Below are 56,051 nucleotides of genomic sequence, written 5' to 3' on the forward strand. Positions count from 1 at the left end.
TACTGCAGGGGGGACCCTGTGGGAGAGTAGGACGCCGCCGAACTATTATTGACGGGAAACCCCCGCACCCTCTGGGTGCGGGGGTTTTCTGCGTTCCAGGGCCCGTCGAGGGCTCTTTTCTGCGTTTAGGGTCGAGTTATGCGATACGACTTGGTCATCTTCGACAATGACGGCGTTCTCGTGGACAGCGAGCCGCTCTCCAACTCCATCCTCGCCGCCTATCTGACCGAGCTCGGGCATCCCACCACGTACGAGGACTCCCTGCGTGACTACATGGGGGCCGCCGTCCATCGCGTACACGATCTTGTTCTTGAGCGCAGTGGGCAGCGGCTGCCCGAGGACTTTGACGTGACCTTTCACGGTCGGGTCTTTTCCGCGTTCGAGCGGGAGTTGCAGCCCGTGCCAGGGGCCGTCGACGTACTGGAGAAGCTGGTGGCTGACGGAGTGCCGTACTGCCTTGCTTCCTCCGGTAGTCATGAGCGGATTCGCGTCGGGCATCGGCGGACCGGGCTCGACCGGTGGTTCGACGACGAGCGGATCTTCAGTTCCGAGGACGTGGGGCGGGGGAAGCCGGCGCCGGATCTCTTCCTGTACGCCGCCGAGCGCATGGGAGTGGCGCCCGAGAGGTGTGTGGTGGTGGAGGACAGTCCGTTGGGGGTGAGGGCCGCTGTGGTGGCAGGGATGGATGTGTACGGCTTCACGGCCATGACTCCGGCCGAGCGGCTCTCGGGCGCCACTGAACTCTTCGGGGACATGGGGGAGTTGGCTGACCTGCTCGTATGACGCGGGCCGGGGGAGTGGCCTGACATTTGTCATTGCCAGGTCCGGACGATCGTTTCTGTCGGCCGGTGGGCGGTCGCGGCGACGCTGAGTACATCGAGAACGAACCGACGCACCCAGTGCCGAGGCCAGTGACAGTGACAGTGCCAGTGACGACGGAGGACCGATCCCCATGAGCCAGCTCGCCACCCCGGCCGCAGACACAGCAGTCGGCGCTTCTGTCCGGCAGCCCCGTTGGGAGTCGTTGAAGCCGCTCGTCCTGGACGCGGTGGTGCCCACAGCCTCGTACTACCTGCTCAGCAAGGGCTTTGGGATGGGCACGATGGCCGCGCTCGCCTGGAGCAGCGTGGTGCCCGCCGGGCGGACGCTGTGGAGCGTGGTCAAGGAGCGGCGGGTCAACGGCCTGGCGGCGCTCATTCTGGCCGCCAACATCGTCGGGCTGCTGCTCAGCCTGCTGGCCGGCGACCCGCGCCTGATGCTCGCCAAGGACAGTGGGATCACCGCGATGGTCGGACTCGCCGTGCTGGTGTCCGTGGCCGCGGGGCGGCCGTTGATGACCGTGGGGCTCAAGCCCTGGGTCACGAAGGGGAATCCGGTGCGGGCCACTGTGTGGGAGCGGCTGATCGCCGAGCGGGGACGGTTCGCGCGGATGGAGCGGACGTTCTCGGTGATGTGGGGCGTGGCACTGTTCGGCGAGGCCGCGGTGCGGGTCGTGGGGGCCTATACGTTGCCGGTCGACACCATGGTGTGGCTCGGCGGTGCGATCGCGGCGGTCACCATCACGGCGACGGTCGTGGTGAGCGGTGCGCTCGTCGTCGACCCGATGGAGAAGAAGGTGACCGAGGAGGTCGCCGCTCTCGGGATGTGAGGCGCGGTGAGGCGTGATGTGGCGCGGTGTGGCCGGGAATTGGTTGAGTGATCTATCTACCCACTGGTAGTCAGGGGTCCTACGCTCAGCAGCCATGACAGATGAGCTGCGGCGCGGCAGGGCCTCTTTGGCGTTCAGCTTCCTGGTGCAGGGCGTCACCTTCGCGCTCCTTGTGACGCGGATCCCCGCCATTCAGGATCGGTACGGGATATCCGACGGCCTGCTGCCGGTGTTTCTGGCCGCTGTGCCGATCCTCGCCGGCGTCGGGAGCGTCGGCACGGAATGGCTGGTCAAGAGGGTGCCGCCGAGCCGTGTGCTGCGGTGGTCGCAGCCTGTGGTGCTCCTCGCGCTGCTCGGGGTCGGCGCGGGTGACGCCCTGTGGCAAGCGGCCGTGGCGCTGGGGGCGTTCGGGCTCGCGGTGGGCGCGCTCGACGCGTCCATGAACATGCTCGGGGTGAGTCTGCAGCGGGCGTACGGGCGCAGCATCATGCTGGGGTTTCACGCGGCGTACAGCCTGGGCGGGATCGCGGGGGCGTCGATCGCGTGGGCCGGGGCGCACTGGGATCTTTCGCTCTTCCTGTCGTATCTGCCGGTGGTCGTGGTGCTGTTGCCTGCGGCCTTGGTGGGGAGCCTGTGGTACGTCGATGCCGGTAGCGTCGTTGAGGACGGTGGCGCCGGTGCGGACGGGGGCGCCGGCGCGGGGAAGGGCGGGCCCGTCGTCTTCAAGCTGCTCCTGCCGCTCTGCCTGGTGATGACCTTCGCGTACATCGGGGATTCGACCGTCTCCAACTGGAGCGCGAAGTATCTGCAGGACGTCCTTGGGAGTTCGGAGGAGGTCTCTACCGTCCCCTACAACGTCTACATGGTCATGACCCTGCTCGGGCGGGCGCTTGGGGACCTGGGGGTGCGGCGGTTCGGGGCCGTGGCGGTGGTGCGGGCCGGGTCGGTGGTGGGCGCCATCGGGTTCGCCGTCGTGGCGGTGGCTCCCGGTGCGTGGACCGGGATTCTGGGCTTCACCGTGCTGGGGATCGGCCTGTGTGTGATCGTTCCGCAGACCTTCGCCGCGGCGGGGCGGCTCTTCCCGGGGGCCTCGGATGCCGCCGTCGCGCGGCTCAACATCTTCAACTACGTCGGATTCCTGATCGGTTCACCGCTGGTGGGTGCGCTCGGGGATGCTTGGAACTACCGCGGGGCGATGCTCGTTCCCATGGTGTTGGTGCTCGTGACCTTGTTGTACGCCCGCTCTTTCGCCCCAGGAGCGGACCGATACGGTGACGGGCATGAGCGGCCACGCACAGCTGATGTGGGACGAGGCAGTAACGGGCTATGACTTCGGTCCTGAGCACCCCATGGACCCGGTCCGGCTCGCGCTGACCAGAAGCCTGGTCGGTGCCTTCGGGCTCGACCGTGAGCTGGAGGTGGTCGCGGCCAAGCGTGCCGGTGACTCGACGCTGCGGCTCGTGCATCGCGGGGACTATGTGGAGGCGGTCAAGGCCGCGTCCGCCGATCCGTCGTCGGCGGACGGCAGTTACGGCCTCGGCACCCCGGACGACCCCGCCTTCGCGGGGATGCACGACGCGTCGGCGCTGATCGCCGGGCAGTCGGTGGGTGCGGCCGAGGCGGTCTGGCGTGGGGAAGCGCTGCACGCGGTGAACTTCGCGGGCGGGCTGCATCATGCGATGCCGGGGTCCGCCTCGGGTTTCTGTATCTACAACGACGCCTCGTTGGCCATCGCGCGGCTCCTCGAACTGGGCGCCGAGCGGGTCGCGTACGTGGATGTGGACGTGCACCACGGGGACGGGGTGCAGGCGTCCTTCTGGGACGATCCGCGGGTTCTGACGATCTCGATGCACGAGCATCCGCGAACGCTGTTTCCGCAGACCGGGTGGCCCGAGGAGACGGGGGCGGCCTCCATGGCGGAGGGGTCGGCCGTCAATGTCGCGCTGCCCGCGGGGACGGGGGACGCGGGGTGGGTGCGGGCCTTTCATGCGGTGGTGCCCGAGCTGCTCGCCGACTTCCGGCCCCAGGTCCTTGTCACGCAGCATGGCGCTGACACGCACTTCGAGGATCCCCTCGCGCATCTTGCCGTTTCGCTTGATGCTCAGCGGGCCGTGCAGGTCGCTTGCCATGAGTTGGCGCATTCGTACGCCGATGGGCGCTGGGTCGCGCTGGGTGGGGGCGGGTACGCCGTGGTGGATGTGGTGCCGCGGTCCTGGACGCATCTGACCGCGATCGCCGCGGGGCGGGAGATTTCACCCTCCGCGGAGATCCCCGAGGCCTGGCGGCAGGAAGTCTTCGCTCGCACCCGGCAGTTGGCGCCTGCGCGGATGACGGATGGGCGGTGGCCTGTCTCCTGGGCGGAGTGGGAGGACGGGTACGACCCTGCGGATCGGCTTGATCAGGCGGTGCTTGCTGCTCGCCGCTCGGCGTTTCCGCTGCGGGGGTTGTTGCCGTAGGGGCTGCACTGGTTCGGGCTGGCCCTGCGGGGCTTTCCCCAAGCCCGCCCCTTCCCGAAACCATGGGGCTCCGCCCCCTGGACCCCCGAAAAGATGGCCTCAAACGCCGGCTGGGCTGGGTGGGGTGGACTCAAACGCCGGCCGGGCTGGGTATCCCGGTCCCGGCCTGGATTATCGGCCTGTTAGCCCAACTGTGGGGGATATCCGCAGTTTTGGGGGCGCCAGGCGGTTCCCTGCGACACGCTCACAGCGTGTTGAGCACCGGAGCGTTACGTGCGCATCTGTTGGCTGCCCGGCTGGCCGGGCCCGTGGCCACCACGCGGGAAGAGAGCCTGCGGAGCTATCGGCTCTTCGCGGCCCGGGACCCGCGGATACTGCTCGGTCTCGATCCCGAGTGGAATTGGGGGCCCGGTGACCTGCTCGGGCTCATGGCCGACAAGTGCGGGGTGTCCGCGGACCCGCGGCACACCTCGGGGGTCGATGTCATCGACCCGGAGCGGACGTTGGCCGCGCTCGACGCCTTCGCCGAGCGGCTCGCGGAAGCGGCACGAAGGCGGCATCCCGTGCTCTTCGGGACAGGACATCCGCACCGTCTCCTCGGTTTCTACGCCGCCCTGGCGGACGCTTTGTCGGCGGCCGGGTGCACCGTTCTCACCCCTGCGGAGGGCAACAGTGTCGACATAACGACCCGGTTCGGTCTACGCACGTACAACCTTGACTACGTACAAGGAGTCGCGCTGGTGCGGGAACCCGGCGCGCGTCCCACCGGGAGTGAGACCGGCGCACATACCCACTCCCCGCTCCCGGTTCGAGCCGCTCTCGCGGCTGCCGCGGAGGCCGAGGGACCGCTTCCCGAGCTTGTCATCGGGGACCACGGATGGGTCTGCGGGGCAGGTCAGCTGGGGTTTGAGGCGATCGGTCTGGCGGATACGGATGATCCCGCGCTGTTCGTCGGAGAGGCCGAGGGGCAGGTGTCCGTCGTCGTTCCGCTTGATGACGCTGTGCGGTCTGATTACTACCGACCGCTTACTCGCTATGTACTCAATCGAGCGTGTCTGTCACAGTAGGCGGCCGATCGCTACTCCTCTTCCCCACTCGCATCATCCGCCCCTAGTCTGGGGAGTGAGCGCGCAGCGACGAAGCGTCACCGGAAGGGGAAGCCGGTGCCCGTCATGTGCGGAAGGTTCAGGTGGGGTGTCATGGCTGCAGACCAGAGGCCGCTGAACGAGGTTCAGTTCTTGACCGTGGCGGAAGTCGCCTCGGTGATGCGAGTGTCCAAGATGACCGTGTACCGCTTGGTGCACAGCGGTCATCTGCCCGCCATCCGGGTCGGAAGGTCCTTCCGGGTCCCGGAGCAGGCGGTTCACGAGTACCTCCGCGAATCCTATGTAGGAGTCGAGGCGGGCTGACCGGAGCCGGTCGATCCCCCTCGATTACGTCCCTCACCCGGGGACGGGTAGGCTAGGGCCGACGTAGGTCGTGTGGGCCCAGTCAGCTGCCCCGCACCGAGTGATGAGAAGTGAGCGAGGGTAGTCGTGGGCTCTGTTATCAAGAAGCGGCGTAAGCGGATGGCCAAGAAGAAGCACCGCAAGCTGCTGAAGCGCACTCGCGTTCAGCGTCGCAACAAGAAGTAAGCGACAGCTGTTCAGCGCGTACCGAAGCCCTCCCGTCATCCGGCGGGAGGGCTTCGGCGTTTTCGGGGTACCCGCCGGGATGTTCGCGAAGTGCTCGCAGGGTTGTCCTGATTGTCCTGGGCGTCTTCCGTAGGGTCTGGTCCGTGCGCTTGGATGTGGACGTCGTCACTTCCTGCAGCAGGCGGTCATCACAGCGCAACATCCACCCACTAGCGTGTGGCAGGAGAGAGATGATGGGGCGCGGCAGGACTTCGAGGGCTGGGGAAGGCAGGCGCTGATCTTGGGCAAGGTCGTGCTCGTGACCGGGGTGGCCCGACCACTCGGCGGACGGTTCGTCCGACGTGTGCTCCGGGACCCTGAGGTGGACCGGGTGGTCGCCGTGGACGCGGTCCCTCCCGAGCACCATCTGGGCGGCGCCGACTTCGTCCAGGCCGACATACGGCAGCCCGCGATCGCCAAGGTGCTCGCCGAGTTCTCCGTCGACACGGTCGTGCACATGGACGTCACGGGCACCGCGTTGGCCGGCGGGAACCGCGGTTCGCTCAAGGAGACCAACGTCATCGGCACCATGCAGCTGCTCGGTGCCTGCCAGAAGTCGCCGACGGTCAAGCGGCTCGTGGTGAAGTCGAGCACCAACGTGTACGGCTCCGCGCCGCGCGACCCCGCGGTCTTCACCGAGACGACGCCGCCGAAGTCGCTGCCGAGCGGCGGCTTCGCCAAGGACACGGTCGAAGTCGAGGGGTACGTACGCGGCTTCGCGCGCCGCCGCCCGGACGTCGCGGTCTGCGTGCTGCGGTTCGCGAACATCCTGGGGCCCGCGGCGGACTTCCCGCTCGCCGAGTACTTCTCGCTGCCGGTCCTGCCGACCGTCTTCGGCTATGACCCGCGGCTGCAGTTCGTGCACGAGGACGACGCGATCGAGGTCCTGCACATCGGGGCGCGCGAACCGGAGCGCGGGACGCTCAACAGCGGCACGTTCAACATCGCCGGTGACGGCCTGCTGCTCCTGTCGCAGTGCGCACGGCGCCTCGGGCGTCCGACGCTGCCGGTGTTCATGCCCGCGGTCACCTGGGTCGGCACGGCGCTGCGCACGCTGGGCGTGACGGACTTCTCACCCGAGCAGATCAGGCTGCTCACCCACGGCCGGGTCGTGGCCACCCGGCAGATGCGCGAGACACTGGGCTTCAGCCCCAAGTACACGACCGCGGAGACCTTCGCGGATTTCGTACGCAGTCGGGGTCCGGGGCTGCTGCCGCCGCAGGCCGTCGCGGGGGCCATCGACCGGATTGCCACGCTGCCCTTCGCGGGCAACCAGAGCGCCAACTGAGGAGAGCGTCAACGATGGCGGACGCCAAGGTCATTCCGTTCGACGACGACCGGTCGCGCGCGGGTGCGCAGCGCCCGACGCGGCGCAGGGGCGCGGGCACGGCCCGGCGCAAGAACGATCCGGCAGCCGTGCGTGAGGTCACGGCCATGCCCGGCCAGCAGGACGGGGAGCCGCAGGTGGAGCGGGCCGAGCCGAAGCCTGCGCGCCAGGAGGCCATCGGGGCGGAGCCCGGCGCCGGCGGCGGGCCCGAGCAGCGGGGCGGTGGCGGTGGCCTGGAGCGGCGCATCGCGGGCGGCCTCGCGTTCCTGCGCCGGCGGCTCACGGGCGAGTACGAGGTCGACGACTTCGGTTACGACGAGGAGCTGACCGACCAGGTCCTGATGTCCCTGGTGCGGCCGCTGTACGAGAAGTACTTCCGCGTCGAGGTGAAGGGCATCGAGAACATCCCGTCGGACGGCGGGGCGCTGATCGTCGCGAACCACTCGGGGACGCTCCCGCTCGACGGCCTGATGATGCAGGTCGCCGTGCACGACAACCACCCCGACGGGCGGCATCTGCGGCTGCTCGCGGCGGACCTCGTCTTCATGCTGCCGGTGGTCAACGAACTGGCGCGCAAGGCGGGGCACACGCTGGCGTGCGCCGAGGACGCCGAGCGGCTGCTCGAGCGGGGCGAGCTGGTCGGGGTGATGCCGGAGGGCTTCAAGGGCATCGGGAAGCCGTTCAGCGAGCGCTACAAGCTGCAGCGGTTCGGGCGGGGCGGTTTCGTCTCCACCGCGCTGCGGGCCGGAACCCCGATCGTTCCCTGCTCGATCGTGGGGGCGGAGGAGATCTACCCGATGATCGGCAACGCGAAGACGCTGGCGCGGGTGCTCGGCTTCCCCTACTTCCCGATCACGCCCACGTTCCCCTGGCTCGGGCCGCTGGGCGCCGTGCCGTTGCCGACGAAGTGGACGATCCAGTTCGGGGAGCCGATTCCCACGGACGGGTATCCGCCGGAGGCGGCGGAGGACCCGATGCTGATGTTCAACCTGACCGACCAGGTCAGGGAGCAGATCCAGCACACGCTGTACAAGCTGCTCGTGCAGCGGCGGTCGGTCTTCTTCTGAGACCCGAGTGTCTTCTTCCGAGACATGGGTGCCTTCTGAGACATGGGTGAGGGGCCGGACCTCGTAGGTCCGGCCCCTCACCCATGTCGCGTCGCCGCTGCTACTTCACGTCCTCTTCGTCGATCCCCAGACCCGGCAGCAGGCCGGGCAGGATCGGCGGGACCGTGACGTCAGGCTTGGCCGACGGGGACTCCTTGGCGGACGACTTGCCGTCCGCCGGGCTGCTCGGAGTCGTGTCGGACTTCGGCGGGTCGAGGAGACCGCCCGTGTTGCCGCCGAGGAGTCCGTCGTCCTTGCTGCCGCCGTCCGATGTGGACGGGCGGGGCCTGCTGTTGTCGGAGCTCGAACCCTCCCGCGGGGACGAGTCCGGGGCGGAGGGGCTGTCCGGGGTCGTGGAGCCGGACGAGTCGCCCTGGCTCGGCTGCCCGGGAGCGTCGCTCTTGTCCGGTGTGCGCGGGAGGAGCGAGCGGAGGGGCTCCACCTCCTGGTCCATCGCGTCGAAGACCGAACTCACCTGCTCGCCCACGTCACCGAGCTGGACGGGCAGCCTGCTCTGCAGGTCGCTCCAGCTCCTGCGGTGCGACTCGGTGAAGGCGGACAGGGTCTGGATGTGGCCGATCGAGCCGTCCCTCTCGTACGCCTGGTGGAGCAGGCGGTGGCCCTCCGTGGCGTCGTGCCGCATGCCGGAGAGGGCTCGCCTGATCTCACCGAGCGATTCGTGGTCGAGGTCGCCGCTGCGGCCTCGCTCCATCAGCCGGCGGGCTTCGTTCAGGCGCGTCGAGGCGTGGTCGAGATAGACCCCGCCTTTGTCGCTGTCGCCGTCGGCCATGCCGAGCTTGAGATCTTCCATGCCGCGCTTCAGGCCGTACAGCGAATCGCCCGGCAGTGCGTCGGAGCTGGCCGCGGCCACCCCGCTGAACGCGCCGGCGGCCACGCCGACGGTGAGACCGCCCGCGGCGATGCCTTGCGAAAGCCGGGAGCGCGGCTTCAGTTTGCGCAGCCCCGTGGCCCGGTGGGCACCCTTGCGGGACCGCTGTTCGGGCACCGAGGTGCCGATCGTCCCACCGCCCGCGGCCGTGCCCTCAAGGAGCATGGCCTCCATGGCAGCTACGAGCTGGGCCCGCTGGACCACTTTCACCTCGGGATCCAGCTCCGGCTTCGGCAGCTCGCCGAGGCCGTTCGCCAGGGTCAACATCCTGTCCGGTGCCGTCTGTTCGGACGGCACGGGATCGGGCGTGACGGAACCTTCGGACTGCTCGGCCGCCGGGCCCTGGTCGGATTGCTCCTCCAGGGCCTGGGCGAAGGCGTTCGCCCGCCGGTGTGCCGATACGTTCGCGATCACTGGCGGCACCTCCTCTCGTCATGACGGTCGACTCCCCAGGGGGTCCTGAGGGTTGCCCGACCTGAGCACTTCCACACGAAAGAGTGAGCGGAGGTAGTCAGAGGGCGACCACAGGGAGCCTGCATCCCGCACAACGAGCGTCGCGGCACTTGGGTTACGGACGGAGGATGATCGGACCGCCCTAATTCCGTCACGGCCATCTGGCCGCCACGGAGCGTGAGTTGGACGCTCCGCACGGTCACAGAGGGCCGCGGACGGCGTGCGGCGCTAGCGCACGTCGTCGGGCAGCAGCCGGGCCAGCGTGCGGACGGCGCGGTACTGGAGGGTCTTGATCGCGCCCTCGTTCTTGCCCATGACCCGGGCGGTCTCGGCGACCGAGAGGCCTTGCAGGAAGCGCAGGGTCACGCACTCCTGCTGCTGGGGGTTGAGGCGGCGCACGGCGTCCAGCAGTGCGGCGTTGGAGAGGGACTCCAGGACGGAGTCCTCGGGGCTGCGCTCGACCTCATTGGCGTCGAGCATTTCGCCCGTGGTCACTTCGAGGCGGAAACGGCTCGATTTGAAGTGGTCGGCGACCAGGTTGCGAGCGATGGTGACGAGCCAGGCGCCGAAGTCGCGGCCCTGCCAGGTGAAGGTACTGATGCGGCGCAGGGCGCGCAGAAAGGTCTCGCTGGTGAGGTCCTCGGCGGTCGCCTTGCCGCCGACGCGGTAGTAGATGTAGCGGTAGACCGTGTCGCTGTACTGGTCGTAGAGACGGCCGAAGGCGTCGGACTCGCCCGCCTGGGCGCGTTCGACGAGGTCCATCATGCGGGCGCTGTCGCTGTCCGCGGCGGGACGGCGGTGGGTGGGGGTTGAGGTGGCGGCAGAGGCGGAACGGGCCCGTCTGCTGACCGCCGCGCCGCTGTCCGCCAGGGCATAGACGGGCCCGGCGGGTGTGGGGACGGCAAATGCGGGGACGGCGGGGCCGGCGTACGCGGTGGGGACGAAGCCGCGCAAGCGGTCGGCGACCGTTGCGCGCAGCGTAGCCAGGCCCGAGGCGTCAACCCCGACGTGTGGGTACACGGGACTCCCAGAGGCAGAGCTTCCATCACGTGCAGTGCGGAACCGTTCACCCGTCGTAGCGACGTGTGGGGTCCGTAATGCGTCTGAGGAGAATAACGCTTCGTACAGGCGGCACTACACCCAGTTGCTCAAATCACCGATTACGTCGCTTCTGTAACCGGTCTATGTCCGTTCAAGTAGCGCAGAGTGACCGCTTGTTGATCGATATGGGTCACATTCCGTCTCAGCACGGGGCGTGTTGTGGCCGAGTGCTACCAACGTGACTGGCGAGGGGCCGGGCGGGGTAGGACCGAGAGAATGTTCAGTGGCGGCGGCGGTGCAGGGCGATGGCCGCGGCCGTGCCGCCCGCGATGGCGCCGACGCCCGCGGCGGCCGGGATGCCGACCTTCGCGGCCTTGCGGCCGGTGCGGTAGTCACGCAGCCGCCAGTCCCGCTCGCGCGCGTGCTTGCGCAGTTTGGCGTCGGGATTGATCGCATACGGATGCCCGACGAGAGAGAGCATCGGGATGTCGTTGTGCGAATCGCTGTACGCGGCGCAGCGGGCCAGGTCCAGGCCCTCCGCCGACGCGAGCGCGCGCACCGCCTCGGCCTTCGCCGGGCCGTGCAGGGGCTCACCGACGAGCTTTCCCGTATAGACGCCGTCCACGGACTCGGCGACCGTGCCGAGCGCGCCGGTCAGGCCGAGGCGGCGGGCGATGATCGTCGCCGTCTCCACCGGGGCGGCCGTGACCAGCCAGACCTTCTGGCCCGCGTCCAGGTGGGCCTGGGCCAGGGCGCGGGTGCCTGGCCAGATGCGCTCGGCCATGTACTCGTCGTAGATCTCCTCGCCGATGGACATCAGCTCGGCGACCCGGTGGCCCTTGACGATGGACAGGGCGCTGTCGCGGGCATCCTGCATGTGCTCGGGGTCCTCGACGCCCGCGAGCCTGAACCACGCCTGCTGCCAGGCGAATCGGGCCAGCTCCTGGCGCTCGAAGAACTTCCGCTTGTAGAGGCCGCGGCCGAAGTGGAAGATCGCGGCGCCCTGCATCACGGTGTTGTCGAGGTCGAAGAAGGCGGCGGCCTTGTCGTCGCCGAAGACCGGGAACTCCGGCTCCTCGGGCTCCTGGGGCCCCGCGTCGAGGACCGCGGCCTCGTCGAGGGCCTCCAGCTCCTGGGACGTCTTGCGCGCTGCCTCAGCCGAGGCCTCGCCTGCCAGCACGCTTCGCGCAGTGGCGGAGCGCCTACGGGGGGTGAGCCATCCGAGAGCGGCCATGTCGTGAGCATAGCTAGTTCGTTCGGTCGTTCCGGAGTCGGCAGGATTCGGCGCTGTGAACTCTGCGCGACCGCACCGTAAAAGAGGCGCCCGCGCGGCGCGTCGGCGGGGCGAGAATGGTGTCATGAGCCCGATTTTTCGCCGTACGGAGAAGAAGAAGCCCCAGGACCGGACGGTCACCTTGATCGGAAAGCCCGGCTGCCATCTGTGCGATGAAGCACAGCTGGTGATCGAGAAGGTCTGCGGCGAGCTGGGAGTCGTATGGGAGAAGAAGGACATCACGCAGGACGAAGAGCTCAACCGGGCCTACTGGGAGCAGATCCCGGTGGTTCTGGTCGACGGGGAACAGCACACCTTCTGGCGCGTGAACGAGGACCGACTGCGCCGCGAGCTCGCTCCGTAGTCCGAATCGTCACTGACCGACGAGTCCAAACGGCCGGAATGGTCCCTTAGGATCGTGGGCGGTTTTGGTCTCGGGGGCGATGATCGTGAGGAGAGTGTGCGGTTTTGCCCCCATCAATTGAGCACCGCGGCCTCATGTGCGCCGGTTCCAGGAACACGCGCCCGGGGCGCGTGACCCCGGTCACGTTGGCCGGGCAAATCGGACACCATCTTTGTGCACGCGTTCACAAAGACATAGCCTGCATTCGACGGGGCGGTCTGGGGACGTGTGACCGCCTGCAGCCCCGCTCTACCCGCAGGAGCACCGTGGCAACTGGCCGAACTCACCGACCGGCGACCCGCAGCCGAGGGATTCCCGAGGCCACCGTCGCCAGGCTTCCGCTGTACCTCCGAGCCCTCACCGCTCTGTCGGAGCGCTCGGTGCCCACGGTCTCCTCCGAGGAGCTCGCGGCCGCCGCGGGGGTCAACTCCGCGAAGCTGCGCAAGGACTTCTCCTACCTCGGTTCCTACGGGACACGCGGTGTGGGTTACGACGTCGAGTACCTCGTCTACCAGATCTCACGCGAGCTCGGTCTGACCCAGGACTGGCCCGTCGTGATCGTCGGTATCGGTAACCTCGGTGCGGCCCTTGCCAATTACGGCGGGTTCGCCTCGCGCGGCTTCCGTGTCGCCGCGTTGATCGACGCCGACCCGGCCATGGCGGGCACGCCCGTCGCGGGGATGCCGGTGCAGCACACGGACGAGCTCGAGAAGATCATCAGCGACAACGGCGTCTCCATCGGCGTCATCTCCACCCCGGCGGGCGCCGCCCAGCAGGTCTGCGAGCGGCTCGTCGCCGCCGGTGTGACCTCGATCCTGAACTTCGCGCCCACCGTTCTCTCCGTGCCCGATGGCGTCGACGTACGCAAGGTGGACCTCTCCATCGAGCTGCAGATCCTCGCCTTCCACGAGCAGCGCAAGGCCGGCGAGGAAGCCGCGGCCGACGGCGTCGTGCCGCCCGCCGCCGCCAAGCAGCAGCGCAAAGGACCCGACGGGGACGTCCCCGCCGTGATGCCGGCATGAGTCTCCTCGTCGTCGGCCTGAGCCACCGCAGCGCTCCGGTGAGCGTCCTGGAGCGGGCCGCGCTCACCGCGGACGCGCAGGCCAAGCTCCTGCAGGACGCGCTGGCCGCCGAGCCCGCCGCCGAAGCGGCCGTGCTCGCCACCTGCAACCGCATCGAGCTCTACGCCGACGTGGACAAGTTCCACGCGGGTGTCGCCGAGCTGTCCACGCTGCTCGCCCAGCACAGCGGCGTGGGCCTCGAAGAGCTCACCCCTTATCTCTACGTCCACTACGAGGACCGAGCCGTCCACCACCTGTTCTCGGTGGCCTGCGGCCTGGACTCGATGGTCGTCGGCGAGGGGCAGATCCTCGGCCAGATCAAGGACGCCCTCGCGCGCTCCCAGGAGTTGCACACCGCGGGGCGCCTTCTCAACGACCTCTTCCAGCAGGCCCTGCGGGTCGGCAAGCGCGCGCACTCGGAGACCGGCATCGACCGGGCCGGGCAGTCGCTCGTGACCTTCGGCCTCGAACAGCTCGCCGGGCGCGAGCCCGTCGAGACCTGGGCCAAGGGCAAGCGCGCCCTCGTCATCGGCGCGGGATCCATGTCCTCGCTCGCCGCGGCGACGCTCGCGCGCGCCGGGGTCCACGAGGTCGTCGTCGCCAACCGCACCCTGGACCGGGCGCACCGCCTGGCGGAGATCCTCGCCGAGGGCGGCACGGGCACCATCGCGCGCGCCGTGCCGATGGACGAGGTGGCGGCCGAACTGACACGTGCAGATGTCGCCGTCTCCTGCACCGGCGCCACGGGTCTCGTACTGACCGCGGAGGCCGTCGCCGCCGGAGTCTCCGACCGCACCGGCACGCCCGCCGTCGTCGGTGCGCCGCGCGCGGCCGGCGGCGCGAGCACGGCCACCCCCGCCCCGCGCGCCTCCGCCGAGGTCCCCGCCGACCCCGACGAGGCCTGCCCGCTCGGGCTCTCCGGTGACGGAACCGTCGGCCGCGGCGTCGGGTTCTCCGTCATGGGCGAGGAAGCCGTCGCCGGGATGGACGCCGCGACCCTGGAGCAGCACGCGGCCTGGGTGGACAACGCACCCGCCGAGCGCCGCGACGACCCGCAGCGCGAGGCCGACACCATCACCGCGCTCGCCGCGGCCGTGACTGCCACCGGGCGCGTGCCCGAGAACCGGCGCCGCCCCTCGATCGTCGAGACCGGCAACGTCCTGCTCGCCCTGCTCGACCTGGCCATGCCCCGCGACATCGACGGCGCCGCGCACCGCATCGACGGCGTACGCCTCGTCGACATCGAGTCGCTCGCCGAGGCATCCGCCGACGCCCCCATGGCCGACGACGTGGAGCGCGTGCGCGCGATCGTCTCCGACGAGGTCGCCGCCTTCGGCGCCGCGCAGCGGGCCGCGCACATCACGCCGACCGTGGTCGCCCTGCGCACCATGGCCGCCGAGGTCGTCGCGAACGAGATCGCGCGGCTCGACGGGCGGCTCCCCGGACTTCCGGAGAAGGAGCGCGCGGAGATCACCCAGACCGTCCGCCGCGTCGTCGACAAGCTGCTCCACGCACCCACCGTGCGCGTCAAGCAGCTGGCGAGCGAGCCCGGCGGCGCCGGGTACGCCGACGCGCTGCGCACCCTCTTCGACCTCGACCCGCAGACGGTCGCCGCCGTCAGCAGGGCCGACAAGGTCAACGAACCCACCGAACAGAACGCAACGCAAACAGATCCGAATCGAGGCCGGGCATGACCGAGAGGGCACTGAGGCTCGGGACACGGCGCAGCAAGCTGGCCATGGCCCAGTCCGGGCAAGTGGCCGAAACAGTGAGCCAGTTGACCGGCCGCCCCGTAGAGCTCGTGGAGATCACGACGTACGGCGATACGTCCCGTGAGCAGCTCGCACAGATCGGCGGCACCGGCGTCTTCGTGACCGCCCTGCGCGACGCGCTGCTCGCCGGCGAGGTCGACTTCGCCGTCCACTCGCTGAAGGACCTGCCGACCGCGCAGCCCGACGACCTGGCCCTGGCCGCGGTCCCGCTGCGCGAGGACCCCCGCGACGTGCTCATCGCACGCGACGGGCTGACCTTCCCCGAGCTGCCGAGCGGCGCGCGCGTCGGTACCGGCTCGCCCCGCCGCATGGCGCAGCTCAACGCCTACGCCCGCAGCCACGGACTCGCCATAGAGACCGTGCCGATCCGCGGCAACATCGACACCCGCATCGGGTTCGTGCACAAGGGTGAGCTCGACGCCGTCGTCCTCGCCGCCGCCGGGCTCCACCGCGTCGGCAGGATCGACGAGGTGACCGACTTCCTGTCGGTCGACACAGTTCTGCCCGCCCCCGGCCAGGGGGCACTGGCGATCGAATGTGCCGCGTCCAACGCGTCACTGACCGCCGCGCTCGCCGAGCTCGACGACCCGTACACCCGGGCCGCCGTGACCGCCGAGCGATCCCTGCTCGCCGCCCTGGAAGCCGGTTGCAGCGCACCTGTGGGTGCGTTGGCCGACTTGCTGGCCGACGGGCAGATTGTCAAGGAAATGCGCCTGCGCGGCGTCGTCGGGGCAACCGACGGCTCGACGCTGGTGCAGCTGTCCACCACCGGTCCCGTGCCTGAGACGCATGACCAAGCCATGGCGCTCGGCCGCGAACTCGCTGCCGAGATGCTTGCCAAGGGCGCGGCCGGTCTGATGGGGGAGCGAGCACTTTGAGCCCCACCTCGAACCTTCCCGGCCTTCCCGCACACGGGCACGTCACCTTCCTGGGTGCCGGACCCGGAGATCCGGGACTACTTACGCTGCGCGCCGTCGAGGCGCTGGCCCGAGCGGACGTACTGATCGCCGAGCCTGATGTGCTCGACGTCGTATCCGCGCATGCCAGGGGAGGTGTGGACACACCTCAGCCAGGGGCAGTTGACGACGCGTCAGCGATCGCCGAAGCCTCGTCATTGCGAGCCGCCACCAATCTTGTCATGGAGGCAGCGAGGGGCGGCAAGCGGGTCGTGCGTGCCGTCAGCGGCGACGTCGGCCTCGACACCTACGCCGCCGAGGAGATGCTGGCCTGCGCCGCCGAGGGCATCTCCTTCGAAGTCGTGCCCGGCATCGCGGCGGCGGTCGGTGTACCCGCCTACGCGGGTGTTCCGCTGCGCGACGCCCAGGGCACGGACGTGCGTTTCGTCGACGCGCGCACCGCGTCCGACCGCTGCTGGAGCGAGGTGGGGGCATCCGACGGGACCTTGGTCGTGTCGACGTCCCTGGACTCCGTGGCAGCGGCCGCCGGTGAACTCGTCTCGGCCGGCCGCAAGCCGGACACCCCGATGACCGTCACCGTCGCCGGCACGACGACGCGGCAGCGCACCTGGCAGGCGACCCTGGGCACCATCGCCCAGGTGCTCAAGCAGGCGAAGGTGCTGCCCTCGCCCGACGGAGGCCAGCCCGTCATAGCCGTGGTCGGTGAGCGGTCCGCCGCCGCCCAGCGCGACCAGCTGTCGTGGTTCGAGTCGAAGCCGCTCTTCGGCTGGCGTGTGCTCGTACCGCGTACGAAGGAGCAGGCGGCCTCGCTCTCCGACCAGCTGCGGTCCTACGGCGCGGTGCCGCACGAGGTGCCGACCATCGCCGTCGAGCCGCCGCGTACGCCCCAGCAGATGGAGCGCGCGGTCAAGGGCCTGGTCACGGGCCGCTACGAGTGGATCGCCTTCACCTCGGTCAACGCCGTCAAGGCGGTGCGCGAGAAGTTCGAGGAGTACGGGCTCGACGCGCGCGCCTTCGCCGGGATCAAGGTCGCGGCGGTCGGCGAGCAGACCGCGGCGGCGCTGATCGCCTTCGGCGTGAAGCCCGACCTGGTGCCCAGCGGTGAGCAGTCGGCCGCCGGTCTCCTGGAGGACTGGCCGCCGTACGACCCGGTCTTCGACCCGATCGACCGTGTCTTCCTGCCGCGGGCCGACATCGCCACGGAGACGCTGGTCGCCGGGCTCATCGACCTCGGGTGGGAGGTCGACGACGTCACCGCCTACCGGACGGTGCGCGCGTCGCCGCCCCCGGCGGATACGCGTGAGGCGATCAAGGGCGGCGGCTTCGACGCCGTGCTCTTCACGTCCTCGTCGACCGTGCGGAACCTCGTCGGCATCGCGGGCAAGCCGCACAACGTGACCGTCATCGCGTGTATCGGCCCCGCCACCGCCAAGACCGCGGAGGAGCACGGGCTCCGGGTGGACGTGATGGCTCCGGAGCCTTCGGTCCACAAGCTGGCGGAGGCACTCGCGGAGTTCGGGACGCGGCGCCGGATGGCCGCGCTGGACGCGGGGGACCCCGTCACCCGGCCCAGCGAGCGGCGGCCCGGGTCCCGTAGGCGGCGTGCGGCACCGTAGCCTTCGGCGCGGGGCGGGATGCGGCGTACCGTAACCACCGGCTTCGCCGAGTTCGTCCTCAATCGCCGGACGGGCTAGTTGCTTCCCTGGCCCCGGCTGAGATCCTCAGCCGGGGCCGCAGTCTTTCGTGAGGTGAAGAGAACAGTGACCAAGTACGGATCGTTCCCCGGGGCCCGCCCCCGCCGCCTGCGCACCACGCCCGCCATGCGGCGCATGGTCGCGCAGACGCGGCTGCACCCGGCCGACCTGATCCTGCCCGCGTTCGTACGCGAGGGCATCAGCACCCCCGTGGAGATCGGCGCCATGCCCGGCGTCGTCCAGCACACCCGCGACAGCCTCAAGAAGGCCGCCGTCGAGGCGATGGAGGCCGGGGTCTCCGGGATCATGCTCTTCGGGGTGCCGGAGGAGGAGAAGAAGGACGCCGCCGGAACGGTCGGCACCGACCCGGACGGGATTCTCCAGGTCGCCCTGCGTGACGTGCGCGCCGAGGTCGGCGACGACCTCATCGTCATGTCCGACCTGTGCCTCGACGAGTTCACCGACCACGGTCACTGTGGTGTTCTCGACGCCGAGGGACGCGTGGACAACGACGCCACCCTTGAGCGGTACGCGGAGATGGCGCAGGTCCAGGCGGACGCGGGAGCCCACGTCGTAGGTCCCAGCGGCATGATGGACGGTCAGGTCGGCGTCGTCCGCGATGCGTTGGACCAGGTCGGGCACGAGGACGTCTCCATCCTCGCCTACACCGTCAAGTACTCGTCCGCCTTCTTCGGCCCCTTCCGTGAGGCCGTCGGCTCGTCCCTGAAGGGCGACCGCAAGACCTACCAGCAGGACCCGGCCAACGCCCGCGAGTCCCTGCGTGAGCTTGCGCTCGACCTCGAAGAGGGCGCCGACATGGTGATGGTGAAGCCCGCGGGCCCCTACCTGGACATCCTCTCCAAGGTCGCCGACGCGGTCGACGTACCGGTCGCCGCGTACCAGATCTCCGGTGAGTACTCGATGATCGAGGCGGCGGCCGAGCGCGGCTGGATCGACCGGGACCAGGCGATCATGGAGTCGCTCACCGGCATCAAGCGCGCGGGCGCGAACATGATCCTCACGTACTGGGCGACCGAGGTGGCGCGGCAGCTCTGAGGGCTGCGCGCATGGCCGGGCTTGACCTCAAGTTTGATTGAGGTTGCAGGGTGGTGTGTATCGGCGTTCCGAACGACGGGCCGTCGACGTTCTGAGGAGGACGTATGCGCGCCGTGGTCCTGCATGAGTTCGGTCCCGCCGAGAACCTGACGTACGAGACCTTGCCCGACCCCGTCGCGGGGCCGGGCCAGGTGCGGATCGCCGTACGCGCGGCGGGAGTTCACTTCGTCGAGACCGTCATGCGGCGCGGCGACGCCAGTGACATGGCACCGCCGCTGCCCGAACTCCCCGCCGTCTTCGGCGGGGAGGCCGCCGGAGTCGTCGACGCGGTGGGCCCCGGCGTGGACCCTGCATGGCTCGGCCGGCCCGTCGTGACCCCGCGCAGTGAACCCGGCGGGTACGCCGAACTGGCGGTGGCCGACCTCGCGCGGCTGCACGAGGTGCCGGACGGGCTCGGGTTCGAGGCCGCCGTCACGATGGTGATGACGGGGTCGACGGCCATGGGATTGCTGGACGTCGCGCAACTCACCGCGGACGACGTGGTGTTGGTGACGTCCGCAGCCGGTGGCGTAGGTCGGCTCGTGGTGCAGTACGCGCTGTCCGTGGGCGCGGTCGTGATCGGCGCCGCGGGTGGGGCCGACAAGGTGGAGGCCGTCTGGGCACTCGGTGCCGATCTCGCCGTCGACTACAACCGGCCCGGCTGGGCGGACCTCGTGCGTGAGCGCCTCGACGGACGTGAGGTCAGCGTCGTACTCGACGGGGTGGGCGGGGAGAAGTCCGCTGCCGCGTTCGGGCTCATCGGTGCGGGCGGGCGGTACGTGGTCATCGGGTGGTCCTCGCAGGAAGGGTTCGAACCGGACCCGGGTGTCGTGGAGGAGCGAGGCATCACCGTCACCAACGCGCTGATGCGGCTGCTGGCCAGGCCCGAGGACGGCCCCGATCAGGAGCGGCGCGCCCTGGAGGCCGCGGCCAAGGGGCAGTTGGTGCCTGCGGTGCAGACGTTCCCGCTCGCTGAGGCGGCTCGGGCCCACGCGGCCATGGAGCGGCGGGAGACGACCGGGAAGGTCGTGCTGGTTCCGTAGTTCCGTAGGCGGAGTCGGCGCCGTGGCCCTGCTGGACCGCGCGGTCCAGGAGGCCCTGGAAGGGCTCGAAGAGGTCGGTCCGCAGGCCCTGCTCGGCGTACGCCTGAAGGAAGTTGGGGAACACCTCGCGGTTCATGGCGAGGTCGGACACGTCGGTGAGGTGCTGGTCGGTGTCGACCGCCTCGGCCGTCTCCGTCACGGTCCCGTGCGTCATCGCCAGGACGAAGTCCCCGAGCAGCGGCGAGAACTCCCGGGCCTGGACGCCCTCGCTGCCGATCAGCGCGAAGGCCTGCGCGACGCCCGCCACCATGCCGTACATGCCGGTGAGCAGGGAGAGGTCGTAGAGGGCGGCGAGTCCCGGGTCCTTGCCGACCCACTTGGTCTCGGCCAGCACGGTCAGCGTTTCGCGGTGCGTCTCGAAGGCCGCCTCGTCGGTGCCGCTGTAGAGGATGTACGCGGCGGGCGTCGCGATCATCTGGGGGACGGCCATGATGCCGCCGTCGATGTACGTGATGCCGTGCCCCGCGGCCCACTCCGCCAACTCCCTTGCCTGGGCGGGCGTTCCGTTCGTGAGGTTCACGACCGTACGCCCGGCGAGGGACTCCGCCTCCGGGGTGAGGAGGGCGCGGACGTCCGCGTTGGTGGTGAGGCAGACGATGGTCAGGGGGCTCGCGACGACCGCCTCCGTGGCCGTGGCCGCGGGGTTGGCGCCCTGGGCGACCAGGGGCCCGGTCTTGGAGGCGGTGCGATTCCAGACCGTGGTCGGGTGACCGGCTTTGACCAGGGCGGAGGCGAGGGCGGTGCCCATGAGGCCCAGGCCCAGGACGGTTACGGGGGTTGGAGGTGGGGGCGGCGTTGGGCATGCGGTACTTACCCGTTGGTGAGGGTGGGTGGCTGATGGAGGGGCCATCAGCCACCCACCCGCAGGTACGGCAGTCGTCACCACAACAGGGCGTCCGAAGCCGTGGTCTGCCAGTACGTGACGTAGGCCGAGCTGTCCACGTACACGCCGCCTTCCGGGAGCTTCGGCGTCGTCGGGTTGCCCACGCTGCCGTTCATCGCGCGGTTGGAGAAGTGGACGTCCAGCTTGTGGGCCTGGGAGCCCTCCGAGCCCTCGGGGGACGACGTGCCGATGGCCGCGTACGCCGACTGGCCCGGCTCGAGGGTGACGACAGCCTGGGGCTTGCTCGCGTCGAGCCACGGAGTGGCGGCCTGGCCCTCGTCGAAGCGGAGGAACGGGGCGCCGTACGCGTAACACGTCTTCGTGCCCGTGTTCTTGGCCTTCAGGAGCAGGTGGTTGATGGGGCGGTCGACCTCGGCCACGGTGACCTTGGTGGTATCGGCGGTGCAGGTGACCGGCGCCGACTTGGCGGCGGGGGTCGCGGCCGACGCGGCGCTGCCGAGTGCGGTGAGCGAGAGGGCGGCGGTGAGAGCTGCGGCGGTGGCGGCGGCCTTGGTGGTGAATCGCATGGCTGGTCTCTTTCGGTGTGACGGGAGCGACGTGAGCCGCGCCGAGGTGTCCCCGGATGCGGCGTGCTTGTATGGCCACAGCTTGTGCGGGGTTTTGTCCCAGGAGCCAGCGTGGGACGGCAGTTGGGGACGTTGGGACAGTCCTACGGCTGTGAACTGCGGAAACTCCGTTCCTTGGAACGGCCGGATGGGATGGAGAGAGCGTGGGGGCGGGCGATCTCGCGGAGTTGCTGCGGGAGCTGAAGGAGCGGTCGGGTCTCAGTTACGGGGCGCTGGCCAAGCGGTTGCATGTGTCGACGTCGACGCTGCACCGGTATGTGAACGGGTCCGCCGTGCCCACGGAGTTCGCTCCGCTGGAGCGGCTTGCCCGGGTGTGCGGGGCCTCCCGGGAGGAGATGGTCGAGGTCCATCGGCGGTGGATCCTGGCCGATGCGTCGCGCGGTGATCGTAAGGAGGAGGCATCTCCTGCTCCTGCTCCCGTCGCTGCCCCCGCCCCCGCCCCTGCTCCTGACACTCCTGACACCGTGGCCGACGAGGAGAGGGGCGAGGGCGCGGACGCGGATGAGGGCCCCGGCAGTGGCGCGCCCGGCATCGTGATCGGGCGTGCCCCCGTGGCGGCCGGGCGGCGTCTGCCCAGGGCGCGTGTCCTCGTCGCCGCCGGTGTCGTCATCGCACTCGGCGCCACCGCCTTCGCCGTACAGGCCGCTACCGGCGGCGGTGACCGTGACCATGTGTCCACCGACTCCCCGAGCGAGGAGAGCGGGAAGACGGACAAGAACCCCGACGCCAAGTCCGCGTCCCCCTCCGCGAAGGAGTCCGGGAAGAGCAAGGGCGGCAAGGAGACGGCGGGTACCGAGAAGCCCGCGCGCGGAGGCGAGCAGGGCGATGGCTCGACCCGGGCACCCAAAGGCGGTGGCAGCGGTGGCAATGAGGGTGGCACCGGGCCGGCTCCGGTGACCGTCTCCACTCAGCCCCAGTACTGGGACGCCCCCTGCGGCCACCCCTATCTCGTCGACAAGGCCCCCGGCACCCTCTCCCCGCCCCCCAACGAACAGGACGCCGCCGGCTGGGTGTCCGCGAACGGGGCGGTCTCCGCCCGGGAGCAGACCGTGAAGCTGACCGTCCAGGGCACGGGCAAGGACACCGTCGTCCTGGAGTCACTGAACGTCCGCGTCGCCGGAACCAGCGCGCCCCTCGCGTGGAACAACTACAAGATGGGATACCTCGGCGTCGGCTGCGGCGGCAGCGTGCCCCAGCACTCCTTCGACGTCAACCTGGACGCGTCGGTGCCACGCCCGGCCCCGCAGGCGGGGGAGAGCGGCTTCCCGTACAAGGTGAGCGCGAGCGACCCGGAGGCGTTCTACATCAACGCGACCGCCAACACCCGCTACGTACGGTGGTACTTGGAGCTGGAGTGGTCGAGCGGGGGCCGGCACGGGACGGTCCGCATCGACGACACGGGCAAGCCGTTCGCCACGAGCGGCGACCGGAGCCGTCCCGTCTACGGGTACTCGCTCGACGGCAAGAAGTGGATGAAGACGAACCGTGACGACGACCAAGGGGTGGACACCGGCGAGTAGTCGCCGGAGGTGGGGCGGCGGCGGTCCGTACGGCGCGGTCCGCATTCCGGAATGGCGTGTGTAGGCGGCACTTACGTGCCTAGGGTGCGAATCGAGCCGTCCGTCGTGCCGAAGGAGCCGTCGCCGTGACCGTCACCGAGCCCGCCCCCACCGCCGCACCCACCCCGCCGCTCGCCGCGCGTGCCGCCTCGGTCGGGGGCTCTCCGGTACGGGACATCCTGGCCGTGACCGCGCGGCCCGAGGTCATCAACTTCGCGGGCGGGCTCCCCGCCCCCGGCCTCTTCGACAAGCGCGGCATCGCGGCCGCGTTCCAGGCCGCGCTCACCGAACAGCCCGAGCGCGCGCTCCAGTACGCCACCACCGAGGGCGAACCCGCCCTGCGTACCGCCATCGCCGAGCGGTTCTCCGCGCGAGGGCTCGCGACCTCGGCCGACGACCTCATCGTCACCACCGGGTCCCAGCAGGCGCTGTCCCTGCTCGCCACCGCCCTCATCGAGCCCGGCGAGACCATCCTCGTCGAGAACCCCTGCTACCTCGCCGCCCTCCAGGCCTTCGGCTTCGCGGGCGCGCACGTCGTGCCCGTGCCGTGCGACGAGGCCGGGATCGACCCGGACGCCCTCGACGAACTCGTCGCCCTCCACCGGCCCAAGCTGCTCTACACCGTCCCCACCTTCCAGAACCCCACCGGCCGCACCCTGCCCGCCGGGCGCCGTGCCGCCATCGCCGACGTCGCCGCGCGGCGCGGGCTGTGGATCGTGGAGGACGACCCGTACGGGGAGCTGCGGTTCGAGGGGGAGCGCGTGCCGTGGATCGCCTCGTACCCCGGCGCCGAGGACCGCACCATCCTGCTCGGCAGCTTCTCCAAGGTCATGGCGCCCGGTATGCGCCTGGGCTGGCTGCGGGGGCCCGCGGCGCTCCTGAGGGCCTGTGTCGTCGCCAAGCAGGCCGCCGACCTGCACACCCCGACCGTCAACCAGCTCGCCGCGGCACGGTACTTGGCGGACAACGACCTGGACGCACACGTCGCGCACGTCGCAGGGAAGTACCGCGAGAACCGTGACGCGATGCTCGCCGGAATCGGGGACGCGCTGCCCGAGGGGTCCACCTGGCTCCGGCCGGAGGGCGGCATGTTCGTCTGGGCCAAGCTGCCCGACGGCTATGACACCGCGGCCCTGCTGCCCGAGGTCGTCAAGCATGACGTGGCGTACGTGCCCGGGACGCCGTTCTACGCGGGGGAGCCGGACGTCGCCACCCTGCGGATGTGCTTCGTCACGCAGTCCCCCGACGAGATCGCCGAGGGACTGCGGAGGCTCGGAAGCGCGCTTCGGGGCTAGAAAGCGCGCTTCGGGGCTAGAGGCGCTCAGGCGTCCTGATGCCGAGGAGCGCCATGCCCTGGTGCAGGGTGCGGGCGGTGATGTCGCACAGGAACAGACGGTTCTCGACCTGCGCCGGGGTCTCCGCCTTCAGGACCGGGCACTTGTCGTAGAACGTCGTGTACAGCGAGGCCAGTTGGTAGAGGTACGCGGCCAGCTTGTGCGGGGCGTACTCCCCGGCGACCTCGGCGACCGTCTCCGCGAACTGGTCGACGTGCAGACCCAACGCCCGCTCCGCGGCGGCCAGTTCGAGCTCCGGGTGCGCCTTCGGTCGGACGTCGCCCGCCTTGCGCAGGATCGACTGGATACGGGCGTACGCGTACTGGAGGTACACCGAGGTGTCGCCGTTGAGCGACACCATCTGGTCCAGGTCGAACTTGTAATCGCGCACCGCCGACGTCGACAGGTCCGCGTACTTCACCGCGCCGATGCCCACCTGGGCGCCGCGCTCGGCGATTTCCTCCTCGGAGAGGTCCTGCGCCTTCTCGCGGACGATGGCCGACGCCCGGTCGATCGCCTCGTCGAGGAGGTCGATGAGGCGTACGGTCTCGCCCTCACGCGTCTTGAACGGCTTGCCGTCCTTGCCGAGGACCGTGCCGAAGCCGAGCTGCACCGCCTTGACGTCCTCGGTCAGCCAGCCCGCCCTGCGGGCCGTCTCGAAGACCATCTTGAAGTGCAGCGACTGCCGCGCGTCCACCACGTACAGGAGCGTGTCCGCCTTGAGGTTGAAGACGCGGTCGCGGATCGCGGAGAGGTCGGTGGCCGCGTAACCGAAGCCGCCGTCGGACTTCTGCACGATCAGCGGGGACGGGTTGCCGTCCGGGCCCTTCACGTCGTCGAAGAAGACACACAGCGCGCCGTTCGACCGGACGGCGACGCCGGACTCCTCCAGCATGCGGCAGGTCTCGGCCAGCATGTCGTTGTAGCCGGACTCGCCGACGATGTCCGCGTCCTCGATCTCCACGTCCAGCTTGTTGAAGACCGAGTAGAAGTAGACCTTCGACTCGTCCACGAACCGCTGCCAGATCGCGAGGGTCTCGGGGTCGCCCGCCTGGAGGTCCACCACCCGGCGCCGGGCGCGCGTCTTGAACTCCTCGTCGGAGTCGAAGAGCACCTTCGACTCCTTGTAGACGCGGTTCAGGCCGGACATGGCCTCCTCGCCCGCCTGCTCGGTGCCGTCGGCGGCCTGGTGGCCCAGCGCGTCCGGGTGCTCGATCAGATACTGCACGAGCATGCCGAACTGGGTGCCCCAGTCGCCGATGTGGTGGCGGCTGACCACCTTCTCGCCGGTGAACTCCAGAATCCTGACGACGGAGTTGCCGATGACCGAGTTACGGAGGTGCCCGACGTGCATCTCCTTGGCCACGTTCGGCTGCGCCCAGTCGACGACCGTCGTGCCCGCCTGCTCCGCGTACGGCACGCCGAGGCGGTCGCCGTCCGCGGCGCGCGCGGCGAGATTCTCGGTGATCGCCTTGTCGGTGACCGTCACGTTCAGGAAGCCGGGGCCGGAGACCTCGACGTCCTTGAGCAGGTCAGGGGCGTCGATGGCGTCCACGACCTTCGTCGCGAGCTCGCGCGGGTTCGCCTTCGCCTTCTTGGCGAGGGCCAGGATCCCGTTGGCCTGGTAGTCGGCCCGGTCGCTTCGTCGCAGCAGCGGGTCGGCGGCGCCGGCCTCCGGCAGGGCAGCCGAGAGGGCGTCCGCGATGCGCTGGTGGACGAAGGCGGTGAGGGACGTGACCGAGGCCATGAATGGGTGCCGTTCTGCTCGGGTGCCTGGTTGCTGGAGGTCTAGAAATTCGAGTATCCCACGGGGTGAAAAGCGGTTTTCGCTGTTGCGGGTCGACCTGGGAGAATGACTCCGACAAGCGGTACTCACGTAGCAGAAGAGTTGAAGCAGAAAGGCGTGCCGATCGTGGCTCAGAGCACCGATACCACCGACTGGGTCTCCCGCTACGCGGACGAGGTCATCGCCGAGTCGGAGCGTCGTGCCCCGGGCAAACCGGTCGTCGTCGCCTCCGGGCTCTCGCCCTCGGGCCCCATCCACCTGGGCAATCTCCGCGAGGTCATGACCCCGCACCTGGTCGCGGACGAGATCCGGCGGCGCGGGCACGAGGTCCGTCACCTCATCTCCTGGGACGACTACGACCGGTATCGCAAGGTCCCGGCCGGCGTCCCCGGCATCGACGAGACCTGGGCCCAGCACATCGGTAAGCCCCTCACCTCCGTGCCCGCCCCGGCCGGTTCCGCGTACGCGAACTGGGCCGAGCACTTCAAGGCGGCCATGACCGAGGCGCTCGACGAGCTGGGCGTGGAGTACGACGGGATCAGCCAGACCGAGCAGTACACCTCGGGCGTCTACCGCGAGCAGATCCTGCACGCGATGAAGCACCGCGGTGACATCGACGCGATCCTCGACCAGTACCGGACCAAGAAGGCCCCCGGGAAGGGCGGCCAGAAGCAGTCGCAGAAGCCGGTCGACGAGGCCGAGCTGGAGGCCGCCGAGGGGTCGGGCGCCGCGAGCGAGGACGACGGCAGCGGCGGCCAGAGCGGGTACTTCCCGTACAAGCCGTACTGCGGCGCGTGCGAGAAGGACCTGACCACGGTCACGTCGTACGACGACGAGAGCACCGAGCTTTCGTACGTGTGCGCGGACTGCGGGCACACCGAGACGGTGCTGCTCAGCGAGTTCAACCGCGGCAAGCTGGTCTGGAAGGTCGACTGGCCCATGCGCTGGGCGTACGAGGGGGTCATCTTCGAGCCGAGCGGCGTGGACCACTCGTCTCCCGGGTCGTCGTTCGTGGTCGGCGGGCAGATCGTGCGCGAGATCTTCGCGGGCGTGCAGCCGATCGGCCCGATGTACGCGTTCGTCGGCATCTCCGGCATGGCGAAGATGTCGTCGTCGAAGGGCGGCGTGCCGACTCCGGCCGACGCGCTGAAGATCATGGAGGCGCCGCTGCTTCGCTGGCTCTACGCCCGGCGCAGGCCGAACCAGTCCTTCAAGATCGCCTTCGACCAGGAGATCCAGCGGCTCTACGACGAGTGGGACAAGCTGGACGCGAAGGTCGCGGACGGCTCCGTGCTGCCCGCGGACGCCGCGGCGCACTCGCGTGCGGTGCGGACTGCTGCGGGGCCGCTGCCCGCGACCCCGCGTCCGCTGCCGTACCGGACGCTCGCGTCCGTCGCGGACGTCACGGCTGGCGCGGAGGACCAGACGCTGCGCATCCTGCGGGACCTGGACCCGACGGACCCGATCTCGTCCCTGGACGAGGCGCGGCCGCGCCTGGACCGCGCCGAGAACTGGATCACCACCCAGGTCCCGGCCGACGCGCGCACGATCGTGCGTTCGGAGCCGGACGCGGAGCTGCTGTCGTCGCTGGACGACGAGGGCCGTGAGTCGCTGCGGCTGCTCCTGGAGGGCCTGGACTCGCACTGGTCCCTCGACGGGCTCACGCACCTGGTGTACGGCGTGCCGAAGGTGCAGGCCGGGTTCTCCGCGGACGCGACGGCGAAGGAACTCCCCCCGGAGATCAAGGTCGCGCAGCGGTCCTTCTTCGCCCTCCTGTACCGCCTCCTCGTCACCCGCGAGACGGGCCCGCGCCTGCCCACGCTGCTGCTCGCGGTGGGGGCGGAGCGGGTGCGGAAGCTGCTCGGCGCGTAACGCTCGGCACTCGGCCTGACGGTACGAACACGGGGGCGCCGCCCAGCTTTGCCGGGGCGGCGCCCCCTTCGCGTGCCGCATGTCGGGCTTCGGGGGCGTCGGCTTGGCGGGGGCTGTCCTGCTTCGCGTGCCGCGGCGAGCGAGGCGGTGGGCCCGGCGGGTCGCCGCCTGCTGTCCTGCTTCGCGTGCCGCATGTCGGGCTTCGGGTTGACCGGGCTTGGTGGGGCTCGGTCTCTCTTCGCGTGCCGCGGACTGGACCGCCGCTTCGCGGCGGAGTTTTCCCGCCCACCCACCCGATTACCCCGTGGCGGATTTGCCCCACCCGTCGTGGTCGCCGGGGGTTTGCCCGTTGGCGCCCGCCCGATTGACCGGTGGCGGATTTGCCCCACCCGTCGCCGCCGCGCGGCGTCACCCCCGCCCACCCACCCGATTGCCCCGGGGTAATCGGGTGGGTGGGCGGGAGAGTTTGTTCGGTCAGGGTGTATGCGGGGTGCCGGGTGGGTGGGTGGGGGACCTCCGCCGCGGAGCGGCGGGGTGGTTGCGGCCAGGCGTTGTATCAGGCGCGGTCTGGCCCTCCCGGGCGCGCGAGCCGGGCAGCGCGATTGCGGCCGGAGGGCGGGGAGGCGGAGTCCGCCCCGCTGCGGGGCGAGCCCTGCACCCTTTGGACTACCGGGAGATCACTCCGGGGCAGGACGCTCGAGGCCCCGGGGCCAGCCATCGTGGACGTATGAAGGAAATCATCGCCATCGTCGGATGGGTCCTCGGGATCCAGGGAGCCCTCGGCGCCGCCGGACGCATCTTCGGGGACAAGCCCTGGGGGCTCCTCCAGAAGTGGTGGGACGTGCCCACCCCCGCGTACCTCGCCCTGTTCGCACTCGGCGCCGCCCTCGCCATCTGGGGCGAGGCCGGCAAGAAGCGAGCCCGCAGCAGCGCCTAGGCGCTGTACTCCGAGTCCAGTTCCTCCTGGTAGCGGCCCCGGAAGTCACGCAGGTACGGCCGCAGGGTGCTCTCCGCGGGAGGGCCGCCCGCCTGGCCCGTGACGCCGTACAGGTCCATCAAGTACAGGCCGAACTGCCGGGCGTTGGGGTAGTCCCCGCGCTCGTTCACGTACTTGCGGAACGCCGCGAAGTACGCGTCGTCACGCGAGACGTCCTCCGGGAGGCCGGACGCCTCGGATACCTCGGGCAGCGGCTCAAGCCCCTCCGAGGCCTCTGCGGGTTCCGCCACCTCCGCCACACCCACGGACTCCTCGCGCGGGCCCGGAATCAGATGCTGACCGCCGAGCGGCCGCGTACGGCCGGGGCCCGCGGGGACCGGGAACGCCGGCTCGGGAGCAGCCGCGCCGCCGCCCTGCTCGTCGAAGTACGCCTGCTGCTGCTCCAGGTACTCCTGCTGCTCGACGTAGGCCTGCTGCTCCGCGTACGCCTGCTGGTCCGCGTACCACTGGTCGTGCGGCTCTTCAGGAACGTACGAAGCCTGCTGAGCGGCGAACCACGGGCTCACGTGCGCGCCTTGAGGGGCACCCTGGGCCTCCGGCCCCTGCTGCTCCTGCCCCTCCTGCCCCTGCTGCCCCTGCTGGGGCTGAGGACGCGGCTCGGGCTGCGGCTGCGGCTGCGGCTCCGCCTCGGGCCGAGGCTCGGCCTCCAACTGCGCCGCGGGCACCGACGGCTTGGTCAACTCCGCACGCTGCACCTCCGGCGCCGGCGGCAGCAGCGCGGGCTCGATGCCCGCCGCCGCGAGCCCCGCCGGAGCCGTCTCCGCCAGCGGCACACCGAACCGCGCGAGCCGCAGCGGCATCAACGACTCCACCGGAGCCTTGCGCCGCCATGAGCGGCCGAAGCGGGCCTGAAGGCGCGCCTGGTAGATGAGACGGTCCTGCTCCAGCTTGATGACCTGCTCGTAGGAGCGCAGCTCCCACAGCTTCATCCGCCGCCACAGCTTGAACGTGGGCACGGGTGACAGGAGCCAGCGCGTGAGACGTACGCCCTCCATGTGCTTGTCGGCCGTGATGTCCGCGATCCGGCCCACCGCGTGCCGAGCCGCCTCCACGGCCACCACGAAAAGCACCGGGATGACGGCATGCATGCCCACACCCAGTGGGTCCGGCCAGGCCGCGGCGCCGTTGAAGGCGATCGTCGCGGCCGTCAGGAGCCACGCCGTCTGGCGCAGGAGCGGGAAGGGAATGCGGATCCAGGTCAGGAGCAGATCCAGCGCCAGCAGGACGCAGATACCCGCGTCGATGCCGATCGGGAAGACCACCGAGAAGCTGCCGAAGCCCTTCTTCTCGGCGAGCTCGCGCACGGCCGCGTACGACCCCGCGAAACCGATGCCGGCGATGACGACCGCACCGGCGACGACCACGCCGATGAGTATCCGGTGCGTGCGTGTCAGCTGCATCGCGGCCACCCGCGAACCCCTCCCTGTTCGGTTTGTTGCGAGCGACAGCCTGGCACACGCATGCGGAAGCCGGTGTGCCGGTACGGCAGGAGCCCGGCCACCAGAGGGCCGGGCTCCACAACTTCCGTGCAATCGCCGCTAGTTGTGCGCGGTACGCGCACGGGGGCTCTACGGCCCCGCGTCAGCTCTTGGGCTTGGAGCTGGACTTGGACTTCGACTTGGAGCCCGAGTCGGAGTCCGAGCCCGAGTCCGATGAGCCGGAGTCCTTGGAGCTCTCGGAGGCCTTCGGGTCCTTGGAGTCGCTGTCCGCGCCACCCGCCTTGTTGGCGGAGGCGACCGCCTCGGCGGCCTCCTTCGCGGCCTTCTCGGCGTCCTTGGACAGATCCTTCGAGCTCGGAGCCTTGTCGCCCGCCAGGCCCGCGCCGTTGTAGTCGATCGTCACGACCGCGTTCTCCACGCGCGTCACGACCGTCTGCTGCTTGAAGTTTTCCTTGTCCTTCTTCAGGTCGTAGTGCACGACCGTCGTCTGGTCACCGAGCCCCGGCACCGGCTCCGTCTTGACGCTCTTCGCGCCGTCCGTCGCCTGCGCGTCCGCGACCTGCTTAGCGAAGCTGTTCTGCGCGCGCTTGGCACCACTGCCGAGCGACGCGTCCGAATCGAAGCGCAACAGCGACACGCGCAGCCAGCGGAACTGCGAGCCGTCGACGCCGTTGTTCTCAAGGCTGTCCCACGAGCAGGTGCCACGCGCCGACGTGTCATCGGACGTGCCCGCCTTGCCCGACTTGTCCTTCGCCTTCGGGACGAGGTCGTCGAGCGTCTTCTTCGACAGGACCTCGCAGGGCTCGGGCAGCTTGCTGAACGCCGCCTTCTCCACGCTCGCGGCCTTGTCCTTGCCCGATGCGGAAGCCGAGGCCTTCGAGCCCGAGTCCTTCTTCGCCCCGTCCGAACCCGAGCCGGAGTCGGAGGAGCAGCCGGAGGCAATGAGGATCACCGGTACGGCGGCTGCGCAGGTGAGTATGCGGGTGAGTCGCTGTGCTGGTCGGTGCATGGTTCCTTCACTCAAGTCACTCAGGACGGCTGTCGTCGGTTCGATGGGCCACGGTACGCCGTGCCCGACGCGGACGACTCCGCTTCCGAAGACCCGGGCACCCCTCAGGACCGCCGCTATTCGTCGAACCTGTCGGCCAGGATTCCGGCCAGTTCCTGCGCCTTGTCCTGCATTTCCTTGCTGTCGGGGATCTCCGTACGACGCCCCGGCTGCTCGTCGTACTCGACGGTCACGATCACATTCGACGTGCGGAACACCACAGTCACCGTGCGGTGCCGGGTCGCCGAGGCGGCCGTCGTGAGCGCGTCGTCGAGGAAGGACGCGTCGCCCAGGTCTTCGAGGAGCCGGGGCTCGAGGCCGGGCGGCGTGACGGGCGCTTCCGCGTCGCTGCTGGAGTCACCGTCGCCCGAGTCACCCCCACCTTCACCTCCGCCTTCACCCTTGTCCTTGCCCTCGTCGGACGCGTCCCCGCCCGACCCGGCGCTGTCGGACGGCTCGGGGTCGGCCCCGTCGCTCCCGTCCCCGCTCCCGTCCGCGTCCCCGTCACCCGCATCGGCGGAGGACGGGGTGCTGGAGGGCTCGGGCAGATCGGCCTTCTGCACCTTCGACGAGTAGACCTCTGTGGCGCGGGTGTCATCGCTCACGGCAGCGTCGTACGAGACGACCCGCTCGAAGTCGACCAGCAGATGGTGAGTGGCATCCGAGGACTCCACCTTCCAGCGGCAGCCCACGCGCCGGTCGGTGTCGTACGTGACGGTCGGCACACCCTCGTACGCCTTCTCCCGCTGCTCCTCGTCCGGGTTCTCCTTGATGCCGGGCAGCATCGAGTCGAGCGTGCCGGTGTCGACCTCGCCGCAGGCCTCGGGGAGCGTGCGGTACTTGCCGGGCTCGGCGGCCGCGGTCGTCCCGCCGGTGTCGCCGGGCTTCGAGTCGTCCGGCTCCCCGCCGAGCGCGCCTCCGCCCGTGCAGCCGGCGAGCAGCGCCGCGATGAGAGCTGCGACGCCTGGTACGTAGGCCTTCCGCTGCACCGTATGGGCTCCTTCTCGCGGGGATATTGGGTTGCCGCTGATGGGCGACCGGTGGACACAATGTGTATCGCACGCAATGCCGTGGACGCCGGTCCGTGATCCCTTTCGTTGACCTTGGCTCCGGTATTTGCGCTTGGAGACTTTCAGCACTTTCATGCAACTACGGGGGAATGAGGAAGTTATGTCGTACGTGGAGGTTCCGGGGGCAAAGGTACCGATCCGGATGTGGACGGACCCGGCCTCGGTGGAGGACGTGGCACTCCAGCAGCTCCGGAACGTGGCGACGCTGCCCTGGATCAAGGGCCTGGCCGTCATGCCGGACGTCCACTACGGCAAGGGCGCGACGGTCGGCTCGGTGATCGCCATGCAGGGCGCGGTATGCCCCGCTGCGGTGGGCGTAGACATCGGCTGCGGAATGTCCGCGGTCAAGACCTCCCTGACGGCCAATGACCTGCCGGGAGACCTGTCACGGCTGCGGTCGAAGATCGAGGCCGCCATTCCGGTGGGGCGGGGGATGCATGCGGAGGCGGTGGATCCTGGGCGGCTGCATGGGTTCGGTACGTCCGGGTGGGAGGACTTCTGGGGGCGGTTCGAGGGGGTTGCTGACGCGGTCAAGTTCCGCCGGGAGCGGGCTGCCAAGCAGATGGGGACGCTTGGAGCGGGGAATCATCATGTTGAGGCTTCAACTGACTCTTCCGGTTCTGTGTGGCTCACGCTGCACTCGGGCTCCCGCAACATCGGCAAGGAGCTCGCCGAGCACCACATAGGCATTGCCCAGAAGCTCTCGCACAACCAGGGCTTGGTGGACCGTGACCTGGCGGTCTTCGTTTCGGACACCCCGCAGATGGCGGCGTACCGAAACGACCTCTACTGGGCTCAGGAGTACGCCAAGTACAACCGCGCGATCATGATGGGCCTCCTGAAGGACGTCATTCGCCGGGAGTTCAAGAAGGCCAGGCCGACCTTTGAAGCGGAGGTCAGCTGTCACCACAACTACGTTGCCGAGGAGCGGTACGAGGGGATGGACCTGCTGGTCACGCGTAAGGGCGCGATCCGGGCAGGCTCCGGTGACCTCGGCATCATCCCGGGGTCGATGGGCACGGCAACGTACATCGTGAAGGGCCTCGGCAACGAGAAGGCCTTCAACTCGGCCTCGCACGGCGCGGGCCGGCGGATGAGCCGGAACGCGGCGAAGAAGCGCTTCTCCACGCGTGACCTGGAGGAGCAGACGCAGGGCGTCGAGTGCCGCAAGGACTCGGGTGTCGTGGACGAGATCCCGGGCGCCTACAAGCCGATCGAGCAGGTCATGGAGCATCAGCGTGACCTGGTCGAGGTCGTGGCGAAGCTGAAGCAGTTCATCTGCGTGAAGGGGTGAACCGAGAGTGCCCCGACCGTGGACGGTCGGGGCACTCGATCAGTGCCTCACTGGTCGTTCGCGGGCGTGGGTACCTTGCCGTTGCGTAGACGCCAGAGGCGGAGGTTGCAGCTTCGCGCGGTCCGCCCCAGCGCTTCGGCGGCGGCAGCGGGGGTGCCGTGCTCCAGCAGGACGCGGTCTTCCCACTCCTTCCAGCGACGCCGTTCGGGTCCGACCTTCATGTCGATCGGCCGCACCCATGTGGCGAGCGCTGCGAGACGAACGGGAGGCCTTGGCTCGTGTAGCCGACCGAGCCGTCCGCGTCGATGACGCCCCGCAGGTAGTCGCGCCGTGAGAACTCGACGCGTGGTGGGGTGATCCTCTTGGACTTGCGCCCATAGGGCAGGCCGAGTTGGTGCAGTGTGGTCCGTGCTTCGAGGGAGCACAGGCTCCACGTCGCCGAGTGGTGTTCCTCGGAGAAGTTCGTGGAGCGGGTGCGCTCGCTGATGCTGCTGTTGTACGGGGTCAGTCGCTGGAACTCGCGCAGGATCTCGATGTCCCGCACGTTGATCTCGGCGGTCAGTTTCCCCTTCTGGCCCGCCCCTTGCTGCAGATGCCCGTCGGCCTGCAAAAAAGCCGAACATGTAGGCGTACTCGGGGACTTCGAGGTCCATGAACCGCGATATGGGCGCGCTAGGCTCGCGTTTAGCCATGAGGAAGCTCTAGGCCTTCCTGTGTGGTCAGGCCCCCGGCCGGGATCGCGTCTCGTGGAGAGGGGCGGAGCGCCCTACAGCTCCCGGTGGATCTTCGTGTTGGAGGCCTGGGCTCGGGGGCGGACCACCAAGAGGTCGATGTTCACGTGGGGTGGGCGGGTTACCGCCCAGGTGATCGTGTCCGCCACGTCGTCGGCCGTGAGGGGGGCCGTCACGCCTGCGTAGACCTTCGCGGCCTTCTCCGTGTCGCCGCCGAAGCGGGTCGTGGCGAACTCCTCCGTCTTGACCATGCCGGGGGCCACCTCGATGACGCGGACCGGGGTGCCGACGATCTCCAGGCGGAGGGTCTCGGCGAGGACGTGCTCGGCGTGCTTCGCGGCCACGTAGCCGCCGCCGCCCTCGTACGTGCCGTGGCCGGCGGTGGAGGAGAGGACGACGACCGTGCCGTCGCCGCTCGCGGTGAGCGCGGGGAGCAGGGCCTGGGTGATGTTCAGGGTGCCGATGACGTTCGTCTCGTACATCTGGCGCCAGTCGTCCGGGTCGCCGGTGGCGATGGTGTCGGCGCCGAGCGCGCCGCCCGCGTTGTTGACGAGGACCGCGACCTTGCGGAAGGCGGTGGCGAACTCGTCCACGGCCGCGCGGTCGGTGATGTCCAGTGCGTACGCCATCGCGTCGTGCCCCGCGGCCGTGATCTCGGCGGCGAGGGCCTCGATGCGGTCCTTGCGGCGGGCGGTGAGGACGACGCGGTAGCCGGCGGCCGCGAGTCCGCGCGCGGTGGCGGCGCCGATGCCGCTGCTCGCGCCGGTGACGATCGCGATGCGGGTGGCTGCGGGCGCTGCGGGCGCTGCGTTCGCGGCGGCGGTCATGGCTGCTCCTTGGGCGTACGTGTGTTCCTGTCCTGTTCCGCCAGGATAGGGCGCCGGGGCTAGCGACCCCGTGGGGCGTACATGATCACCGCCATGCCCGCGAGGCAGATCAGCGCCCCGGTCACGTCCCAGCGGTCGGGCCGGTAGCCGTCGGCGACCATGCCCCAGGCGATGGACCCCGCGACGAAGACCCCGCCGTACGCGGCGAGGATGCGGCCGAACTCGGCGTCGGGCTGGAGCGTGGCGACGAAGCCGTAGACGCCGAGCGCGATGACGCCCGCGCCGATCCACGCCCACCCCTTGTGTTCGCGCACCCCTTGCCAGACGAGCCAGGCGCCGCCGATCTCGAAGAGCGCGGCGAGGGCGAAGAGGGCGGCGGAGCGGGCGATGAGCATGGGGAGATCGTGGCACGAGGGGTGCCCGGAGGCTTTGCACGCGCTTCCCCGGAGCCTGTTGTCCGACCCTCCCCCTACCGTGGCCGGTATGGAGAGATCGCCGTTGTCAGAGCCGTGCCTGGTTCCCTGGTCCGAGGGTGACTTCGCGTTGCTGGTCGCCTGTAACTCCGCTGCGATGACCGCGCATTTGGGCGGCCCTGAGACGCGTGAGCAGTTGGTGTCCCGGCATCGGCGTTACCTCGCGCTGGAGCGGGGACAGATGTTCCGGATCGCGCTCGATGGTGACGCCGTCGGTTCGATCGGGTACTGGGAGACGTCCTGGCAGGGGGAGTCCGTCTGGGAGACCGGGTGGGGTGTGCTGACCGGGTACCAGGGGCGGGGTATCGCGGCGACGGCCGCGCGGCTGGTCGTCGAGGAGGCACGGGCCACCGGTCGGTACGCGCGGCTGCACGCGTTTCCCGCCGCGGACCACGCGGCTTCCAACGGGGTGTGCCGGAAGGCCGGGTTCACGATGCGGGGCGAGCACGACTTCGAGTACCCGAAGGGGCACTGGATGCGCTGCAACGACTGGAGCGTCGACCTGACCGGCTGCTGAGGCGGTGGCGCGGTGGCGCGGCGAGGCGGTGAGGCGGTGCCCTGCTGACGCGCCGGAGCGCCGAAGCGTCGTAGGCCGGACGCCCGCGCACCGCAACGCCGAAGGGCCGGAACGCCGAAGAGCTGGCACGCCCGCGGAGCGGGCGCCCGAGTGCCGAAGCGACCGAGCGCCGAAGCGACCGAGCGCCGAAAGGCTGATCACCGCGACGGTGCGTACGCCGTCGGCGGTACGCCCACCGTCGCCGTGAAGTCCCTGATCAGGTGGGCCTGGTCGGCGTAGCCGAGTGCGGCGGCCACGTCCGCCCAGTCCACCTCCTCGTCCGTCTCCGCGTGCTCCAGCGCCTCGTGGATCCGGTGGCGCAGGATCAGCCACTTCGGGCCGACTCCCACGTACGCCGAGAAGAGCCGCTGGAGCGCTCGTACCGACATGCCCTCCGCCCGTGCGAACGTGCTGACCCGGCGGATGCCGCGGTCCGTGCGGATGCGTTCGGCCAGGGCCATCGCGAGGTCGGCCTGGGGGTCGGGCGTGGGGCCGAGGCTCAGCAGGAAGGCGTCGAGGCCCGCCACGCGCGCCTGCTCGTCCTCCGGAGTCAGGACCGCGTCCAGCGCGCCCGCGGGCACCTGCTCGAACACCTCCTCCAGCGGCAGCAGCCGTCGCCCCGTCCACGCGGACACCGGCGCCGACGGTGCGAACGGCCGGAAGCCGCCGGGGCGGAACTTCACCCCGCACACCCGCCCCCGCCCCTCCAGCTTCTGCGTGAAGAGGTCGAGCCCGATCCCCGCCACCTCCGCGAAGGGCTCCTGCCCGGCGAACCTCTGGAAGACGACGTTCACGGAAGGGTGCGGCACGATGTGCGAGGCGTACGGCTCGGCCAGGTCCCAGTCGATCAGCCAGTACTGCTCCACGTAGGGACGCAGTGCGGCCGCGCCCGGTGCGACGCGGCGGAAATGTACGCGGGCGAAGAGTCCGGCGGCATCGACGATCCCACGGGTGTCGGTCCGCGGCCCTGGTGGTGACCCCGGAGGCGGCCCGGAAGCGGAAGCGTCGGCCATGGCTGGATCGTATGCCGGGGCCTCGCGCCCGTGTCGCGTTTCTTCAAGCCACGGGCGTGGTCGCCGCCTTAGCGTCACGTCATGAATGAGAACAGCATCGCGAGTGAGAACAGCATCGCCGACCTCCTGAAGGCGGCCACCGCCCACGCCGTCCCCGTGGTCCGCGCGATCCCCGACGACCGCCTCGCCGACCCCACCCCCTGTACCGAGTACGACGTAAAGGCCCTGGTCAACCACCTACTCCAGGTGATCGTCCAGTTCCAGGCGCTGGCGGCGAAGCAGGACTCCGACTTCAGCGAGTCCCCGGACTACGTCGCCGAGAGCCCCGGCTGGCGCGAGCGTTTCGCCGACGAGGCGGGGAAGCTGGTCGCCGCCTGGGCCGCGCCCGGGGCCGACGAGGGCACCACGGGGGCCATGGACATGCCCGCGAAGACCGTCGGCTGCATGGCGCTGCTCGACCTGACGGTGCACGCCTGGGACCTGGCGCGGGCCACGGGGCAGGAGTACGAGCCCGCTTCGGAGAGCAGTGGCGTCGTCGCCGCGCTGCGGGAAGCGGTCGCGGGACTGGCCCCGACGGCTCGGAAGATGGGCGTCTTCGGGGAGCCGCTGCCGGTACCCGAAGGGGCCTCCGAGCTGGAGCGGCTCCTGGCCGAGACGGGCCGGGACCCTCGCTGGACTCCGTAGGCCTGTAGGCCGTGACTCGCGCGGCCGGTGTGGATCCCGAGGACGAGAGCAGTGCTCAGGGCCACACCAAGCAGTAGGCCTGATGCCCCGCGTCATGCAGGCGGTGGCTGAAGTCCTGCCATTCGTGCAGGAGTTGGTAGACGTTGAAGGCGTCGCGCGGGCCGCCGCGGTCGGGGACCGTGGACCAGATGAACGCCGCGGCGCCGACCGACTCCTCGCCGATGCCGCGCAGCGGGTCGACGACCGTCATGGGGAGCTTCACCACGGCGTAGTCCGGGTGCAGGACGACCAGTTCGAGTGGGGGCACCTTGTGCAGGGGTATGCCCTCGATGCCGGTGAGGACCATCGCGGCCACCGTCTCCGGCTTGATCTTCGTGAACATGCCGTTCATGCCCAGCTCGTCACCGCCGAGCTCTTCGGGACGCATCGAGATGGGCACGCGGGCGGCGGTCGCGCCGTCCGGAGCTCCGAAGTACTTGTAGGTCACCCCACCCACCCGGCCACTCCTGCTTCCCGCCCGGTCCTGCTCCGTCTCGCCGTCCCGTGCCAGGGCCTTGGCCTCGGCCGCTTCCGCCTCGCGCCGGTGCTTGCCGATCCGCCGGGCACGCCGCGGGCCCAGGCCGTCGGTCCCCTCGCCCAGTCCGCCACCGCGATGCATATCTCCACCCGACTGCTTTTCCAGGGCGCCCGCCCCTGCTTTTCTAGGCCTCGCGGCCCCCGCCGCGCAACCCGATCATCGTGTCAGTGACCTCCCCCACGGTCACCGGCTAAAACGTGGAGTGAAACACCTGTCCGCAGGATGTCCGAAGCCTCTGACACCATGGTTCATGTGAGCTTCCCGTATAGCGCCCCAGTTTCGCAGACTCTCTTCGACCGTGCGGCGGCCGTGACGCCCGGCGGTGTGAACTCTCCCGTGCGCGCTTTCCGCGCTGTGGGCGGTACGCCCCGTTTCATGGTGTCCGGTACCGGTCCGTACCTGACGGACGCCGACGGCCGTGAGTACGTCGACCTCGTCTGTTCGTGGGGGCCGATGATCCTCGGCCACTCCCACCCCGATGTGATCGCCGCCGTTCAGGAGGCCGTCGCGCGCGGTACGTCCTTCGGCACGCCCGGCGAGGGCGAGGTCGCGCTCGCCGAGGAGATCGTCGCGCGCATCGCGCCCGTCGAGCAGGTGCGGCTCGTCTCCAGCGGCACCGAGGCGACGATGTCCGCGATCCGTCTCGCGCGCGGGTTCACCGGCCGCGCCAAGATCATCAAGTTCGCCGGCTGCTATCACGGCCATGTGGACGCGCTGCTCGCCGCGGCGGGCTCCGGGCTTGCCACCTTCGGTCTGCCGGACACCCCGGGCGTCACCGGCGCCCAGGCGGGCGACACGATCGTCGTCCCGTACAACGACCTGGACGCCGTGCGTGCCGCGTTCGCCGCGAACGACGGTGAGATCGCCTGCGTCATCACCGAGGCGTCGCCGGGCAACATGGGCGTCGTACCGCCGGGTGAGGGCTTCAACCAGGGCCTCGCCGACCTGTGCAGGGAGAACGGCGCGCTGTTCATCTCGGACGAGGTGATGACCGGCTTCCGTACGTCGAAGGCGGGCTGGTTCGGCGTCGACGGGGTGCGCCCCGACCTGATGACCTTCGGCAAGGTCATGGGCGGCGGCTTCCCGGCCGCCGCGTTCGGTGGCCGCGCCGACGTCATGGAGCACCTCGCCCCGGTCGGTCCCGTCTACCAGGCGGGCACCCTGTCGGGGAACCCGATCGCGACGGCCGCGGGCCTCGCACAGCTGCGGCTCCTGGACGACGAGGCGTACGACAAGGTCGATGTCGTCTCCGGGCAGCTGCGCGGCCTGGTCACCGACGCGCTCTCCAAGGAGGGTGTCGCGCACCGGCTGCAGAACGCGTCGAACATGTTCTCCGTCTTCTTCACCGAGCGCGAGGTGCGGAACTACGACGACGCGAAGACCCAGGAGTCGTTCCGCTTCACCGCGTTCTTCCACTCGATGCTGTCGCAGGGCGTGTATCTCCCGCCGTCGGCCTTCGAGTCCTGGTTCGTCTCCACCGCCCATGACGAGCGGGCGATCGAGAAGATCGCCGCGGCCCTGCCCTCGGCGGCGCGCGCGGCTGCCGAAGCCACTGACCCCACCACGGAGGCCACCGCATGAGCGCGGGCAGCGAGATCACCGTCGTCCACGTGATGCGCCACGGGGAGGTGGAGAACCCGGACGGGATCCTTTACGGGCGCCTTCCCGACTACCACCTCTCGGAACTCGGGCGGCAGATGGCCGACCGGGTCGCCGAGCATCTCGCCCCGCGTGACATCACGCACGTGGTGGCATCGCCGCTCGACCGCGCGCAGGAGACGGCGACGCCGATCGCCAAGGAGCACGGTCTGGAGCTGGCGACGGACGGGCGGCTCATCGAGGCGGGCAACGTCTTCGAGGGCAAGACGTTCGGTGTCGGCGACGGCGCGCTGAAGAACCCGGAGAACTGGAAGCATCTGGTCAACCCCTTCAAGCCGTCCTGGGGTGAGCCGTATGTGGAGCAGGTCGTGCGGATGATGGGCGCCCTGGACGCGGCGCGGGACGCGGCCCGCGGGCATGAAGCGGTGTGCGTCAGCCATCAGTTGCCGATCTGGATCGTGCGGAGCTTCGTGGAGAAGCGGCGCCTGTGGCACGACCCGCGCAAGCGGCAGTGCACGCTCGCCTCGCTGACGACGTTCACGTACCGCGGCGACAAGATCGTCTCCGTGGGTTACACGGAGCCCGCGCGCGATCTCGTCCCCGTACATCTCCTCGCGGGCGCCAAGCCGGTGAAGGGGAAGGCTAAGGCGTTCGGTGCGTAAGCGCTCCGCTGGTATTGCCGTCGATCGTCTGCGGCGTCGTCGTGGCCGGGCGCGCAGTTCCCCGCGCCCCTTCGGGGCGCCCACGCCAGGTAATTGACTGGCGACTGTATGTCCATTCTCGGTAAAAGCCACTCAATTTGTGCTTGTTGTCGGAACCCCAATGTTCGTCGCGCCCTCTAACGGGGCGTCCCTCACGCATGGATGCGTGCAGGGCTGCAGGGCGCGACGAATGGGGATGGAATGCGCGACATCAGTCGCAGGGGAATACTCGGCCTCGGAGTCGGGACCGCGGCCGCTTTGGGACTCGCCGGCTGCGGCACGGGCGGCGACAGTCATTCGGCCGGTTCCGCGGGACGGGCGAAGGACGGCCAGGGCGGCGACAAGCACCCGGCGAAGCCGATCGGTGACGGCTCGACCTCGTACACGGGCAAGCAGCCGCACCAGCCGGGCAAGCCCGTTCCGTTGCAGCCGGGTGAGACGCCCCCGCAGTTCGTGATCTTCTCCTGGGACGGTGCGGGCGAGGTCGGCAACGGTCTCTTCCCGCGCTTCCTGAAGCTGGCCGAGGAACACGAAGCGCACATGACGTTCTTCCTCTCCGGTCTTTATCTCCTGCCCGAGTCGAAGAAGCGGCTCTACAAGCCGCCGAACAACGCCGTCGGCGCATCCGACATCGGCTATCTCACCGACGGTCACATCAAGGAGACGCTGAAGTACGTCCGGCAGGCCTGGCTCGACGGCCATGAGATCGGCACGCACTTCAACGGGCACTTCTGCGCGGGCACCGGAAGTGTCGCCAACTGGACGTCCGCGCAATGGCAGAGCGAAATCGACCAGGCCACCGCCTTCGTCAAGGAATGGCGCACGAATACCGGCTGGAGCGACCTGCCGTCGCTGCCTTTCGACTACGACAAGGAACTCGTCGGCGGCCGTACGCCGTGCCTCCTCGGCCAGGAGAACCTGCTGCCGACGGCGAAGAAGCTCGGCTGGCGCTACGACGCCTCGTCGCCCGGCGGCCGGCAGCGCTGGCCCCGGAAGAAGATGGGCGTCTGGGATCTGCCGCTGCAGGCGATGCCGTTCCCCGGGCACTCCTTCGAGGTGCTGTCCATGGACTACAACATCCTGGCCAACCAGTCGAACAACTCCACGAAGGCGCCGCCGGCCAACTACCCGGGCTGGCGCAAGCAGGCCACCGAGTCCTACATCGCCGGATTCAAGCGGGCCTACGAGACCAACCGCGCGCCGTTCTTCATCGGCAACCACTTCGAGGAGTGGAACGGCGGCATCTACATGGACGCCGTCGAGGAAGCCCTGAAGCACATCGCGGGGAAGAAGGACGTACGCCTGGTCTCCTTCCGGCAGTTCGTCGACTGGCTCGACGTCCAGGACCCCAAGGTCCTCGCGGAGCTGCAGGGCCTCGATGTCGGCCAGGAGCCCGCAGGCGGCTGGAAGGGACTCGGGAAGGCCGTCTGAAATGGGACTTTCCGCAACCTCGGGGGGTGCGGAAGATCCCCGAAACAGACATGCGAAACTTTTCACATGAGTGCCGCCTGCCGCGCCCCCCACAGCACGAACCGCAGCCGTAGCCGCAGCCGCGCCGCCCTTCTGGGCGCTGGGGCCGCGGTCGCCGCGCTGACCCTTTCGGCGTGCGGTTCCGGCGGGGCTTCGGGCGGCTCGGGGAACACCAACTTCATCACCGGGACCGACGGCATCGCCACCGTCGACAAGGGCGACCGCAAGGACGGGCCCGACATCGACGGCGAGACCCTCGAAGGCAAGGACCTCAGCCTCGACGACTACAAGGGCAAGGTCGTCGTCCTCAACGTCTGGGGCTCCTGGTGCCCGCCCTGCCGGGCCGAGGCGCCGAACTTCGTGAAGGTCGCGAACGACACCAAGGGCAAGGGTGTGCAGTTCGTCGGGATCAACACCCGCGACACGGACAAGGGTCCCGCGCTCGCCTTCGAGAAGGCCAAGAAGGTTCCCTACCCGAGCCTGCACGACCCGATGGGCAAGCTGATGCTGCGCTTCCCCAAGGGCACGCTGAACCCGAACTACATCCCGTCGACGATCGTCCTCGACCGGGACGGGAAGGTCGCGGCCCGCTCGCAGCAGCCACTGAACGAGACGAAGCTGCGCAAGATGATCGACCCGCTGATCGCGGAGAAGTGATTTCCCCGTGATGTCCACCCTCGCCGCTGTCGGCGAACCGAACCAGACCGTCATGAACGGAGCGCTTCTCATCGCGCTCCCCGTCGCCCTGCTCGGCGGACTCGTCTCCTTCTTCTCGCCGTGCGTGCTGCCGCTCGTGCCGGGCTATCTGTCGTACGTCACCGGGGTCGGTGGCACGGATCTGGCGGAGGCCAAGCGGGGGCGGATGGCCGCGGGGGCCGGGCTGTTCGTGCTCGGCTTCACCGCCGTCTTCGTCTCCACCGGTGCCCTCTTCGGGTATGCCGGACAGAATCTGCAGGACTACCAGAGCGTCATCACCAGGGTGCTCGGCGCGCTGATGATCGTCCTCGGCATCTTCTTCATGGGGCTCATGCCCTGGCTCTCCCAGCGGGAGTTCCGCTTCCACAAGAAGCCCGCCGCCGGGCTCGCGGGCGCTCCGGTCCTCGGCGCGCTGTTCGCCGTCGGGTGGGCGCCCTGCGTCGGGCCGACGCTCACGTCCGTCAACACTCTGGCCCTGGACCAGGCGAGCGCGGGGCGCGGGGCCATACTGAGCGTCGCGTACTGCCTGGGGCTCGGTGTTCCGTTCATCCTCGCGGCGATCGCCTTCCGCAAGGCGCTCGGCGCGTTCAGCTGGGTCAAGAAGCACTACGTCTGGGTGATGCGCATCGGCGGCATCATGATGATCGCGACCGGACTGCTGCTCGTCACCGGCGTCTGGGACAGCATCGTGCAGCAGATGCAGGTCTGGTCCAACGGCTACACGGTGGGGATCTGATCCATGAGCAAGACCCAAGCCCCTGACACGAGCAAGACCGAAGCTCCCGATACGGGCAAGGCCGAGAGTCCCGAAGAGCAGAATGACCTGGGCGCCGCGGGCTCCCAGCTGTCCACCGCCCCCGTCGAGCGGGCGATGCCCGGCTCCTTCGGCGGCAAGCGCGCTCCGGGCGCCGTGGGCTGGCTCGTCTGGTCCGGCCGTGAGGTCACCGGCTGGGTGCGGTGGATGTGGCGGCAGCTGACCTCGATGCGGGTCGCGCTGCTCCTGCTGCTCCTGCTCTCGCTCGGCGCGATCCCCGGTTCGCTGATCCCGCAGACCAGCATCGACGAGCTGAAGGTCCAGGACTTCAAGAAGGCCCACACCACGCTCGGGCCGCTCTACGAGAAGCTCCAGCTGTTCGACGTCTACAGCTCCGTGTGGTTCTCGGCGATCTACATCCTTCTCTTCGTCTCCCTCATCGGCTGCATCGTGCCCCGCACCTGGCAGTTCGTCGGCCAGCTGCGTGGCCGGCCGCCGGGCGCGCCCAAACGGCTCGACCGGCTGCCCGCGTACACCACGTGGCGCACCGAGGCCGAGCCCGACGAGGTCCACGAGGCCGCGCTCGGCCTGCTCAAGGGGCGGCGCTTCCGCGCGGACCTCACGGCGGGCAAGACTGGCGTGGGAGCGTCCGTCGCCGCGGAGAAGGGCTACCTGCGTGAGGCGGGCAACCTCTTCTTCCACATCTCCCTGATCGTGCTCCTGGTGGCGTTCGCCGCCGGGGCCCTGTTCAAGTCCGAGGGCGGCAAGCTCGTCGTACAGGGAGACGGGTTCTCCAACACCCTCACTCAGTACGACAACTTCAAGTCCGGCAGCCTCTTCGACACCGCCGATCTGGCGCCGTTCAGCTTCAAGCTGGACAGCTTCGAGTCCTCCTTCGAGCGGAAGGGGCCCGAGAAGGGGACCGCCCGCACCTACCGGGCGAACGTCTCCTACAGCGAGGGCACCGACGGCACGGAGAAGAAGCAGGCGATCGAGGTCAACAAGCCGCTCGAGGTCGACGGCTCGAAGGTCTACCTCATCGGCCAGGGCTACGCGCCGACCGTCACCGTCCGCGACGGCAAGGGCAAGGTCGTCTACAAGGCGTCCGTGCCGCTGCTCCCGATCGACTCCAACGGCACGGCCACCGGCGCCGTCAAGGTCCTGGACGGCTACCGCGACAAGAACGGCAAGGAGGAGCAGCTCGGCTTCAACGCCTTCTTCGTGCCGACGTTCGCGGGCGAGGGCCAGGGCCAGATGTTCTCCCAGTTCCCCGCACTGGACTACCCCGTGCTCGCGCTGTCCGCGTACCACGGAAGCCTCGGTGTGGATTCCGGTCTGCCGCAGAACGTCTATCAGCTGGACACCAGCAAGATGGACAAGTTCAAGGACTCCAAGGGCGAGCTCCTCAAGCAGCGGATGCGGCCGGGGGAGACGATGAAGCTGCCGAACGGTGCCGGATCGATCACCTTCGAGAAGGACATCAAGCGCTGGGCGACCTTCCAGATCTCCCAGCAGCCCGGCAGCATGTGGGCGCTCGTCGGGGCGATCTCCGCCATCGTCGGCCTCGCCGGGTCGCTGTTCATCCAGCGCCGCCGCGTGTGGGTGCGGGCCGTGCGGGGCGCCGACGGCGTCACCGTCGTCGAGATGGCCGGGCTCGGCCGCAGCGAGTCCGCCAAGCTGCCCGAGGAGCTGGGCGACCTCGCCGCGCACCTGCACGAGAAGGCGCCGAGCGCGCCCGAAACAGACCATGCCGATCATGCCGATCACTCCGATCATTCGGATGCCGAGCATGGTGACTCCACCCCCCAAGTTGTTCCTGCCGAAGGGGCTGAGAAGTGAATCTCGCCACCACCCTCGCCGCCGAACCGAACGAGAACCTCGCGAGCATCAGCAATGTGCTGATCTACTCCGCGATGGCCGTCTATCTCCTTGCCTTCTTCGCGCATATGGCGGAGTGGATCCTCGGCAGCCGCAGCAAGGTCGGCCGCACGGCCGCCGCGCTGACTCCCCAGGCCGAGGCCGCCGCCAAGGCGCCCGGCGTCACCGTCAAGGCGGCCAAGGGCGGCACCGCCGTCCTCGACCGGCCGACGTCGGCGCCCAAGGTCGTGACCCGTTCCGTCACCGGAACCCGCGATGTGCCGGACGGTCCCGGCGCGGCGGCAGGTGACGAGAAGGGGGACCTCTACGGCCGTATCGCCGTGTCCCTCACCGTGCTCGCGTTCCTCGTCGAGTTCGGTGGTGTGCTGACCCGCGCGCTCTCGGTGCAGCGGGCGCCGTGGGGCAATATGTACGAGTTCAACATCACCTTCTCCACCATGGCCGTGGGTGTGTACCTCGTGCTCCTGGCGCTGAAGAAGAAGGTCAGGTGGCTGGGCCTTCCGCTGATCACCACGGTCCTCCTCGATCTCGGTCTCGCCGTCACTGTCTTGTACACCGCCAGCGACCAGTTGGTTCCCGCCCTTCACTCGTACTGGTTGTGGATCCACGTCTCCACCGCGATCTTCTGCGGCGCGACGTTCTATCTGGCCGGCGTCGCGACGATCCTCTACCTCTTCCGCGACTCCTACGAGAACAAGCTGGCCGCGGGCGGACAGCCGGGCCGCTTCGCGACCTCCGTCCTGGAGCGCCTGCCTGCCGCGTCCACGCTCGACAAGTTCTCGTACCGCGTGAACGCCGCGGTCTTCCCGCTGTGGACGTTCACGATCATCGCGGGCGCGATCTGGGCGGGCGACGCGTGGGGCCGCTACTGGGGCTGGGACCCCAAGGAGGTCTGGTCCTTCATCACCTGGGTCGCCTACGCCTGCTACCTCCACGCCCGCGCGACAGCGGGCTGGAAGGGCCGCAAGGCCGCCTACCTGGCCCTGATCGCCTTCGGCTGCTGGCTGTTCAACTACTACGGCGTGAACATCTTCGTCACCGGCAAGCACTCGTACGCCGGGGTCTGAACCCCCTGGCGCCGGGGGTGCGGAGCGGCCCGTGTCGGGTCAGGGTTGGTTCTATGACCGTGACGATCGGGCAGGGCGAGAGCAGGACCCAGACCTCTGGCGGTGCCGGTGGGCCGGTTCAGCATCTTCATTACGAGTTCCACCTTCCCCACCCTGTGGAAAAGGTCTGGGGGGCGGTGGCCACCCCGGAGGGTCTGCCGGGGTGGCTGGCCGCCGCTGACGTGTTCGAGCCGCGGCTCGGTGGTGCGGTGTCGCTGCGCTGGCTCAACGGGGGAGAGGCGGCCACCCACTCCGGGCACGTCACCGCGTGGCAGCCGGAGCGGGTCGCCGAGTACACGATCGACCTGCACGGGCGGTGCCGTTTCCATCTGGAGGCGGCCGGCGGGGACACGGGCACCGGTACGGCCCTGCGCTTCACCAACGAGTTCGACGGCGACGACGAGCTGCGCCTGGACTGCCTCGCCGGGTGGCACAACCACTTCGAGTTCCTCGCCGACGCGCTCGACGGGCGACCGAAGGACTGGTCGACGTGGAGCCTGGACCGCTGGCGCGAGCTGCGCGAGGCGTACCAGGAGGCGTGATCGCCCCGCGTGGACGCACCGCTGGTCAGTCCGCCACCCGCAGCAGCAGCTTGCCCGTGCTGGTGCGCGATCCCATCAGGCGGTGCGCGTCCGCCGCGTCCGCCAGCGGGAACTCCGCCGTGACCGGCAGCTCCACCGTCCCGTCCGCCACCTTCGCGAAGGCCCGTGCGGCGACCTCGCGCAGGGCCTCGGGCGCCGACTTGGCGAGGGAGAGGATCGAGAAGCCGAAGACGCCGAGCCCCGCCCCGTACAGCTCCGGCTGGCCCACGCGCCACGGCTCCGCCGAGCTCGCGTTGCCGAAGGACACGAGCCGCCCGAAGACGGCGAGGGCGTCGAGCGCGCCGCGCAAGGCGTCGCCGCCCACCGGGTCGAGCGCGAGGTCCACCCCGCGCCCCCCGGTGGCCGCGCGCACCTCGGCGGCGAAGCCACCCCCGGAGCCCCCGGAGCCGTCAGAGCCCCCGGCGCTCACGACGAACACCTCGTCGTACCCATGCTTCCGCGCGTACTCCGCCTTGGCCTCGCTCGACACGACGCCGTACACCGCGCCCGCGCCGCCCGCCTTCGCCAACTGGCCGACCACCGTGCCGATTCCGCCGGCCGCGCCCTGCACGAGGACCGTCTCGCCCGCGCTCAGCCTGCCCACCTCGTGGAGCAGCGCGTGCGCGGTGGGCAGGACCGTGGGCAGGGTGGCTGCCGTGCGCAGGTCCACGCCGCCCGGCAGCGCGAACACCGTTGCCGCGTCGGCGAGCGCGACCTGTGCGTAAGCCCCGCCCTCGGTGAGCGCGGCGACCTCCTGGCCGACCGTGAACCCCTCGACGCCCGAGCCGATCTCCCGGACCCGACCGGAGACTTCGAGGCCCGGTACGTAGGGGAGCGCGGGCACGCGGTAGCCCTCGGACCGGGCCTTCAGGTCGGCGAAGTTCACGCCGGTGTAGGCGACGTCGATGCTGATCTGACCGGCCGCGGGCGCGGGGACGTCGGCTTCCGCCACCGTGAGGACCTCGGGGCCGCCGTACTCCTGGAGCTGGACCGCGAGCATCGTGGGCTTGGGCTTGGGCTTGGGCTTGGGCTCGGGCGTGGGCTTGGGCATGGCTGGGCACCCCTTCGAGTGTTCAATGGGAAGCGAACACCCGGAGTGTATGGTTTCCATCGAACACTCGGCAAGGGTCGAGGGGGATCGAGGGAGAGGGGGCCCGGCCGTGGCGAACACGAGTCACCGCGCGGCGCCGGTGCACGTCCACCCGGACGAGGTGCCCGTACTGACCGCACTCACCGCGCTCGCCGACCCCGTACGCCTGGCGCTGGTAAGGGAGTTGGCGTCCTCCCCCGACTGGACCCGCAGTTGCGGCAGCTTCGACGTGCCCGTCGGCAAGGCCGCGCTGAGTCACCACTTCGGGGTGCTCCGGGGCGCCGGTCTTGTCGAGCAGCGGGACGAGGGGCCCCGGCGGGTCAACCGGCTCCGCCAAGAGGAGTTCGAGGCGTGCTTCCCGGGGCTGCTCGCGCTGGTCCTGCGCACGGACTGACGAGGCCCGCCGGCCCATCGCCCCCGCCGATGGCCCGCCGGCCCATCGCCCCCGCCGATGGGCCCATCGGCAGGACGCCCCACTGGCTCGTGGACCAGCGCATACGGCCGCTCGTAGCTTCATGACATGACCTCAGAGAACAAGGGCACGGCCCAACTCACCGCCGCGATGGTGCTTTCCGGCACTCTCGGGATCTTCGTCGTCGAGTCGGGTGCGTCCGCCTTCAACGTCGTGTTCTTCCGCGTGCTCTTCGGCGCCATCGCCCTCGGGGCCTACGCCTTCGCCCGCGGCTACTTCCGCGGCCACGGCCTCACCCCGAAGAAGCTCGGAATCGCCGCACTCGGCGGCGCGTTCATCGTCTTCAACTGGGTGTTCCTCTTCAAGGCGTACGAGGCGACCTCCATCTCCCTGGCCACCGTCGTCTACCACACACAGCCTTTCCTGCTCGTGCTGCTCAGCGCGGTCATCTTCCGTGAGCGGCTGACCAGGCATCAACTCCTGTGGCTCGCGACCGCCTTCGCGGGGCTCGTGCTCGTGTCCGGCGTGCGGCCTGGCGACCTCGGCTCGCTCACCGGCATCGGATTCGCGCTGCTGGCCGCGCTGCTCTACGGCCTCTCCACCCTCGTCACCAAGCGCATCACCGGGGTACGTCCGCACCTGATCGCCCTCGTCCAAGTCCTCGTCGGGATACCGCTGTTGCTGCCCTTCGCGAACTTCGGCGCGATGAGCGGAACGGGCGCGGGCTGGGGCTGGCTGGTCGGGCTCGGCGTCATCCACACCGGCCTGATGTACGTCTTGATGTACGCGGCGTACGCAAAGCTGCCCACCGCCAAGATCGCCGTGCTCGCCTTCACCTACCCGGCGGTCGCGATGGTCGCCGACTGGGCCGTCTACGGGCACCACATCGGCCTCGTCCAGGCGCTCGGCGTGCCGCTGATCGTCCTCGCGAGCCTGAAGGTCAACCGCGCCAAGTCGACGCGGGTGAGCGCTGGTTCGCGTACTCCGCTGCCTGCTCCCGCACCAGCCGTACCGACTGGTCGATGAACAGCCGCACATGGGCGGGAAGCCGCTTGCCCGACCGCCACGCCAGCTGCGTGTGCAGCACGAACGGCGGCTCCCACGGCAGCGCGACGAGCACCCCCGAGGCCAGCTCGTCCCGCACCGCCATCCGCGGAAGCAGCGCCACCCCGAGGCCACCGGCGACCCCCCGCTTGGTGGCCTCGATCGTGCCGAACTCCATGAAGGGCGGCGGAGCGCCGTTCCGCACCCGGAGCTCGGCCTCGAACAGATCCCGGTAGGGGCAGCCCGGCTCCGTGCCCACCAGCTGCACCGCCGCCAGATCACCCGTGGCGAGCGACTCGCCCCCGTGCGCGGCCAGCGGATGCGTCGGCGCGCAGACCAGGACCAGCGGCTCCTCGGCGAGGACCTCGCTCTCCAGGCCCGCGTGCTCGGTCTCCCGCTCCATCAGGAACCCGACGTCGTACGTGCCCTGCCGCAGCGCGTGGCGCGTCTCGTCGCCCAGCGTGGGGCGCAGGGAGAGCTGCACCTTCGGGTAGCGGTGGTGGAAGAGTTCGAGCAGCGGGGGCAGGCGGTAGGACGTCAGGGACTCCATCGTGCCGACCGCGATGGCGCCGCTCGGCTCCCCTGCGTCGACGACCGCGGACCGCGCCTCGTCCGCGAGCTCGATGATCTGCCGGGCGTAGGGGAGCAGGCGCTCGCCGGCCTCCGTGAGGCGGATACGGCTGCCGAGCCGGTCGAAGAGCTCGGTGCCGAGCGAGGACTCCAGGGAGCGGATCTGGCTCGTGACGCTGGACTGTGCGTACTTCAGCTCGGCCGCGGCCTGCGTGAAGCTGAGTACGGACGCGACCTTTTCGAAGGTGACGAGCAGCCGCAGTTCCATCATCGGACTCCCGTTCGTCAGGCCCTAGCTCTCCGTGCCGCGGTCCCGCTTCTTGTCGTCCGGGTCCTCGTCCCTGAGCGACTTCAGGAACTCGGGGTTGTCGTCCGGCGCCACCCACTGTCCGCGCCCGCCGCGTCCGGCGCGCGGGCCACCCCCGGCGGCGGGCGTCTTGCGCACCTTGCCGGTGGCGAACCAGGCGATCGGTCCGAGGAGAACCTCGCCGAAGAGCAGCACGATGATGACCCAGACCACCTTCGGCAGATGCCTGATCTCCTTCTCCGGAGTGTTCAGTACATCGATGAAGGCATAGATCCACACGGCCAGGACCAGCAGGAACGGCAGATACCTGAGCATGGTTGCGCGATTCCCCAAGCGACGAAGGAGGGGCGGCGTGCGGGCCCCGCTGTCCGGGCCAGGGTAGCCGGTGACCGATACTGGAACGCATGGCTTATGACGATCTTCGCTCCCTGCTCCGTGCACTGGAGCGCGAGGGCGATCTCAAGCGCATCAAGGCCGAGGTCGATCCGTATCTGGAGGTCGGCGAGATCACCGACCGGGTGCAGAAGTCCGGCGGCCCCGCGCTCCTCTTCGAGAACGTCAAGGGCTCCTCGATGCCCCTCGCGATGAACGTGTACGGGACGGACCGCCGCCTCCTGAAGGCGCTCGGCCTGAAGTCGTACGCGGAGATCAGCGACAAGATCGGCGGACTCCTCAAGCCGGAGCTTCCGCAGGGCTTCGTCGGCGTGCGCGAGGCGTTCGGGAAGCTCGGCGCGATGACGCACGTACCGCCGAAGAAGGTGAAGTCCGACAACGCGCCCGTGCAGGAGACCGTGCTCACCGGCGACGACGTCGACCTGGAGAAGCTGCCCGCGCTCTTCACCTGGCCCGAGGACGGCGGCTCCTTCTTCAACCTCGGTCTGACCCACACCAAGGACCCGGACACCGGGGTGCGCAACCTCGGCCTGTACCGCCTCCAGCGCCACGACAAGCGCACCATCGGCATGCACTGGCAGATCCACAAGGACAGCCGCAACCACTACCAGGTGGCCGCCCGCAGGGGCGAGAAGCTCCCCGTCGCGATCGCCTTCGGCTGTCCGCCCGCCGTCACGTACGCCTCGACGGCGCCGCTGCCGGGCGACATGGACGAGTACATGCTGGCCGGGTTCATCCAGGGTAAGCGCGTGGAGATGGTCGACTGCAAGACGGTCCCGCTCCAGGTCCCCGCGCACGCCGAGGTCGTCATCGAGGGCTGGCTGGAGCCGGGCGAGATGCTCCCCGAGGGTCCCTTCGGCGACCACACCGGCTTCTACACGCCGCAGGAGGACTTCCCCGCACTGAAGATCGACTGCGTGACGATGCGGAAGCGTCCGCTGCTCCAGTCGATCGTGGTGGGCCGCCCGCCGACGGAGGACGGTCCGCTGGGCCGCGCCACCGAGCGCTTCTTCCTGCCGCTCCTCAAGGTGATCGTCCCGGACATCGTGGACTATCACCTGCCGGAGTCCGGCGGCTTCCACAACTGCGCGATCGTCTCGATCGACAAGAAGTACCCGAAGCACGCGCAGAAGGTCATGCACGCCATCTGGGGCGCCCACATGATGTCGCTGACCAAACTGATCGTGGTCGTGGACAAGGATTGCGACGTCCATGACCTGCACGAAGTGTCCTGGCGCGCGCTCGGCAACACCGACTACGCGCGCGACCTGACGGTGGCCGAAGGTCCCGTCGACCACCTCGACCACGCCTCCTACCAGCAGTTCTGGGGCGGCAAGGCGGGCATCGACGCGACGAAGAAGCTGCCCGAGGAGGGCTACACCCGGGACGGGGGCTGGCCGAACATGGTCGAGTCCGACCCGGAGACGGCGTCGAAGGTCGACCGCCGCTGGAAGGAGTACGGGCTCTAAAGATGAGTGCTGATTCAGCGACTCCGGAACTCTTCGGGCCCGAGCCCGCCCCGCCCGGCAAGGTCAAGGCGTTCCTGCGCCTGGTCATGATCGAGCACTCGGTCTTCGCCCTGCCCTTCGCCTACATCGCCGCCCTGACCGCGATGTTCCAGCTGGACGGGAACATCCACTGGGGCCGGCTGCTCCTCGTCACCATCTGCATGGTCGGCCTGCGGACGTTCGCCATGGCCGCCAACCGCATCATCGACCGGGAGATCGACGCCCGGAACCCGAGGACCGCGCACCGCGAGCTCGTCACGGGCGCGGTCTCGGTGAAGTCCGCATGGACCGGCGCGCTGATCGCGCTCGTCGTGTTCCTGGGCGCCGCAGCCCTGCTCAATCCGCTCTGCCTGGCGCTCGCGCCCCTCGCGGTGATCCCGATGGTGGTCTATCCCTACGGCAAGCGGTTCACGAACTTCCCGCAGGCGATCCTGGGCCTCGCCCAGGCCATGGGTCCGGTCGGCGCCTGGATCGCGATCACCGGCGAGTGGTCCTGGCAGGCCGTCATCCTCGGCCTCGCGGTCGGGATCTGGATCGGCGGCTTCGACCTGATCTACGCCTGCCAGGACGTGGAGACGGACCGCGAGGTCGGCGTGAAGTCGGTGCCCGCCCGCTTCGGCATCCCGGGCGCCATCTGGGGCGCGCGCGGCTGCCACCTGGTGACCACCGCGCTGTTCGTCTGGTACGCGGCGGACACCGGCGCGGGTGTCTTCTTCTGGCTGGGGCTCGCGGTGGTCGCCGGGGCGTTCGTCTACGAGCACAGCATCGTCAAGCCGCACGACCTCTCACGGCTCAACCGCGCCTTCTTCCAGGTCAACGGCTTCATCGGCATCGCGCTCTTCGTCTGCGCGCTGCTCGATCTGCTGGTGCGCGGCCTGACCGTCTAGGCTCACAGCGTGAAGCAAGGAGATACGCAGCGTAAGCCTTGGATCGTGGGGGTGTCCGGCGCCTCGGGGACCCCCTATGCCGCAGCCGTCCTGCGGGCGCTGCTCGCGGCCGGGGAGAGCGTGGACCTGGTGGTCTCGCGGGCCTCGCGGCTGACGATCCTCGACGAGACGGGCATCGCCTTCCGGGACGCGCACTGGCAGGAGGACCTGCGGGAGTGGCTCGGGCGCGGTGCCGACGGCAAGCCGGGGACCTTCGACGTGCCGGTGGACGGCGTGCGGTACTGGGCGGCGGGCGATCTGGCCGCCGGTCCCTCGTCGGGGTCGTACGCGACGAAGGGGATGCTGATCGTGCCCGCTTCGACGGCGTGCGTGGCCGGGGTGGCGCTGGGGCTCTCGAAGGATCTGCTGCAGCGGTCGGCGAGCGTGACGCTCAAGGAAGGCCGCCGGCTCGTGGTCTGCGTACGCGAGACGCCGCTGAACGGACAGACGCTGAAGCACTTGGTGACGCTGGACGAGGCGGGCGCGATCGTGCTGCCCGCCTCTCCGGCGTTCTACGCGGGGGCGACGCACATCCAGGATCTGGTGGACTTCGTCGCCGGGCGGACGCTGGACGCGGCAGGGGTGCCGCATCAGCTGTACCGCCGCTGGAAGGGGGAGCTCGGGGGCGCTTCCCGTGCGGAATGAGCGCCCTGAAGGGGCGCGGGGAACTGCGCGCTCAGCCACGACGAGCCCGCAGGTGGAACCGATCCGCGCACCCCGCGGCCGGACTATCGCTTCTTCGCGCCCCGCGGCTTCTTCGTGGTCTTGGGCGCCGCCGCAACATTCGCACGCGAGCGGTTGGCCAGGTCCTGCAGCTCGCGCATCCGGGCGTAGGCCATCTCGATCGAGTACACGGTGTGACTCACTCCTGAAGGATCGTCGTTGATCGGCTGTAATTCCGAAAGATTCGCAGGGCGTTGACCCTGTTACACCTTAGATTCTACACATAGACTCGCGGTATCGCTGAATAATGAAAGGCATCGCACCTATGGACGCCGTGGACAGGCAGCTCATCCAGGCCCTGCGCGAGAACGGCAGGGCCTCGTACGCCGAACTCGGCCGGCTCGTCGGCCTCTCGGGACCGAGCGTCACGGACCGGATCAACCGCCTCGAGGCTGCGGGTGTCATCACCGGCTACCGCGCGACCGTGGACTCCGCGTCGCTCGGCCTCGGCGTCATCGCCCTCATCGGCATCTCCCTCTCGGACGCCGCCGACCACGAGGACGTCGCCCGGCGCCTGAAGGACCTGCACGAGATCGAGGACTGCTGGTTCATCGCGGGCGACGACTCGTACATGCTCAAGATCCGGGCCACGGACGTGGACGGCCTGGAGAAGACGATCCGCAGGCTGAGCGGCACGAAGGGCGTCTCCAGGACGCGTACGACGATCGTGCTCTCCACGAAGTGGGAGAACCGCGTCGGGGAGCTGCCGGAAGAGGAGTCCTAGGCGCGGAGCGCCAACATGGGGGCACCTCCCGCCCGAAGGGTGGGGGAGTACCGTTGGCGGGAGTTTGTGGCGGGTCGTAGGGAGAGGTAAGGGCGAGGGCATGGACGCAGGTCTCAAGCGCGAACTTGAGCAGAAGGTCCGGGACGGTGAGCGGCTGTCCCGCGAGGACGGCATCGCCCTCTACGAGTCGGACGATCTCGCCTGGCTCGGCGGTCTCGCCCACGAGGTGCGCACCCGCAAGAACGGCGACGTCGTGCACTTCAACGTCAACCGCCACCTCAACATGACGAACGTGTGCACCGCCTCGTGCGCGTACTGCTCGTTCCAGCGCAAGCCGGGCGAGAAGGACGCGTACACGATGCGCATCGAGGAGGCCGTCCGCCTCGCCAAGGCGATGGAGGGCGAGAACCTCACCGAGCTGCACATCGTCAACGGCCTGCACCCGAACCTGCCGTGGCGGTACTACCCGCGTTCGCTCAGCGAGCTCAAGAAGGCGCTCCCGGACGTCTCGCTGAAGGCGTTCACGGCCACGGAGATCCACCACTTCGAGACGATCTCGGGGATGTCGGCGTCCGACATCCTGGACGAGCTGATCGAGGCCGGCCTCGAATCGCTCACCGGCGGCGGCGCGGAGATCTTCGACTGGGAGGTCCGCCAGCACATCGTGGACCACCGCACGCACTGGGAGGACTGGTCGCGCATCCACCGCCTCGCGCACGAGAAGGGTCTCAAGACCCCGTGCACGATGCTGTACGGCCACATCGAGGAGCCCCGGCACCGGGTCGACCACGTGCTGCGGCTGCGTGAACTCCAGGACGAGACCGGCGGGTTCCAGGTCTTCATCCCGCTGCGCTACCAGCACGACTTCGTGGACATGAAGGACGGCAAGGTCAGGAACCGCCTCCAGGCGCGGACGACCATGGCGTCG

At 69.6% G+C, this 56,051-nt stretch carries 54 protein-coding genes and 2 pseudogenes (1 of these 56 running past the window's edge); 38 read left to right on the forward strand and 18 right to left on the reverse strand.

What is annotated here, in order from left to right; all coding sequences use genetic code 11:
* The first annotated feature begins 138 nt into the window (after window positions 1–138).
* From ACIBCK_RS38030 to ACIBCK_RS38070, 9 genes are all read left to right on the forward strand, one after another.
* Window positions 139–783 carry an HAD family hydrolase gene (locus ACIBCK_RS38030; RefSeq protein ID WP_399397814.1) on the forward strand — a complete coding sequence of 215 codons (645 nt, stop codon included), beginning with the start codon at window positions 139–141 and terminating at the stop codon, window positions 781–783.
* Window positions 784–952: 169 nt separating this feature from the next.
* A complete protein-coding gene (locus ACIBCK_RS38035) occupies window positions 953–1,648 on the forward strand; it encodes a VC0807 family protein (RefSeq protein ID WP_399397815.1) in 696 nt (231 codons plus the stop codon).
* A 94-nt stretch (window positions 1,649–1,742) separates the two neighbouring features.
* Window positions 1,743–2,978: an MFS transporter gene (locus ACIBCK_RS38040; RefSeq protein ID WP_399397816.1), complete on the forward strand. Its 1,236-nt coding sequence runs from the start codon at window positions 1,743–1,745 to the stop codon at window positions 2,976–2,978.
* Window positions 2,929–4,104, forward strand: a complete 1,176-nt coding sequence (locus ACIBCK_RS38045; RefSeq protein ID WP_399397817.1) for an acetoin utilization protein AcuC — start codon at window positions 2,929–2,931, stop codon at window positions 4,102–4,104. The genes ACIBCK_RS38040 and ACIBCK_RS38045 overlap by 50 nt, the downstream gene beginning before the upstream one ends.
* 251 nt (window positions 4,105–4,355) lie before the next feature.
* Window positions 4,356–5,171, forward strand: coding sequence for a phosphatase (locus tag ACIBCK_RS38050; protein WP_399397818.1), 816 nt, complete (start codon window positions 4,356–4,358; stop codon window positions 5,169–5,171).
* Window positions 5,172–5,303: 132 nt separating this feature from the next.
* Window positions 5,304–5,513, forward strand: coding sequence for a helix-turn-helix domain-containing protein (locus ACIBCK_RS38055; protein WP_157869005.1), 210 nt, complete (start codon window positions 5,304–5,306; stop codon window positions 5,511–5,513).
* A gap of 126 nt (window positions 5,514–5,639) precedes the next feature.
* Window positions 5,640–5,738 carry a 30S ribosomal protein bS22 gene (locus tag ACIBCK_RS38060; protein WP_003948845.1) on the forward strand — a complete coding sequence of 33 codons (99 nt, stop codon included), beginning with the start codon at window positions 5,640–5,642 and terminating at the stop codon, window positions 5,736–5,738.
* Between the two features lie 280 nt (window positions 5,739–6,018).
* Window positions 6,019–7,065, forward strand: coding sequence for an NAD-dependent epimerase/dehydratase family protein (locus ACIBCK_RS38065; protein WP_399397888.1), 1,047 nt, complete (start codon window positions 6,019–6,021; stop codon window positions 7,063–7,065).
* Between the two features lie 14 nt (window positions 7,066–7,079).
* Entirely contained in the window at window positions 7,080–8,171 is a 1,092-nt protein-coding gene (locus ACIBCK_RS38070) for a lysophospholipid acyltransferase family protein (RefSeq protein WP_399397819.1), read from the forward strand.
* Between the two features lie 100 nt (window positions 8,172–8,271).
* Here ACIBCK_RS38070 and ACIBCK_RS38075 read toward each other — a convergent pair whose 3' ends face one another.
* The 3 genes from ACIBCK_RS38075 to ACIBCK_RS38085 all read right to left on the reverse strand — a co-directional run bounded on the left by ACIBCK_RS38075 (window position 8,272) and on the right by ACIBCK_RS38085 (window position 11,827).
* Entirely contained in the window at window positions 8,272–9,513 is a 1,242-nt protein-coding gene (locus ACIBCK_RS38075; protein ID WP_399397820.1) for a DUF5667 domain-containing protein, read from the reverse strand.
* A 267-nt stretch (window positions 9,514–9,780) separates the two neighbouring features.
* A complete protein-coding gene (locus ACIBCK_RS38080; RefSeq protein ID WP_393472577.1) occupies window positions 9,781–10,572 on the reverse strand; it encodes an ECF subfamily RNA polymerase sigma factor, BldN family in 792 nt (263 codons plus the stop codon).
* A 301-nt stretch (window positions 10,573–10,873) separates the two neighbouring features.
* A complete protein-coding gene (locus ACIBCK_RS38085; RefSeq protein WP_399397821.1) occupies window positions 10,874–11,827 on the reverse strand; it encodes an HAD family hydrolase in 954 nt (317 codons plus the stop codon).
* Window positions 11,828–11,951: 124 nt separating this feature from the next.
* On the opposite strand from ACIBCK_RS38085, the gene ACIBCK_RS38090 reads away from it, so the two are divergent.
* The 7 genes from ACIBCK_RS38090 (at window position 11,952) to ACIBCK_RS38120 (ending at window position 19,851) form a co-directional block, all read left to right on the forward strand.
* A complete protein-coding gene (locus tag ACIBCK_RS38090) occupies window positions 11,952–12,230 on the forward strand; it encodes a glutaredoxin family protein (RefSeq protein ID WP_399397822.1) in 279 nt (92 codons plus the stop codon).
* A 305-nt stretch (window positions 12,231–12,535) separates the two neighbouring features.
* Window positions 12,536–13,291 carry a redox-sensing transcriptional repressor Rex gene (locus ACIBCK_RS38095; protein ID WP_399397823.1) on the forward strand — a complete coding sequence of 252 codons (756 nt, stop codon included), beginning with the start codon at window positions 12,536–12,538 and terminating at the stop codon, window positions 13,289–13,291.
* Window positions 13,288–15,024, forward strand: a complete 1,737-nt coding sequence (locus ACIBCK_RS38100; protein WP_399397825.1) for a glutamyl-tRNA reductase — start codon at window positions 13,288–13,290, stop codon at window positions 15,022–15,024. The genes ACIBCK_RS38095 and ACIBCK_RS38100 overlap by 4 nt, the downstream gene beginning before the upstream one ends.
* The gene (gene hemC / locus ACIBCK_RS38105; RefSeq protein WP_399397826.1) at window positions 15,021–15,980 is read left to right on the forward strand and encodes a hydroxymethylbilane synthase; all 960 of its coding nucleotides are present in this window, start codon (window positions 15,021–15,023) and stop codon (window positions 15,978–15,980) included. Before ACIBCK_RS38100 ends, hemC begins: the two co-directional genes overlap by 4 nt.
* Complete coding sequence (locus ACIBCK_RS38110) at window positions 15,977–17,635, forward strand: uroporphyrinogen-III synthase (protein ID WP_399397828.1); 1,659 nt, start codon at window positions 15,977–15,979, stop codon at window positions 17,633–17,635. Before hemC ends, ACIBCK_RS38110 begins: the two co-directional genes overlap by 4 nt.
* 144 nt (window positions 17,636–17,779) lie before the next feature.
* Complete coding sequence (gene hemB, locus ACIBCK_RS38115) at window positions 17,780–18,769, forward strand: porphobilinogen synthase (protein WP_399397829.1); 990 nt, start codon at window positions 17,780–17,782, stop codon at window positions 18,767–18,769.
* 104 nt (window positions 18,770–18,873) lie between these two features.
* Entirely contained in the window at window positions 18,874–19,851 is a 978-nt protein-coding gene (locus tag ACIBCK_RS38120; RefSeq protein WP_399397831.1) for a zinc-binding dehydrogenase, read from the forward strand.
* Window positions 19,852–19,903: 52 nt separating this feature from the next.
* Here ACIBCK_RS38120 and ACIBCK_RS38125 read toward each other — a convergent pair.
* Window positions 19,904–20,761: pseudogene (locus tag ACIBCK_RS38125) on the reverse strand (NAD(P)-dependent oxidoreductase); the annotation flags it as partial.
* A gap of 29 nt (window positions 20,762–20,790) precedes the next feature.
* Window positions 20,791–21,321: a DUF4232 domain-containing protein gene (locus ACIBCK_RS38130; RefSeq protein WP_399397833.1), complete on the reverse strand. Its 531-nt coding sequence runs from the start codon at window positions 21,319–21,321 to the stop codon at window positions 20,791–20,793.
* A 203-nt stretch (window positions 21,322–21,524) separates the two neighbouring features.
* On the opposite strand from ACIBCK_RS38130, the gene ACIBCK_RS38135 reads away from it, so the two are divergent.
* A complete protein-coding gene (locus tag ACIBCK_RS38135; protein ID WP_399397835.1) occupies window positions 21,525–22,901 on the forward strand; it encodes a helix-turn-helix domain-containing protein in 1,377 nt (458 codons plus the stop codon).
* A gap of 125 nt (window positions 22,902–23,026) precedes the next feature.
* Window positions 23,027–24,235 (forward strand): PLP-dependent aminotransferase family protein, encoded by a 1,209-nt coding sequence (locus ACIBCK_RS38140; protein ID WP_399397837.1) that lies wholly within the window; start codon window positions 23,027–23,029, stop codon window positions 24,233–24,235.
* A gap of 16 nt (window positions 24,236–24,251) precedes the next feature.
* On the opposite strand, the gene argS is transcribed toward ACIBCK_RS38140, so the two are convergent.
* Window positions 24,252–26,021: an arginine--tRNA ligase gene (gene argS / locus ACIBCK_RS38145; RefSeq protein ID WP_399397839.1), complete on the reverse strand. Its 1,770-nt coding sequence runs from the start codon at window positions 26,019–26,021 to the stop codon at window positions 24,252–24,254.
* A 156-nt stretch (window positions 26,022–26,177) separates the two neighbouring features.
* Here argS and lysS point away from each other — a divergent pair, with 156 nt between their 5' ends.
* Window positions 26,178–27,932: a lysine--tRNA ligase gene (gene lysS / locus ACIBCK_RS38150; protein WP_399397841.1), complete on the forward strand. Its 1,755-nt coding sequence runs from the start codon at window positions 26,178–26,180 to the stop codon at window positions 27,930–27,932.
* A gap of 727 nt (window positions 27,933–28,659) precedes the next feature.
* Window positions 28,660–28,869 carry a hypothetical protein gene (locus ACIBCK_RS38155; RefSeq protein ID WP_399397843.1) on the forward strand — a complete coding sequence of 70 codons (210 nt, stop codon included), beginning with the start codon at window positions 28,660–28,662 and terminating at the stop codon, window positions 28,867–28,869.
* On the opposite strand, the gene ACIBCK_RS38160 is transcribed toward ACIBCK_RS38155, so the two are convergent.
* From ACIBCK_RS38160 to ACIBCK_RS38170, 3 genes are all read right to left on the reverse strand, one after another.
* Window positions 28,866–30,338 (reverse strand): DUF2637 domain-containing protein, encoded by a 1,473-nt coding sequence (locus ACIBCK_RS38160; protein WP_399397844.1) that lies wholly within the window; start codon window positions 30,336–30,338, stop codon window positions 28,866–28,868. The genes ACIBCK_RS38155 and ACIBCK_RS38160 overlap by 4 nt on opposite strands.
* Before the next feature lie 172 nt (window positions 30,339–30,510).
* Window positions 30,511–31,377, reverse strand: coding sequence for a DUF3558 domain-containing protein (locus tag ACIBCK_RS38165; RefSeq protein WP_399397846.1), 867 nt, complete (start codon window positions 31,375–31,377; stop codon window positions 30,511–30,513).
* Window positions 31,378–31,493: 116 nt separating this feature from the next.
* Entirely contained in the window at window positions 31,494–32,405 is a 912-nt protein-coding gene (locus tag ACIBCK_RS38170; protein ID WP_399397848.1) for a DUF3558 domain-containing protein, read from the reverse strand.
* A gap of 181 nt (window positions 32,406–32,586) precedes the next feature.
* Between ACIBCK_RS38170 and ACIBCK_RS38175 the strand changes: the two genes are divergently transcribed.
* A complete protein-coding gene (locus ACIBCK_RS38175) occupies window positions 32,587–33,780 on the forward strand; it encodes an RtcB family protein (RefSeq protein WP_399397850.1) in 1,194 nt (397 codons plus the stop codon).
* Between the two features lie 47 nt (window positions 33,781–33,827).
* Here ACIBCK_RS38175 and ACIBCK_RS38180 read toward each other — a convergent pair.
* From ACIBCK_RS38180 to ACIBCK_RS38190, 3 genes and pseudogenes are all read right to left on the reverse strand, one after another.
* Window positions 33,828–34,472 (reverse strand): annotated as a pseudogene (locus ACIBCK_RS38180) (hypothetical protein).
* 74 nt (window positions 34,473–34,546) lie between these two features.
* A complete protein-coding gene (locus ACIBCK_RS38185) occupies window positions 34,547–35,338 on the reverse strand; it encodes an SDR family NAD(P)-dependent oxidoreductase (RefSeq protein WP_399397852.1) in 792 nt (263 codons plus the stop codon).
* Between the two features lie 59 nt (window positions 35,339–35,397).
* Window positions 35,398–35,733, reverse strand: a complete 336-nt coding sequence (locus tag ACIBCK_RS38190) for a YnfA family protein (RefSeq protein ID WP_160506481.1) — start codon at window positions 35,731–35,733, stop codon at window positions 35,398–35,400.
* Window positions 35,734–35,821: 88 nt separating this feature from the next.
* On the opposite strand from ACIBCK_RS38190, the gene ACIBCK_RS38195 reads away from it, so the two are divergent.
* Window positions 35,822–36,328, forward strand: coding sequence for a GNAT family N-acetyltransferase (locus tag ACIBCK_RS38195; RefSeq protein WP_399397854.1), 507 nt, complete (start codon window positions 35,822–35,824; stop codon window positions 36,326–36,328).
* 197 nt (window positions 36,329–36,525) lie between these two features.
* Here the strand turns inward: ACIBCK_RS38195 and ACIBCK_RS38200 are convergent, their stop codons facing one another.
* Window positions 36,526–37,380 carry a DUF6597 domain-containing transcriptional factor gene (locus tag ACIBCK_RS38200; RefSeq protein WP_399397856.1) on the reverse strand — a complete coding sequence of 285 codons (855 nt, stop codon included), beginning with the start codon at window positions 37,378–37,380 and terminating at the stop codon, window positions 36,526–36,528.
* Between the two features lie 81 nt (window positions 37,381–37,461).
* Between ACIBCK_RS38200 and ACIBCK_RS38205 the strand changes: the two genes are divergently transcribed.
* Window positions 37,462–38,064: a TIGR03086 family metal-binding protein gene (locus tag ACIBCK_RS38205; protein WP_399397858.1), complete on the forward strand. Its 603-nt coding sequence runs from the start codon at window positions 37,462–37,464 to the stop codon at window positions 38,062–38,064.
* Between the two features lie 55 nt (window positions 38,065–38,119).
* Here the strand turns inward: ACIBCK_RS38205 and ACIBCK_RS38210 are convergent, their stop codons facing one another.
* Entirely contained in the window at window positions 38,120–38,560 is a 441-nt protein-coding gene (locus ACIBCK_RS38210; RefSeq protein ID WP_367049147.1) for a hypothetical protein, read from the reverse strand.
* Window positions 38,561–38,884: 324 nt separating this feature from the next.
* Between ACIBCK_RS38210 and hemL the strand changes: the two genes are divergently transcribed.
* The 8 genes from hemL to ACIBCK_RS38250 all read left to right on the forward strand — a co-directional run bounded on the left by hemL (window position 38,885) and on the right by ACIBCK_RS38250 (window position 47,387).
* The gene (hemL, locus tag ACIBCK_RS38215; RefSeq protein ID WP_399397860.1) at window positions 38,885–40,222 is read left to right on the forward strand and encodes a glutamate-1-semialdehyde 2,1-aminomutase; all 1,338 of its coding nucleotides are present in this window, start codon (window positions 38,885–38,887) and stop codon (window positions 40,220–40,222) included.
* Window positions 40,219–40,902: a histidine phosphatase family protein gene (locus ACIBCK_RS38220; protein WP_399397861.1), complete on the forward strand. Its 684-nt coding sequence runs from the start codon at window positions 40,219–40,221 to the stop codon at window positions 40,900–40,902. Before hemL ends, ACIBCK_RS38220 begins: the two co-directional genes overlap by 4 nt.
* A gap of 240 nt (window positions 40,903–41,142) precedes the next feature.
* Window positions 41,143–42,372 (forward strand): hypothetical protein, encoded by a 1,230-nt coding sequence (locus tag ACIBCK_RS38225; protein WP_399397863.1) that lies wholly within the window; start codon window positions 41,143–41,145, stop codon window positions 42,370–42,372.
* 66 nt (window positions 42,373–42,438) lie between these two features.
* Window positions 42,439–43,068 (forward strand): TlpA family protein disulfide reductase, encoded by a 630-nt coding sequence (locus tag ACIBCK_RS38230; protein ID WP_399397864.1) that lies wholly within the window; start codon window positions 42,439–42,441, stop codon window positions 43,066–43,068.
* Between the two features lie 10 nt (window positions 43,069–43,078).
* Complete coding sequence (locus ACIBCK_RS38235) at window positions 43,079–43,843, forward strand: cytochrome c biogenesis CcdA family protein (protein WP_399397890.1); 765 nt, start codon at window positions 43,079–43,081, stop codon at window positions 43,841–43,843.
* A gap of 3 nt (window positions 43,844–43,846) precedes the next feature.
* Window positions 43,847–45,700, forward strand: a complete 1,854-nt coding sequence (locus ACIBCK_RS38240) for a cytochrome c biogenesis protein ResB (RefSeq protein ID WP_399397865.1) — start codon at window positions 43,847–43,849, stop codon at window positions 45,698–45,700.
* Entirely contained in the window at window positions 45,697–46,806 is a 1,110-nt protein-coding gene (gene ccsB / locus ACIBCK_RS38245) for a c-type cytochrome biogenesis protein CcsB (RefSeq protein ID WP_399397866.1), read from the forward strand. Before ACIBCK_RS38240 ends, ccsB begins: the two co-directional genes overlap by 4 nt.
* 53 nt (window positions 46,807–46,859) lie before the next feature.
* Window positions 46,860–47,387: an SRPBCC domain-containing protein gene (locus tag ACIBCK_RS38250; protein WP_399397867.1), complete on the forward strand. Its 528-nt coding sequence runs from the start codon at window positions 46,860–46,862 to the stop codon at window positions 47,385–47,387.
* 25 nt (window positions 47,388–47,412) lie between these two features.
* Here ACIBCK_RS38250 and ACIBCK_RS38255 read toward each other — a convergent pair whose 3' ends face one another.
* Window positions 47,413–48,426 carry a zinc-binding alcohol dehydrogenase family protein gene (locus tag ACIBCK_RS38255; RefSeq protein WP_399397892.1) on the reverse strand — a complete coding sequence of 338 codons (1,014 nt, stop codon included), beginning with the start codon at window positions 48,424–48,426 and terminating at the stop codon, window positions 47,413–47,415.
* 160 nt (window positions 48,427–48,586) lie between these two features.
* On the opposite strand from ACIBCK_RS38255, the gene ACIBCK_RS38260 reads away from it, so the two are divergent.
* On the forward strand, window positions 48,587–48,910 hold the full coding sequence (locus tag ACIBCK_RS38260; protein WP_399397868.1) for an ArsR/SmtB family transcription factor: 324 nt from the start codon (window positions 48,587–48,589) through the stop codon (window positions 48,908–48,910).
* Window positions 48,911–49,036: 126 nt separating this feature from the next.
* The gene (locus ACIBCK_RS38265; protein ID WP_399397869.1) at window positions 49,037–49,954 is read left to right on the forward strand and encodes a DMT family transporter; all 918 of its coding nucleotides are present in this window, start codon (window positions 49,037–49,039) and stop codon (window positions 49,952–49,954) included.
* Here the strand turns inward: ACIBCK_RS38265 and ACIBCK_RS38270 are convergent.
* Both ACIBCK_RS38270 and ACIBCK_RS38275 read right to left on the reverse strand, forming a co-directional pair.
* Window positions 49,869–50,810, reverse strand: coding sequence for a LysR family transcriptional regulator (locus ACIBCK_RS38270; protein WP_399397894.1), 942 nt, complete (start codon window positions 50,808–50,810; stop codon window positions 49,869–49,871). The two genes, ACIBCK_RS38265 and ACIBCK_RS38270, sit on opposite strands and share 86 nt — an antisense overlap.
* Before the next feature lie 24 nt (window positions 50,811–50,834).
* A complete protein-coding gene (locus ACIBCK_RS38275; protein WP_399397870.1) occupies window positions 50,835–51,164 on the reverse strand; it encodes a PLD nuclease N-terminal domain-containing protein in 330 nt (109 codons plus the stop codon).
* Window positions 51,165–51,253: 89 nt separating this feature from the next.
* Between ACIBCK_RS38275 and ACIBCK_RS38280 the strand changes: the two genes are divergently transcribed.
* From ACIBCK_RS38280 to ACIBCK_RS38290, 3 genes are read left to right on the forward strand one after another with little or no spacing between them, the layout of a single operon-like run.
* Window positions 51,254–52,711 (forward strand): menaquinone biosynthesis decarboxylase, encoded by a 1,458-nt coding sequence (locus tag ACIBCK_RS38280; protein ID WP_399397871.1) that lies wholly within the window; start codon window positions 51,254–51,256, stop codon window positions 52,709–52,711.
* A 2-nt stretch (window positions 52,712–52,713) separates the two neighbouring features.
* Window positions 52,714–53,637 carry a menaquinone biosynthesis prenyltransferase MqnP gene (gene mqnP, locus ACIBCK_RS38285; RefSeq protein ID WP_399397872.1) on the forward strand — a complete coding sequence of 308 codons (924 nt, stop codon included), beginning with the start codon at window positions 52,714–52,716 and terminating at the stop codon, window positions 53,635–53,637.
* A gap of 9 nt (window positions 53,638–53,646) precedes the next feature.
* Entirely contained in the window at window positions 53,647–54,321 is a 675-nt protein-coding gene (locus ACIBCK_RS38290; RefSeq protein WP_399397874.1) for a UbiX family flavin prenyltransferase, read from the forward strand.
* Window positions 54,322–54,404: 83 nt separating this feature from the next.
* Here ACIBCK_RS38290 and ACIBCK_RS38295 read toward each other — a convergent pair whose 3' ends face one another.
* Window positions 54,405–54,542: a hypothetical protein gene (locus tag ACIBCK_RS38295; RefSeq protein WP_399397876.1), complete on the reverse strand. Its 138-nt coding sequence runs from the start codon at window positions 54,540–54,542 to the stop codon at window positions 54,405–54,407.
* A 122-nt stretch (window positions 54,543–54,664) separates the two neighbouring features.
* On the opposite strand from ACIBCK_RS38295, the gene ACIBCK_RS38300 reads away from it, so the two are divergent.
* Together ACIBCK_RS38300 and mqnE are read left to right on the forward strand one after the other, a co-directional pair.
* On the forward strand, window positions 54,665–55,123 hold the full coding sequence (locus tag ACIBCK_RS38300) for an Lrp/AsnC family transcriptional regulator (RefSeq protein ID WP_399397877.1): 459 nt from the start codon (window positions 54,665–54,667) through the stop codon (window positions 55,121–55,123).
* A 100-nt stretch (window positions 55,124–55,223) separates the two neighbouring features.
* Window positions 55,224–56,051, forward strand: partial view of an aminofutalosine synthase MqnE gene (gene mqnE, locus ACIBCK_RS38305; protein ID WP_399397878.1) — the 5' portion only. 336 nt of this gene lie beyond the right edge of the window; the window shows 828 of its 1,164 coding nt (coding positions 1–828); it begins with the start codon at window positions 55,224–55,226; the stop codon falls past the right edge of the window.

This window comes from Streptomyces sp. NPDC051218 (assembly GCF_044455475.1).
GTDB lineage: Bacteria > Actinomycetota > Actinomycetes > Streptomycetales > Streptomycetaceae > Streptomyces.

Coding starts and splice junctions, on each gene's coding strand:
- ACIBCK_RS38030 (WP_399397814.1), top strand. CDS start 139: ATGCGATACGACTTGGTCATCTTCGACAATGACGGCGTTCTCGTGGAC.
- ACIBCK_RS38035 (WP_399397815.1), top strand. CDS start 953: ATGAGCCAGCTCGCCACCCCGGCCGCAGACACAGCAGTCGGCGCTTCT.
- ACIBCK_RS38040 (WP_399397816.1), top strand. CDS start 1,743: ATGACAGATGAGCTGCGGCGCGGCAGGGCCTCTTTGGCGTTCAGCTTC.
- ACIBCK_RS38045 (WP_399397817.1), top strand. CDS start 2,929: ATGAGCGGCCACGCACAGCTGATGTGGGACGAGGCAGTAACGGGCTAT.
- ACIBCK_RS38055 (WP_157869005.1), top strand. CDS start 5,304: ATGGCTGCAGACCAGAGGCCGCTGAACGAGGTTCAGTTCTTGACCGTG.
- ACIBCK_RS38070 (WP_399397819.1), top strand. CDS start 7,080: ATGGCGGACGCCAAGGTCATTCCGTTCGACGACGACCGGTCGCGCGCG.
- ACIBCK_RS38085 (WP_399397821.1), bottom strand. CDS start 11,827: ATGGCCGCTCTCGGATGGCTCACCCCCCGTAGGCGCTCCGCCACTGCG.
- ACIBCK_RS38090 (WP_399397822.1), top strand. CDS start 11,952: ATGAGCCCGATTTTTCGCCGTACGGAGAAGAAGAAGCCCCAGGACCGG.
- ACIBCK_RS38100 (WP_399397825.1), top strand. CDS start 13,288: ATGAGTCTCCTCGTCGTCGGCCTGAGCCACCGCAGCGCTCCGGTGAGC.
- hemC (WP_399397826.1), top strand. CDS start 15,021: ATGACCGAGAGGGCACTGAGGCTCGGGACACGGCGCAGCAAGCTGGCC.
- ACIBCK_RS38120 (WP_399397831.1), top strand. CDS start 18,874: ATGCGCGCCGTGGTCCTGCATGAGTTCGGTCCCGCCGAGAACCTGACG.
- ACIBCK_RS38130 (WP_399397833.1), bottom strand. CDS start 21,321: ATGCGATTCACCACCAAGGCCGCCGCCACCGCCGCAGCTCTCACCGCC.
- argS (WP_399397839.1), bottom strand. CDS start 26,021: ATGGCCTCGGTCACGTCCCTCACCGCCTTCGTCCACCAGCGCATCGCG.
- ACIBCK_RS38155 (WP_399397843.1), top strand. CDS start 28,660: ATGAAGGAAATCATCGCCATCGTCGGATGGGTCCTCGGGATCCAGGGA.
- ACIBCK_RS38165 (WP_399397846.1), bottom strand. CDS start 31,377: ATGCACCGACCAGCACAGCGACTCACCCGCATACTCACCTGCGCAGCC.
- ACIBCK_RS38175 (WP_399397850.1), top strand. CDS start 32,587: ATGTCGTACGTGGAGGTTCCGGGGGCAAAGGTACCGATCCGGATGTGG.
- ACIBCK_RS38185 (WP_399397852.1), bottom strand. CDS start 35,338: ATGACCGCCGCCGCGAACGCAGCGCCCGCAGCGCCCGCAGCCACCCGC.
- ACIBCK_RS38190 (WP_160506481.1), bottom strand. CDS start 35,733: ATGCTCATCGCCCGCTCCGCCGCCCTCTTCGCCCTCGCCGCGCTCTTC.
- ACIBCK_RS38195 (WP_399397854.1), top strand. CDS start 35,822: ATGGAGAGATCGCCGTTGTCAGAGCCGTGCCTGGTTCCCTGGTCCGAG.
- ACIBCK_RS38200 (WP_399397856.1), bottom strand. CDS start 37,380: ATGGCCGACGCTTCCGCTTCCGGGCCGCCTCCGGGGTCACCACCAGGG.
- ACIBCK_RS38205 (WP_399397858.1), top strand. CDS start 37,462: ATGAATGAGAACAGCATCGCGAGTGAGAACAGCATCGCCGACCTCCTG.
- hemL (WP_399397860.1), top strand. CDS start 38,885: ATGGTTCATGTGAGCTTCCCGTATAGCGCCCCAGTTTCGCAGACTCTC.
- ACIBCK_RS38220 (WP_399397861.1), top strand. CDS start 40,219: ATGAGCGCGGGCAGCGAGATCACCGTCGTCCACGTGATGCGCCACGGG.
- ACIBCK_RS38225 (WP_399397863.1), top strand. CDS start 41,143: ATGCGCGACATCAGTCGCAGGGGAATACTCGGCCTCGGAGTCGGGACC.
- ACIBCK_RS38230 (WP_399397864.1), top strand. CDS start 42,439: ATGAGTGCCGCCTGCCGCGCCCCCCACAGCACGAACCGCAGCCGTAGC.
- ACIBCK_RS38235 (WP_399397890.1), top strand. CDS start 43,079: ATGTCCACCCTCGCCGCTGTCGGCGAACCGAACCAGACCGTCATGAAC.
- ACIBCK_RS38240 (WP_399397865.1), top strand. CDS start 43,847: ATGAGCAAGACCCAAGCCCCTGACACGAGCAAGACCGAAGCTCCCGAT.
- ACIBCK_RS38250 (WP_399397867.1), top strand. CDS start 46,860: ATGACCGTGACGATCGGGCAGGGCGAGAGCAGGACCCAGACCTCTGGC.
- ACIBCK_RS38255 (WP_399397892.1), bottom strand. CDS start 48,426: ATGCTCGCGGTCCAGCTCCAGGAGTACGGCGGCCCCGAGGTCCTCACG.
- ACIBCK_RS38265 (WP_399397869.1), top strand. CDS start 49,037: ATGACCTCAGAGAACAAGGGCACGGCCCAACTCACCGCCGCGATGGTG.
- ACIBCK_RS38270 (WP_399397894.1), bottom strand. CDS start 50,810: ATGGAACTGCGGCTGCTCGTCACCTTCGAAAAGGTCGCGTCCGTACTC.
- ACIBCK_RS38275 (WP_399397870.1), bottom strand. CDS start 51,164: ATGCTCAGGTATCTGCCGTTCCTGCTGGTCCTGGCCGTGTGGATCTAT.
- ACIBCK_RS38280 (WP_399397871.1), top strand. CDS start 51,254: ATGGCTTATGACGATCTTCGCTCCCTGCTCCGTGCACTGGAGCGCGAG.
- mqnP (WP_399397872.1), top strand. CDS start 52,714: ATGAGTGCTGATTCAGCGACTCCGGAACTCTTCGGGCCCGAGCCCGCC.
- ACIBCK_RS38300 (WP_399397877.1), top strand. CDS start 54,665: ATGGACGCCGTGGACAGGCAGCTCATCCAGGCCCTGCGCGAGAACGGC.